54 protein-coding genes (2 of these 54 only partly in view) are annotated in these 57164 nt (G+C 60.9%); 36 read left to right on the top strand and 18 right to left on the bottom strand.

Translation table 11 applies throughout. The annotated features are described in order from the left end of the window. From uppS to ispD, 19 genes are all read left to right on the top strand, one after another. Positions 1–38, top strand: partial view of a polyprenyl diphosphate synthase gene (gene uppS / locus TU75_RS07995; protein ID WP_060548630.1) — the 3' end only. Its footprint begins 718 nt before the window's first position; only the last 38 of its 756 coding nucleotides appear in the window; the start codon falls outside the window, past its left edge; it ends in the stop codon at positions 36–38. Continuing rightward, complete coding sequence (locus TU75_RS07990) at positions 39–845, top strand: phosphatidate cytidylyltransferase (RefSeq protein ID WP_003231229.1); 807 nt, start codon at positions 39–41, stop codon at positions 843–845. It begins immediately after the preceding gene. Then, positions 842–2032, top strand: coding sequence for a 1-deoxy-D-xylulose-5-phosphate reductoisomerase (ispC, locus tag TU75_RS07985; protein WP_060548629.1), 1191 nt, complete (start codon positions 842–844; stop codon positions 2030–2032). Before TU75_RS07990 ends, ispC begins: the two co-directional genes overlap by 4 nt. A gap of 52 nt (positions 2033–2084) precedes the next feature. After that, the gene (rseP, locus tag TU75_RS07980; protein WP_060548628.1) at positions 2085–3437 is read left to right on the top strand and encodes a sigma E protease regulator RseP; all 1353 of its coding nucleotides are present in this window, start codon (positions 2085–2087) and stop codon (positions 3435–3437) included. Between the two features lie 74 nt (positions 3438–3511). Beyond that, positions 3512–5899 carry an outer membrane protein assembly factor BamA gene (bamA, locus tag TU75_RS07975; RefSeq protein WP_003231223.1) on the top strand — a complete coding sequence of 796 codons (2388 nt, stop codon included), beginning with the start codon at positions 3512–3514 and terminating at the stop codon, positions 5897–5899. Between the two features lie 45 nt (positions 5900–5944). After that, on the top strand, positions 5945–6448 hold the full coding sequence (locus TU75_RS07970) for an OmpH/Skp family outer membrane protein (protein ID WP_003189173.1): 504 nt from the start codon (positions 5945–5947) through the stop codon (positions 6446–6448). 3 nt (positions 6449–6451) lie between these two features. After that, entirely contained in the window at positions 6452–7507 is a 1056-nt protein-coding gene (gene lpxD, locus TU75_RS07965; protein ID WP_003231221.1) for a UDP-3-O-(3-hydroxymyristoyl)glucosamine N-acyltransferase, read from the top strand. Between the two features lie 109 nt (positions 7508–7616). Next, positions 7617–8057 (top strand): 3-hydroxyacyl-ACP dehydratase FabZ, encoded by a 441-nt coding sequence (gene fabZ, locus TU75_RS07960; protein ID WP_003231219.1) that lies wholly within the window; start codon positions 7617–7619, stop codon positions 8055–8057. Further along, positions 8054–8830 carry an acyl-ACP--UDP-N-acetylglucosamine O-acyltransferase gene (gene lpxA, locus TU75_RS07955; protein ID WP_003231217.1) on the top strand — a complete coding sequence of 259 codons (777 nt, stop codon included), beginning with the start codon at positions 8054–8056 and terminating at the stop codon, positions 8828–8830. The genes fabZ and lpxA overlap by 4 nt, the downstream gene beginning before the upstream one ends. Positions 8831–8832: 2 nt before the next feature. Beyond that, entirely contained in the window at positions 8833–9972 is a 1140-nt protein-coding gene (gene lpxB, locus TU75_RS07950) for a lipid-A-disaccharide synthase (protein WP_060548627.1), read from the top strand. Continuing rightward, positions 9969–10601, top strand: coding sequence for a ribonuclease HII (gene rnhB / locus TU75_RS07945; RefSeq protein WP_003231212.1), 633 nt, complete (start codon positions 9969–9971; stop codon positions 10599–10601). Before lpxB ends, rnhB begins: the two co-directional genes overlap by 4 nt. Before the next feature lie 75 nt (positions 10602–10676). Then, complete coding sequence (dnaE, locus tag TU75_RS07940) at positions 10677–14198, top strand: DNA polymerase III subunit alpha (RefSeq protein WP_003231210.1); 3522 nt, start codon at positions 10677–10679, stop codon at positions 14196–14198. A 152-nt stretch (positions 14199–14350) separates the two neighbouring features. Further along, positions 14351–15298 carry an acetyl-CoA carboxylase carboxyltransferase subunit alpha gene (locus TU75_RS07935; RefSeq protein ID WP_003172288.1) on the top strand — a complete coding sequence of 316 codons (948 nt, stop codon included), beginning with the start codon at positions 14351–14353 and terminating at the stop codon, positions 15296–15298. A 154-nt stretch (positions 15299–15452) separates the two neighbouring features. Continuing rightward, positions 15453–16760, top strand: coding sequence for a tRNA lysidine(34) synthetase TilS (gene tilS, locus TU75_RS07930; protein ID WP_060548626.1), 1308 nt, complete (start codon positions 15453–15455; stop codon positions 16758–16760). Positions 16761–17033: 273 nt separating this feature from the next. Further along, complete coding sequence (pyrG, locus tag TU75_RS07925) at positions 17034–18665, top strand: CTP synthase (RefSeq protein WP_003231206.1); 1632 nt, start codon at positions 17034–17036, stop codon at positions 18663–18665. Between the two features lie 5 nt (positions 18666–18670). Next, positions 18671–19516 carry a 3-deoxy-8-phosphooctulonate synthase gene (gene kdsA / locus TU75_RS07920; protein WP_003231204.1) on the top strand — a complete coding sequence of 282 codons (846 nt, stop codon included), beginning with the start codon at positions 18671–18673 and terminating at the stop codon, positions 19514–19516. A gap of 157 nt (positions 19517–19673) precedes the next feature. Next, on the top strand, positions 19674–20963 hold the full coding sequence (gene eno / locus TU75_RS07915; RefSeq protein ID WP_060548625.1) for a phosphopyruvate hydratase: 1290 nt from the start codon (positions 19674–19676) through the stop codon (positions 20961–20963). Between the two features lie 181 nt (positions 20964–21144). Then, complete coding sequence (ftsB, locus tag TU75_RS07910; protein WP_003231201.1) at positions 21145–21423, top strand: cell division protein FtsB; 279 nt, start codon at positions 21145–21147, stop codon at positions 21421–21423. Further along, complete coding sequence (gene ispD / locus TU75_RS07905) at positions 21420–22127, top strand: 2-C-methyl-D-erythritol 4-phosphate cytidylyltransferase (RefSeq protein ID WP_060548624.1); 708 nt, start codon at positions 21420–21422, stop codon at positions 22125–22127. The genes ftsB and ispD overlap by 4 nt, the downstream gene beginning before the upstream one ends. 127 nt (positions 22128–22254) lie before the next feature. Here the strand turns inward: ispD and TU75_RS07900 are convergent, their stop codons facing one another. After that, positions 22255–23151, bottom strand: coding sequence for a LysR substrate-binding domain-containing protein (locus TU75_RS07900; protein WP_060548623.1), 897 nt, complete (start codon positions 23149–23151; stop codon positions 22255–22257). Positions 23152–23259: 108 nt separating this feature from the next. Between TU75_RS07900 and TU75_RS07895 the strand changes: the two genes are divergently transcribed. The 8 genes from TU75_RS07895 (at position 23260) to rpoS (ending at position 30343) form a co-directional block, all read left to right on the top strand. After that, entirely contained in the window at positions 23260–24372 is a 1113-nt protein-coding gene (locus TU75_RS07895) for an S-(hydroxymethyl)glutathione dehydrogenase/class III alcohol dehydrogenase (protein ID WP_060548622.1), read from the top strand. Between the two features lie 8 nt (positions 24373–24380). Further along, positions 24381–25226, top strand: a complete 846-nt coding sequence (fghA, locus tag TU75_RS07890; protein WP_015371417.1) for an S-formylglutathione hydrolase — start codon at positions 24381–24383, stop codon at positions 25224–25226. Positions 25227–25280: 54 nt separating this feature from the next. Continuing rightward, positions 25281–25754 carry a 2-C-methyl-D-erythritol 2,4-cyclodiphosphate synthase gene (gene ispF, locus TU75_RS07885; RefSeq protein ID WP_003231192.1) on the top strand — a complete coding sequence of 158 codons (474 nt, stop codon included), beginning with the start codon at positions 25281–25283 and terminating at the stop codon, positions 25752–25754. Then, positions 25751–26809 carry a tRNA pseudouridine(13) synthase TruD gene (gene truD, locus TU75_RS07880; protein WP_003231190.1) on the top strand — a complete coding sequence of 353 codons (1059 nt, stop codon included), beginning with the start codon at positions 25751–25753 and terminating at the stop codon, positions 26807–26809. Before ispF ends, truD begins: the two co-directional genes overlap by 4 nt. After that, positions 26797–27546: a 5'/3'-nucleotidase SurE gene (surE, locus tag TU75_RS07875; RefSeq protein WP_060548621.1), complete on the top strand. Its 750-nt coding sequence runs from the start codon at positions 26797–26799 to the stop codon at positions 27544–27546. Before truD ends, surE begins: the two co-directional genes overlap by 13 nt. Before the next feature lie 41 nt (positions 27547–27587). Then, positions 27588–28223 (top strand): protein-L-isoaspartate(D-aspartate) O-methyltransferase, encoded by a 636-nt coding sequence (locus TU75_RS07870; protein WP_173664765.1) that lies wholly within the window; start codon positions 27588–27590, stop codon positions 28221–28223. A gap of 173 nt (positions 28224–28396) precedes the next feature. Further along, the gene (locus TU75_RS07865) at positions 28397–29233 is read left to right on the top strand and encodes a peptidoglycan DD-metalloendopeptidase family protein (protein ID WP_032869946.1); all 837 of its coding nucleotides are present in this window, start codon (positions 28397–28399) and stop codon (positions 29231–29233) included. Between the two features lie 105 nt (positions 29234–29338). After that, complete coding sequence (rpoS, locus tag TU75_RS07860; RefSeq protein ID WP_003231183.1) at positions 29339–30343, top strand: RNA polymerase sigma factor RpoS; 1005 nt, start codon at positions 29339–29341, stop codon at positions 30341–30343. Between the two features lie 203 nt (positions 30344–30546). On the opposite strand, the gene TU75_RS07855 is transcribed toward rpoS, so the two are convergent. Further along, entirely contained in the window at positions 30547–30756 is a 210-nt protein-coding gene (locus TU75_RS07855) for a cold-shock protein (RefSeq protein WP_002554837.1), read from the bottom strand. A 389-nt stretch (positions 30757–31145) separates the two neighbouring features. Between TU75_RS07855 and dcd the strand changes: the two genes are divergently transcribed. Then, positions 31146–31712, top strand: coding sequence for a dCTP deaminase (gene dcd / locus TU75_RS07850; RefSeq protein ID WP_003231181.1), 567 nt, complete (start codon positions 31146–31148; stop codon positions 31710–31712). 107 nt (positions 31713–31819) lie between these two features. Next, on the top strand, positions 31820–32017 hold the full coding sequence (locus TU75_RS07845; RefSeq protein ID WP_003231179.1) for a hypothetical protein: 198 nt from the start codon (positions 31820–31822) through the stop codon (positions 32015–32017). Positions 32018–32040: 23 nt separating this feature from the next. Here TU75_RS07845 and pdeM read toward each other — a convergent pair whose 3' ends face one another. The 14 genes from pdeM to TU75_RS07780 all read right to left on the bottom strand — a co-directional run bounded on the left by pdeM (position 32041) and on the right by TU75_RS07780 (position 46765). Then, on the bottom strand, positions 32041–32691 hold the full coding sequence (gene pdeM, locus TU75_RS07840; protein WP_060548619.1) for a ligase-associated DNA damage response endonuclease PdeM: 651 nt from the start codon (positions 32689–32691) through the stop codon (positions 32041–32043). Further along, positions 32691–35171, bottom strand: coding sequence for a ligase-associated DNA damage response DEXH box helicase (locus TU75_RS07835; RefSeq protein ID WP_060548618.1), 2481 nt, complete (start codon positions 35169–35171; stop codon positions 32691–32693). Before TU75_RS07835 ends, pdeM begins: the two co-directional genes overlap by 1 nt. Before the next feature lie 57 nt (positions 35172–35228). Continuing rightward, complete coding sequence (locus TU75_RS07830) at positions 35229–35993, bottom strand: ABC transporter ATP-binding protein (protein ID WP_003231173.1); 765 nt, start codon at positions 35991–35993, stop codon at positions 35229–35231. A 13-nt stretch (positions 35994–36006) separates the two neighbouring features. Continuing rightward, positions 36007–37125 (bottom strand): succinylglutamate desuccinylase/aspartoacylase family protein, encoded by a 1119-nt coding sequence (locus TU75_RS07825; protein ID WP_060548617.1) that lies wholly within the window; start codon positions 37123–37125, stop codon positions 36007–36009. A gap of 9 nt (positions 37126–37134) precedes the next feature. Continuing rightward, on the bottom strand, positions 37135–37845 hold the full coding sequence (locus TU75_RS07820; RefSeq protein WP_003231170.1) for an ABC transporter permease: 711 nt from the start codon (positions 37843–37845) through the stop codon (positions 37135–37137). After that, positions 37842–38570: an ABC transporter permease gene (locus tag TU75_RS07815; protein ID WP_003231168.1), complete on the bottom strand. Its 729-nt coding sequence runs from the start codon at positions 38568–38570 to the stop codon at positions 37842–37844. The genes TU75_RS07820 and TU75_RS07815 overlap by 4 nt, the downstream gene beginning before the upstream one ends. Before the next feature lie 59 nt (positions 38571–38629). Continuing rightward, positions 38630–39409 (bottom strand): transporter substrate-binding domain-containing protein, encoded by a 780-nt coding sequence (locus tag TU75_RS07810; RefSeq protein WP_003231167.1) that lies wholly within the window; start codon positions 39407–39409, stop codon positions 38630–38632. 245 nt (positions 39410–39654) lie between these two features. Continuing rightward, the gene (locus tag TU75_RS07805) at positions 39655–41289 is read right to left on the bottom strand and encodes an ATP-dependent DNA ligase (protein ID WP_060548616.1); all 1635 of its coding nucleotides are present in this window, start codon (positions 41287–41289) and stop codon (positions 39655–39657) included. Further along, positions 41286–42290: a ligase-associated DNA damage response exonuclease gene (locus tag TU75_RS07800; RefSeq protein WP_060548615.1), complete on the bottom strand. Its 1005-nt coding sequence runs from the start codon at positions 42288–42290 to the stop codon at positions 41286–41288. Before TU75_RS07800 ends, TU75_RS07805 begins: the two co-directional genes overlap by 4 nt. A 201-nt stretch (positions 42291–42491) precedes the next feature. Beyond that, entirely contained in the window at positions 42492–44933 is a 2442-nt protein-coding gene (locus tag TU75_RS07795) for a penicillin acylase family protein (RefSeq protein WP_060548614.1), read from the bottom strand. A gap of 156 nt (positions 44934–45089) precedes the next feature. After that, positions 45090–45290 (bottom strand): SEC-C metal-binding domain-containing protein, encoded by a 201-nt coding sequence (locus tag TU75_RS26330; RefSeq protein WP_082630330.1) that lies wholly within the window; start codon positions 45288–45290, stop codon positions 45090–45092. After that, positions 45287–45769: an LEA/WHy family protein gene (locus TU75_RS07790; RefSeq protein WP_060548613.1), complete on the bottom strand. Its 483-nt coding sequence runs from the start codon at positions 45767–45769 to the stop codon at positions 45287–45289. The genes TU75_RS26330 and TU75_RS07790 overlap by 4 nt, the downstream gene beginning before the upstream one ends. A gap of 24 nt (positions 45770–45793) precedes the next feature. Further along, on the bottom strand, positions 45794–46264 hold the full coding sequence (locus TU75_RS07785) for a YchJ family protein (RefSeq protein WP_060548612.1): 471 nt from the start codon (positions 46262–46264) through the stop codon (positions 45794–45796). A gap of 3 nt (positions 46265–46267) precedes the next feature. Continuing rightward, complete coding sequence (locus TU75_RS07780; protein WP_060548611.1) at positions 46268–46765, bottom strand: DUF6231 family protein; 498 nt, start codon at positions 46763–46765, stop codon at positions 46268–46270. Between the two features lie 183 nt (positions 46766–46948). On the opposite strand from TU75_RS07780, the gene TU75_RS07775 reads away from it, so the two are divergent. Continuing rightward, the gene (locus tag TU75_RS07775; RefSeq protein ID WP_060548610.1) at positions 46949–47707 is read left to right on the top strand and encodes a hypothetical protein; all 759 of its coding nucleotides are present in this window, start codon (positions 46949–46951) and stop codon (positions 47705–47707) included. Between the two features lie 56 nt (positions 47708–47763). Here the strand turns inward: TU75_RS07775 and TU75_RS07770 are convergent, their stop codons facing one another. Further along, positions 47764–48228 carry a CopD family protein gene (locus tag TU75_RS07770; protein ID WP_003231149.1) on the bottom strand — a complete coding sequence of 155 codons (465 nt, stop codon included), beginning with the start codon at positions 48226–48228 and terminating at the stop codon, positions 47764–47766. Positions 48229–48327: 99 nt separating this feature from the next. Between TU75_RS07770 and dinG the strand changes: the two genes are divergently transcribed. The 6 genes from dinG (at position 48328) to TU75_RS07740 (ending at position 56822) form a co-directional block, all read left to right on the top strand. After that, positions 48328–50472 carry an ATP-dependent DNA helicase DinG gene (dinG, locus tag TU75_RS07765; protein ID WP_003231146.1) on the top strand — a complete coding sequence of 715 codons (2145 nt, stop codon included), beginning with the start codon at positions 48328–48330 and terminating at the stop codon, positions 50470–50472. A gap of 91 nt (positions 50473–50563) precedes the next feature. Beyond that, positions 50564–52861: a beta-galactosidase gene (locus TU75_RS07760; RefSeq protein WP_060548609.1), complete on the top strand. Its 2298-nt coding sequence runs from the start codon at positions 50564–50566 to the stop codon at positions 52859–52861. Between the two features lie 82 nt (positions 52862–52943). Beyond that, positions 52944–54089 (top strand): serine hydrolase domain-containing protein, encoded by a 1146-nt coding sequence (locus tag TU75_RS07755; protein ID WP_060548723.1) that lies wholly within the window; start codon positions 52944–52946, stop codon positions 54087–54089. A gap of 140 nt (positions 54090–54229) precedes the next feature. Further along, positions 54230–55417: an OmpA family protein gene (locus tag TU75_RS07750; protein WP_060548608.1), complete on the top strand. Its 1188-nt coding sequence runs from the start codon at positions 54230–54232 to the stop codon at positions 55415–55417. 27 nt (positions 55418–55444) lie between these two features. After that, entirely contained in the window at positions 55445–56092 is a 648-nt protein-coding gene (pdxH, locus tag TU75_RS07745) for a pyridoxamine 5'-phosphate oxidase (protein ID WP_060548607.1), read from the top strand. Positions 56093–56357: 265 nt separating this feature from the next. Then, positions 56358–56822 (top strand): outer membrane lipoprotein, encoded by a 465-nt coding sequence (locus tag TU75_RS07740; protein WP_003231137.1) that lies wholly within the window; start codon positions 56358–56360, stop codon positions 56820–56822. A 90-nt stretch (positions 56823–56912) separates the two neighbouring features. Here the strand turns inward: TU75_RS07740 and TU75_RS07735 are convergent, their stop codons facing one another. Next, positions 56913–57164 carry the 3' portion of a hypothetical protein gene (locus TU75_RS07735; RefSeq protein WP_003231134.1) on the bottom strand. It continues 84 nt past the right edge of the window, so only the last 252 of its 336 coding nucleotides appear in the window; its start codon lies beyond the right edge, outside the window — the gene reads right to left on this strand; its stop codon occupies positions 56913–56915.

Genomic DNA, 57164 nt, shown 5'->3' with positions numbered 1-57164 from the left:
AAACGAGCGAGCAGATCGAAGCTGGAGCCCGGGTTTAAATGCTTAAACAACGAATCATCACGGCACTGATCCTGCTGCCCATCGCGCTTTGCGGGTTTTTCCTGCTCGACGGTTCCGGTTTTGCACTGTTTATCGGCCTGGTCGTGACGCTGGGTGCCTGGGAATGGGCGCGTCTGGCGGGTTTCACCAACCAGCTGCCACGTGTGGTCTACGCCGCTGTGGTGGCAGTGCTGCTGTTCCTGATGTACATCCTGCCGGACGTCGCACCCTGGGTGCTGGGCGCGGCGGTGCTGTGGTGGGCGATGGCGACATTCCTCGTGCTGACCTACCCGCGCACCAGTGGCCACTGGTCCAGCGTCGCCTGCAAATTGGTGATCGGCCTGCTGATTCTGCTGCCGGCCTGGCAAGGGCTGGTGGAGATCAAGCGCTTCCCGATTGGTAATCAATTGATCCTGGCAGTGATGGTGCTGGTTTGGGGTGCCGATATCGGCGCGTACTTTTCCGGCCGTGCCTTCGGCAAGCGCAAGCTCGCTCCGGCTGTCAGTCCGGGTAAAAGCTGGGAAGGCGTCTACGGCGGCCTTGCCTTGACGCTGGTGATCACGCTGATAGTCGGGATAGTGCGCGACTGGTCGCTGAAGGAAATTCTCCTGGGCCTGGTGGGCACGGCGATCGTCGTGTTTATTTCGGTGGTGGGTGACCTTACCGAAAGCATGTTCAAGCGCCAGGCCGGGATCAAGGACAGCAGTAATCTGCTGCCGGGTCATGGCGGCGTGCTGGACCGTATCGACAGTCTCACCGCCGCCATCCCGATCTTTGCCGTGCTGTTGTGGATGATCGCTTCGTGAGTCGTGCGCAACAGGTGACAGTGCTGGGTGCTACGGGCTCGATAGGGCTGAGCACCCTCGATGTGATTGCACGGCATCCTGAGCGTTATCAGGTATTCGCCCTCACGGGCTTTTCGCGCGTGAAGGAATTGCTGGCGCTGTGCGTGCGCCATGTGCCGCGCTTTGCTGTGGTGCCTGAGGCGGCGGCTGCGCGAGGCTTGCAGGATGATCTGCACGCTGCCGGGCTGGCCACTCGGGTGCTGGTGGGCGAGGAGGGGTTGTGTCAGGTGTCGGCGGATGCCGAGGTCGACACGGTGGTGGCTGCCATCGTCGGTGCTGCCGGTCTGCGTCCGACGTTGGCCGCAGTCGATGCCGGCAAGAAAATTCTGCTGGCCAATAAAGAGGCGCTGGTGATGTCCGGCGCGCTGTTTATGCAGGCGGTGCGCAAGAGCGGCGCCGTGCTGCTGCCTCTGGACAGCGAACATAACGCTATTTTTCAGTGCATGCCCGGTGATTTCGCGCGTGGCCTGAGCCAGGTGGGTGTGCGCCGGATTCTTTTGACTGCCTCCGGTGGGCCCTTCCGGCAAACGCCGCTGGCGCAGCTGGAGCATGTATCGCCGGAGCAGGCCTGCGCCCATCCGAACTGGTCCATGGGCCGCAAGATTTCCGTCGACTCGGCCAGCATGATGAACAAGGGCCTGGAGCTGATAGAAGCCTGCTGGCTGTTCGATGCGCGGCCGGAGCAGGTCGAGGTGGTGATTCACCCGCAAAGCGTGATTCATTCCCTGGTCGACTATGTGGACGGTTCGGTGCTGGCGCAGTTGGGCAATCCCGACATGCGAACGCCCATCGCCAATGCCCTGGCCTGGCCGGAGCGCATTGATTCCGGGGTCGCGCCTCTGGACTTGTTCGCCATCGCCCGTCTGGACTTCGAAGCGCCGGATGAGCAGCGTTTTCCTTGTCTGCGTCTGGCGCGTCAGGCGGCCGAGGCGGGCAACAGCGCACCGGCGATGCTCAATGCGGCCAATGAAGTGGCCGTGGCGGCGTTTCTCGAACGGCGCATCCGCTTTCCGCAGATCGCGAGTATCATCGACGACGTCCTGAGTCTTGAGCCGGTAGTGGTCGTGAATGAGTTGGCGGCGGTGTTCGAGGCTGATACAAAGGCCCGGGTCCTGGCCGAACAATGGCTGAACCGCAACGCGCGTTAGTCGGCGGGCATGTGTGGCCTGCGGGCACTGGATTGGAATGCGGAGAAATTAGATGAGTGCGCTCTACATGATTGTCGGCACCCTGGTTGCTCTGGGGGTGCTGGTTACCTTCCACGAATTCGGCCACTTCTGGGTGGCACGCCGCTGTGGCGTGAAGGTGCTGCGCTTTTCCGTCGGCTTCGGTATGCCGCTGGTGCGTTGGCATGATCGCCAGGGCACCGAATTCGTGATCGCAGCCATCCCGCTGGGGGGCTACGTCAAGATGCTCGATGAGCGCGAAGGCGAAGTGCCGGTTGACCAGTTGGACCAGTCCTTCAATCGCAAGACCGTTGGTCAGCGTATCGCCATTGTCGCCGCCGGACCGATCGCCAACTTCCTGCTGGCCATGGTGTTCTTCTGGGTGTTGGCCATGCTGGGCAGCCAGCAGGTGCGTCCGGTCATCGGCGCGGTCGAGGCGGACAGTATTGCGGCCAAGGCCGGTCTGATCGCGGGGCAGGAAATAGTTTCCATTGATGGCGAGCCGACCACGGGTTGGGGCGCGGTCAATTTGCAGCTGGTGCGCCGTCTGGGTGAGAGCGGCACCGTCAAGGTGGTGGTGCGCGAGCAGGATTCCAGCGCCGAAACTCCGCGTTCATTGGCACTGGATCATTGGCTCAAGGGTGCCGACGAGCCTGATCCGATCAAATCCCTGGGTATCCGGCCATGGCGCCCATCGTTGCCGCCAGTGCTCGCCGAGCTGGATCCGAAAGGTCCGGCGCAGGCCGCAGGTCTGAAAACCGGCGACCGTCTGCTGGCCCTCGATGGCCAGCCGCTGAATGACTGGCAACAGGTGGTCGACCTGGTGCGTGTACGGCCTGACAGAAAAATTGTGCTGAAAGTCGAGCGCGATGCCGCGCAAATCGACGTCCCCGTAACCTTGTCGGCTCGTGGCGAAGCCAAGGCGGCCGGGGGTTACCTGGGTGCCGGAGTGAAAAGCCCGGAGTGGCCGCCGTCGATGGTGCGTGAGGTCAGCTTCGGGCCGTTGGACGCGATCGGCGAGGGTGCTAAACGCACCTGGACCATGAGTGTGCTGACCCTGGAGTCCCTCAAGAAAATGTTGTTCGGCGAGCTCTCGGTAAAAAACTTGAGTGGACCGATAACCATTGCTAAAGTGGCGGGCGCTTCTGCCCAGTCGGGTGTCGCGGATTTCCTGAATTTCCTGGCTTATCTCAGTATCAGCCTTGGAGTTCTGAATTTGCTGCCCATTCCTGTATTGGATGGGGGGCATCTGTTGTTTTATCTGGTCGAGTGGGTGCGTGGTCGCCCCTTGTCGGATCGGGTGCAGGGTTGGGGGATACAGATCGGTATCAGTTTGGTGGTCGGGGTGATGTTGTTAGCCCTGGTTAACGATCTGGGTCGTCTGTAACGCTTCGCTGAATTGCGAATCTGCCGCATTTTGCGGCAGTTTGTTTATTGCCAGTTGGAATAAGAAAGGACTTCATGAAACGTCTGCTGCTAACTGCGGTTCTCACCGTATTGATGATCGCCGAAGTTCACGCCGAGTCCTTCACTATCTCCGATATTCGCGTCAACGGCCTCCAGCGGGTTTCCGCGGGTAGCGTCTTTGGTGCCTTGCCGTTGAACGTCGGGGAACAGGCGGATGATCGTCGCCTGGTGGAATCCACTCGTGCGCTGTTCAAAACCGGTTTCTTTCAAGACATCCAACTGGGTCGCGAAGGTAACGTCCTGGTCATCACCGTCGTCGAGCGACCTTCCGTCGCCAGTATCGAGATCGAAGGCAACAAGGCGATCTCCACTGAAGACCTGATGAAGGGCCTCAAGCAATCGGGCCTGGCCGAGGGCGAGATCTTCCAGCGTGCCACGCTTGAAGGTGTGCGTAACGAGCTGCAACGTCAGTACGTTGCCCAGGGTCGCTACTCGGCCAGCGTCGAGACCGAAGTGGTGCCGCAGCCGCGCAACCGGGTCGGCCTCAAGGTCAACATCAACGAAGGCACCGTGGCCGCCATTCAGCACATCAACGTGGTGGGCAACACCAAGTTCGATGATGACGAACTGGTCGGCCTGTTCGAACTCAAGACCACCAACTGGTTGTCGTTCTTCAAGAACGATGACAAGTACGCCCGTGAAAAACTCTCCGGTGATCTGGAGCGTCTGCGTTCGTTCTACCTGGACCGTGGCTATATCAACATGGATATCGCTTCGACCCAGGTGTCCATCACCCCTGACAAGAAGCATGTGTACATCACCGTCAACGTCAATGAGGGTGAGAAGTACAAGGTGCGTGACGTCAAGCTGAGCGGCGACCTGAAAGTCCCTGAAGACCAGGTCAAGTCCCTGTTGCTGGTGCAGAAAGACCAGGTGTTCTCGCGCAAGCTGATGACCACCACGTCCGAGCTGATCACCCGTCGCCTGGGCAACGAAGGCTATACCTTCGCCAACGTCAACGGCGTGCCGACCCCCCATGACGAAGATCACACCGTGGACATCACCTTCGTGGTCGATCCCGGCAAGCGTGCCTACGTCAACCGCATCAACTTCCGTGGCAACACCAAGTCTGCCGACGAAGTGCTGCGCCGTGAAATGCGCCAGATGGAAGGTGGCTGGGCGTCGACTTACCTCATCGACCAGTCCAAGACCCGTCTTGAGCGCCTGGGCTTCTTCAAGGAAGTCAACGTCGAAACCCCGGCCGTACCGGGTGTGGACGACCAGGTTGACGTGAACTACGCCGTTGAGGAACAAGCCTCGGGCTCGATCACCGCCAGCGTCGGTTTTGCACAGAGTGCCGGCCTCATCCTCGGTGGTTCGATCACCCAGAACAACTTCCTCGGTACCGGTAACCGTGTGTCTATCGGCCTGACCCGAAGCGAATACCAGAGCCGCTATAACTTCGGTTATACCGACCCCTACTGGACTGCTGACGGTGTGAGCCTGGGCTACAACGCCTTCTACCGCACCACCGACTACAAAGACCTCGACGTCGACGTGGCAAGCTACGCGATCGACAGCCTGGGTGCCGGCGTCAACATCGGTTATCCGATCAGTGAGACTTCGCGTCTGACCTTTGGCCTCACCGCGCAGCAGGACGAGATCAAGACCGGTGTGTTCACCGTGGACGAAATCTTTGATTTCACCCGTCGTGAAGGCGACAAATTCCTGAACTTCAAGGCGTCTGCCGGCTGGTCCGAATCGACCCTGAACAAAGGTGTGCTGGCGACCCGTGGCCACTCCCAGAGCCTGACTGCGGAAGTCACCACGCCGGGCAGCGACCTGTCGTTCTTCAAGCTTGATTACCGCGGCCAGTTGTTCCAGCCGTTGACCGACAATTACACCCTGCGCCTGCACACTGAGCTGGGCTATGGCGACGGTTACGGTTCGACCAATGGCCTGCCGTTCTATGAGAACTACTACGCCGGTGGTTTCAACTCGGTACGTGGTTTCAAGGACAGCACGCTGGGTCCTCGTGGTACGCCAAGCCGTGGTCAGGCGTTTACCGGTAACCAGGGCACGCAGGTGGACTCGGACAACGATCCACTGCCGTTCGGTGGCAACGTGTTGATCCAGGGTGGCGCGGAAGTCCTGTTCCCACTGCCGTTCGTGAAAGACCAGCGGTCCCTGCGCACGTCGGTCTTCTGGGACGTGGGTAACGTGTTCGATTCCAAATGTGACCAGATCACCAACCCGAGTGGCGTGAAGTCCAATACCCAGTGCAACGACGTGAGCCTCAGCAATCTGGCTAGCTCCGTGGGTGTGGGTGTGACCTGGGTGACCGCGCTTGGTCCGTTGAGCTTCGCTCTGGCCATGCCGATCAAGAAACCGGATAACGCTGAAACCCAGATTTTCCAATTCTCCCTCGGCCAGACGTTCTAAGCGTCTGACCCAAGATAACGACAACGGATTCTGTAGGAGTACATCGTGCGTAAGTTGACTCAATTGGTCCTGCTGGCCACCGTGCTGGTAACCACCCCGGCCTTCGCCGAAATGAAAATCGCCGTGCTGAACTATCAGATGGCTTTGCTTGAATCCGACGCGGCCAAGCGTTACGCCGTGGATGCCGAGAAAAAATTCGGTCCGCAACTGACCAAGCTCAAGACTCTGGAAAGCAGCGCCAAGGGCATCCAGGACCGTCTGGTTGCTGGTGGCGACAAGATGCAGCAGGGCGAGCGCGAGCGCCTGGAGCTTGAATTCAAGCAAAAGGCCCGTGACTATCAGTTCCAGTCCAAGGAACTGAACGAAGCCAAGGCTGTTGCCGACCGTGAAATGCTCAAGCAGCTCAAGCCCAAACTCGACAGCGCTGTGGAAGAAGTCATCAAGAAAGGTGCCTTTGACCTGGTGTTCGAGCGCGGCGCCGTGATTGACGTCAAACCTCAATACGACATCACCCGTCAGGTGATCGAGCGCATGAACCAGCTGAAGTAAGCCATGACCGCGACTATCAGGCTCGGCGAGTTGGCCGAGTTCCTGGGCGCCACCTTGTGTGGCTCCCCGGAGAAGGAAATCACTGGGCTAGCCACCTTGCAGGAGGCTGGCCCAGCTCAGTTGAGCTTCCTCGCAAATCCCCAATACCGTAAATACCTGGTTGACTGTCAGGCCGCAGCCGTGTTGTTGAAGGCCGCGGACGCCGAGGGTTACGTTGGGGATGCGCTGGTGGTGGCCGACCCGTACCTGTCGTACGCCAAAGCCTCGCACCTGTTCGATCCAAAGCCCAGGGCTGCCGGTGGGATTCATCCGTCGGCGGTGATCGCCGAGGATGCCCAGGTTGATCCTGCGGCCAGTATCGGCGCCTTTGCGGTGATCGAGAGCGGTGCGCGTATTGGCGCTGGCGTCACCGTCGGCGCGCATTGCTTTATCGGTGCACGCTGTGAAATCGGTGCCGATGGCTGGCTGGCTCCCCGGGTGACCCTGTATCACGATGTGCGTATCGGCCAGCGTGTGGTGATCCAGTCGGGCGCGGTGATCGGTGGTGAAGGCTTCGGTTTTGCCAATGCCAAAGGTATCTGGCACAAGATTGCCCAGGTCGGCGGCGTATTGATCGGCGACGACGTTGAAATCGGCGTCAACACCGCTGTCGATCGCGGCGCCTTGGCCGATACCGTGATCGGTAATGGCGTGAAGCTCGACAACCAGATTCAGATTGCCCACAACGTGCAGATTGGCGATCACACCGCCATGGCCGCCTGCGTGGGCATTTCCGGCAGTACTAAAATCGGCAAGCATTGCATGCTCGCCGGTGGTGTTGGGCTGGTGGGGCATATCGATATCTGTGACAACGTGTTCATTACCGGCATGACCATGGTGACCCACTCGATTACCGAGCCGGGTGCCTATTCTTCCGGCACCGCCATGCAGCCCGCAGCTGAATGGCGCAAGAGTGCAGCACGCTTGAGACAGCTCGACGACATGGCCCGACGTCTCAAGCAGCTGGAAAAGCGCGTCGGGGACGTGACCCCTGACGGTAATGCTTCATCACAAGGCTGATACCATTTCCATATCAAGTGTGCACAGCCGCAAGACTGCCTCCTTGATTTGCTAGCGGGGCGTGCTTTTAGTCCGCCCGCCCCCAATTTATTACAGGCTTCCCCCCGAAATGATGGACATCAACGAGATTCGCGAATACCTGCCTCACCGTTACCCGTTCCTGCTGGTAGACCGCGTAGTGGACCTGAACATTGAGGAAAAGCGCATTCGTGCCTACAAGAATGTCAGCATCAACGAGCCATTCTTCAACGGTCACTTTCCTGCGCATCCCATCATGCCAGGCGTGTTGATCATCGAAGCGATGGCCCAGGCTGCCGGTATCCTTGGTTTCAAAATGCTCGACCTCAAGCCTGCCGACGGCACGCTTTACTATTTCGTGGGTTCCGACAAGCTGCGTTTTCGCAACCCGGTCACTCCGGGTGACCAGTTGATCCTGGAAGCCAGGTTCATCAGCTGCAAGCGCCAGATCTGGAAGTTCGAATGCCAGGCTTCGGTCGATGGCAAGCCGGTGTGCTCCGCCGAGATCATCTGTGCGGAACGCAAACTATGAGTTTGATTGACCCTCGCGCAATCATCGATCCGTCGGCCGTACTGGCCGCAGGCGTAGAGGTCGGCCCCTGGTCGATCGTCGGCGCAGGTGTGGAAATCGGCGAGGGTACTGTCATCGGGCCGCACGTGATCCTCAAGGGTCCGACCCGTATTGGCAAACACAATCGCATCTACCAGTTTTCATCGGTAGGCGAAGACACCCCGGACATGAAGTACAAGGGTGAGGAAACACGCCTGGTAATCGGTGATCACAACATCATTCGTGAAGGCGTGACCATTCACCGTGGCACCGTTCAAGATCGTGCCGAGACCACACTGGGTGATCACAACCTGGTGATGGCCTACGCGCACATCGGGCACGACAGCGTCATCGGCAACCATTGCATCCTGGTCAATAACACCGCGTTGGCTGGCCATGTGCACGTTGACGATTGGGCGATTCTGTCCGGCTTCACGCTGGTTCATCAGTACTGCCATATAGGCGCTCACAGCTTTTCCGGCATGGGCACCGCCATCGGCAAGGATGTTCCGGCATTTGTCACGGTCTTCGGCAACCCGGCCGAAGCCCGCAGCATGAATTTTGAAGGCATGCGTCGCCGTGGTTTCAGCGAAGACGCCATCCATGCCTTGCGCCGCGCCTACAAGACGGTCTACCGCCAGGGCCTGACGGTAGAGCAGGCGCTGACTGAACTGACCGAGCCGGCAACGCTGTTCCCGGAAGTCGCGGTATTCCGTGACTCGATTCAGGCGTCGACTCGCGGCATCACCCGCTGATCATGGCCACTGTGCGTATTGCGCTGGTGGCCGGAGAAGCGTCCGGCGATATTCTGGGCGCAGGCCTGATGCAGGCCCTCAAAGCCCGCCACCCAGCAGTCGAATTCATCGGCGTTGGCGGTCCTCTCATGCAGGCCGAAGGACTCACGTCCTACTTCCCCATGGAACGCCTGTCGGTCATGGGCCTGGTGGAAGTACTGGGCCGGCTGCGTGAATTGCTTGCACGGCGCAAGCTGCTGATTCAGACCCTGATCGAAGAAAAGCCCGACGTTTTTATCGGCATCGACGCGCCGGACTTCACCCTTAATATCGAACTCAAGCTGCGTCAGGCCGGGATCAAGACCGTGCATTACGTCAGCCCCTCCGTGTGGGCGTGGCGGCAGAAGCGCGTGTTGAAAATCCGCGAAGGCTGCGACCTGATGCTGACGCTGCTGCCCTTCGAGGCCCGGTTCTACGAGGAGCAGGGCGTGCCGGTACGGTTTGTCGGCCATACGCTGGCCGACGCAATTCCCTTGCAGGCTGACCGCGCTGCGGCGCGTGCCGAGCTGGGATTGCCTGATGGCCCGTTGGTTGCGCTGATGCCGGGCAGCCGCGGTGGCGAAGTCGGGCGCCTGGGCGCACTGTTTTTTGATGCCGCCGAGCGCCTGCTTGCCCTCAGGCCGGGTATTCGCTTCGTGCTGCCCTGTGCCAGTCCGCAACGCCGTGCGCAGATCGAGACGCTGCTCGAAGGACGCAACCTGCCGCTGACCTTGCTCGACGGCCAGTCACACCTGGCCCTGGCTGCCTGCGACGCAGTTCTCATCGCCTCGGGCACCGCGACCCTGGAGGCTCTGCTGTACAAACGCCCGATGGTCGTGGCCTATCGCCTCGCGCCGCTGACGTTCTGGATTCTCAAGCGCATGGTCAAGAGCCCTTATATTTCCCTGCCTAACCTGCTGGCCCAGCGCCTGCTGGTGCCGGAGTTGTTGCAGGACGACGCAACGCCCGCCGCCCTTGCGCAAACCCTACTACCCTTGATCGATGGCGGCGAAGAGCAGACCCGTGGTTTTGACGACATCCACCGCACCCTGCGTCGGGATGCCTCGAACCAGGCGGCCGATGCGGTGCTGAATCTGATCGGTCATACACAGGAGGCCTTATGAGCAAGCAAATGGGTCTGGATTTCAGCCTGGTTGCGCACGCCCACGAGCTGGTGGCCGGTGTTGATGAAGTAGGGCGCGGCCCGCTGTGTGGCGCAGTCGTGACGGCTGCCGTGATTCTCGACCCGAGTCGGCCGATCCTGGGCCTGAATGACTCGAAAAAACTTACCGAAGCACGCCGTGAAAAACTCTACGACGAGATCTGTGAAAAGGCGTTGAGCTGGCATATCGCCCGGGCCGAAGTCGAAGAAATCGACACGCTGAACATCCTGCATGCCACCATGCTCGCCATGCAGCGTGCGGTAGAAGGCCTGCACATCACGCCAAAAATGGCGATGATCGATGGCAACCGCTGCCCCCGATTGACGATGCCGGCCGAAGCAGTGGTCAAGGGCGACAGCAAGGTGCCGGCGATTGCGGCGGCCTCGATCCTGGCCAAGGTCAGCCGGGATCGCGAGATGGCAGCGTTCGAGTTGATCTATCCCGGTTACGGCATGGGTGGCCATAAAGGCTACCCGACGCCCGTTCATCTGGAAGCGCTGGCGCGGCTGGGCCCCACCCCCATTCATAGACGCTCGTTCGCCCCGGTGCGCCAGGCCTACGAGCTGCGCGAGAGCCTGATCGAGGTTTAGTCCCAAGGCTGATGTTTTTGCCAAGGCCCGGTACAATCCCGGGCCTTGTTGTTTCCATGTTTGGACAGGATCACTATGCCGGCTTCATTCGTTCACCTGCGCCTGCACACTGAATACTCTCTGGTCGACGGCCTGGTACGCATCAAGCCGCTGGTCAAGACGCTGGTGGGCATGAACATGCCCGCGGTAGCGGTTACCGATCAGAACAACATGTGTTCCCTGGTCAAGTTCTACAAGAACGCCATGGGTGCCGGGATCAAGCCGATCTGTGGCGTCGACCTGTGGCTGTCCAACAAGGACCCGGATAACCCGCTGAGCCGCATCAGCCTGTTGGCGATGAACGGCGTGGGTTATCGCAACCTCACCGAACTGATTTCCCGTGGTTTTATCGACGGCCAGCGTAACGGCTCGATCATCATCGAGCGCGAGTGGGTGGCCCAGGCCAGCGAGGGCGTGATCATGCTCTCGGCGGCCAAAGAGGGTGAGATCGGTATCGCGTTGCTGGGTGGCAATCCGCAGGAAGCCGAAGTGCTGGCGCGCGAATGGATGCAGGTTTTTCCTGATCGCTTCTATATTGAAGTGCAGCGTACCAATCGCCCCAATGACGAAGAGCATCTGCACGCTGCCGTGGCCCTGGCCGACAAGCTGGGCGCGCCGCTGGTGGCGACCAACGATGTTCGTTTTATCAAAAAGGAAGATTTCGAAGCCCACGAAACCCGCGTGTGCATCGGCGAAGGCCGCGCCCTTGACGACCCGCGCCGCTCGAAAAACTACAGTGAGGAGCAATACCTCAAAAGCGCCGACGAGATGGCCGAGCTGTTCAGCGATCTCCCCGAGGCCCTGGAAAACTCCGTCGAAATCGCGAAACGCTGCAATATCGAAGTGAAGCTGGGCAAGCACTTCCTGCCCAACTTCCCGATTCCCGATGGCATGACCATCGATGAGTATTTCCGCAAGGTGTCCTTCGATGGCCTGGAAGAGCGCCTCAGCGTGCTGCTGCCCAGGGACACCACCGAGGACTACGAGGCCAAGCGTCAGGTCTACGTGGATCGGCTGAATTTCGAGCTGGATATCATCATCCAGATGGGCTTCCCCGGTTACTTCCTGATCGTAATGGACTTTATCCAGTGGGCTAAAAGCAACGGCGTGCCGGTAGGGCCGGGCCGGGGTTCGGGTGCCGGGTCGCTGGTGGCCTATGTGCAGAAGATCACCGACCTCGACCCGCTGGAATATGACCTGCTGTTCGAACGTTTCCTGAACCCGGAACGGGTCTCCATGCCGGACTTCGACGTCGACTTCTGCATGGACGGTCGCGACCGCGTGATCGAATACGTGGCCGAGAAGTACGGCCGCAACGCGGTCAGCCAGATCATCACCTTTGGTTCCATGGCGGCCAAAGCGGTGATCCGCGATGTGGCGCGAGTGCAGGGCAAGTCCTACGGCTTGGCCGATCGTCTGTCGAAGATGATCCCGTTCGAAGTCGGCATGACCCTGGAAAAAGCCTACGAGCAGGAAGAAATTCTGCGCGACTTCATCAAGGTCGATGAAGAAGCCGCCGAAATCTGGGACATGGCACGCAAGCTCGAAGGCGTGGTGCGTAACGTCGGTAAGCACGCCGGTGGTGTGGTGATCGCGCCTACAAAACTCACTGACTTTTCGCCTATTTATTGCGACGAAGAAGGCGATGGCCTGGTAACCCAGTTCGACAAGGATGACGTGGAAGCGGCCGGCCTGGTGAAGTTCGACTTCCTCGGCCTGCGCACCCTGACGATCATCGACTGGGCGCTCAAGACCATCAACCGCGAGCGCGCCAAGGTCGACGAAGCGCCGCTGGATATCGCGTTTATTCCGCTGGACGACAAGCCGACTTACCAGTTGCTGCAAAAGGCCGAAACCACCGCCGTGTTCCAGCTCGAGTCGCGCGGCATGAAAGAGCTGATCAAAAAGCTCAAGCCCGACTGCCTGGAAGACCTGATCGCACTGGTGGCCCTGTTCCGTCCGGGCCCGCTGCAATCGGGCATGGTTGACGACTTTATCAACCGCAAGCACGGCCGCGCCGAACTGGCCTACCCGCACTCCGACTACCAGTACGAAGGTCTCAAGCCGGTATTGGCACCGACCTACGGCATCATCCTGTATCAGGAACAGGTGATGCAGATTGCCCAGGTCATGGCCGGCTACACCCTTGGCGGCGCGGACATGCTGCGTCGCGCCATGGGTAAAAAGAAACCCGAGGAAATGGCCAAGCAGCGCGGCGGTTTCATTGAAGGTTGCGCGACCAACAATATCGATGCCGACCTGGCCGGTAACATCTTTGACCTGGTGGAAAAATTCGCCGGTTACGGTTTCAACAAGTCCCACTCCGCCGCCTACGGGCTGGTGTCGTACCAGACTGCCTGGCTCAAGGCCCACTACCCGGCGCCGTTCATGGCTGCGGTACTCTCGGCGGACATGCACAACACCGACAAGGTCGTGACCTTGATCGAGGAAGTGCGCACCATGAAGCTGCGCCTCGACGCGCCGGACGTGAACGCCTCGGAATTCAAGTTCACGGTGAACGACGAAGGCCGCATCATCTATGGCCTGGGCGCGATCAAGGGCGTGGGTGAAGGCCCGGTCGAGGCGATCACCGAAGCGCGCCAGGACGGGCCGTTCAAGGACCTGTTCGATTTCTGCGCGCGTGTCGACCTCAAACGCATCAACAAGCGCACCCTGGACGGCCTGATCCGCAGCGGCGCCCTCGACCGCCTGGGCCCGCACTTCCATGATGAGCCCAAGGCCTATCAGGCCAATATCGACCGCAACCGTGCCGTGTTGCTCACTGCCATGGAAGAAGCGATCAAGGCCGCCGAGCAGACCGCGCGCACCCATGACAGCGGCCACGCCGATCTGTTTGGCGGTCTGTTCGTCGAAGAAGACGCGGATGTCTACGCCAACCACCGCAAGGCCAAGGACCTGACCCTCAAGGAGCGCCTCAAGGGTGAAAAAGACACCCTGGGCCTGTACCTCACCGGTCACCCTATCGACGAGTATGAAGGCGAGATTCGTCGTTTCGCCCGTCAGCGCATCATCGACCTGAAGCCGGCGCGCGATACCCAGACCGTTGCCGGCATGATCATCGCCCTGCGGGTGATGAAAAACAAAAAGGGCGACAAGATGGGCTTCATCACCCTCGACGACCGCTCGGGCCGGATCGAAGCATCGCTGTTTGCCGACGCGTTTCACTCCGCCCAGTCGCTTTTGCAGACCGATGCCATGGTGGTGGTGGAAGGGGAGGTCAGCAACGACGACTTTTCCGGCGGCCTGCGCCTGCGCATCAAGCGGGTGATGAGCATGGAGGACGCGCGCACCAACCTGGCCGAAAGCCTGCGTTTGAAGGTGAAAACCGAAGCCCTCAAGGGCGATCAACTACGCTGGCTGGGTGACCTGCTCAAACGCCACCGTGGCGCCTGCCCGGTGACCATGGAGTACACCGGCAATGACGCCAAGGCCATGCTGCAGTTCGGCGAGACCTGGCGAATTGATCCGGCTGACGGCTTGATTCAAGCATTGCGTGACCAGTTCGGCCGTGACAACGTCTTCCTCCAATACCGTTGACGGCCAGGCAGTTTTCTTTTTCATCAAAAGAATCTCCTGAACTCGACGAAACATTTAATCTCGACCTGGACGCGCCTCTCCCTTAAGGTAGGGCGCGAACAGACAACCGGCTGGCCAGGCACGCCCTGGCCGTCGACCCAAGACGGACGCTTATGAACCCGAATTTTCTTGATTTCGAACAGCCGATCGCTGACCTGCAAGCCAAGATCGAAGAACTGCGCCTGGTCGGCAATGACAATTCGCTGAACATCGGCGATGAAATCGCTCGCCTGCAAGACAAGAGCAGCACGCTCACCGAAGATATCTTCGGCAAGCTGACCAGCTGGCAGATCGCGCGCCTGGCCCGCCACCCGCGCCGTCCGTACACCCTGGATTACATCCAGCACATCTTCACCGAGTTCGACGAACTGCATGGCGACCGTCACTTCTCCGATGACGCCGCTATCGTGGGCGGCATTGCGCGCCTGGACGACCAGCCGGTGATGGTGATCGGTCACCAGAAAGGGCGTGAAGTGCGCGAGAAAGTGCGCCGCAACTTCGGCATGCCGCGTCCCGAAGGCTACCGCAAGGCCTGCCGCCTGATGGAAATGGCCGAGCGTTTCAAGATGCCGATCCTGACCTTCATCGACACGCCGGGCGCTTACCCTGGCATCGACGCCGAAGAGCGCAACCAGAGCGAAGCCATTGCCTGGAACCTGCGCGTCATGTCCCGTCTGAAAACCCCGATTATCGCCACCGTGATTGGTGAAGGCGGTTCTGGCGGCGCATTGGCCATTGGCGTGTGCGACCAGTTGAACATGCTGCAGTATTCGACCTATGCGGTGATCTCGCCGGAAGGTTGCGCCTCGATTCTGTGGAAAACCGCCGAAAAGGCACCGGACGCCGCTGAAGCCATGGGCATCACTGCCGATCGCCTCAAGGGCTTGGGTATCGTCGACAAAGTGATCGCCGAGCCATTGGGCGGCGCGCACCGCGACCCGGCTGCAGCCGCTGCGACCATTCGCGCTGAATTGGGTTCGCAACTGGCGATGCTCAAGAAGCTGGATAATGAAGCGCTGCTGGCTCGTCGCTATGAGCGGCTGATGAGCTACGGTCTCTAAGTCGCAGCAATACCAAATGTGGGAGGGGGCTTGCTCCCGATAGCAGTGGTTCAGTCACCCTATGCGGTGACTGACACTCAGCCATCGGGAGCAAGTCCTCTCCCACATTTGCTTTGTGTATGCTGGGATCTCGCATTCCAGAGGGGAGCCCACCTTGATCGCCAAACTCCTGCAAACCCTGGCCCCCTGGCGCAACGCCCCGGCCTGGCACATCGCTTTCTCCGGCGGGCTTGATTCTAGCGTTCTGCTGCACCTGCTGGCCTCCCTCGCAAAACACCAAACCTTGCCCTCCCTGCACGCCGTTCATGTTCACCATGGTCTGCAAGTTGTTGCTGATGCCTGGCCGAGTCATTGTCAGTCGGTCTGCGACAGCCTGGGCGTGCCCTTGCGAGTGATCCGCGTGCAGGTTCAACCCGGCGCAAGCCTTGAGCGCGCGGCGCGGGATGCACGCTATCAGGCGTTCGGCGAGGTACTCGGGGCCGGGGAGGTATTGCTGACCGGCCAGCACCGTGACGATCAGGCCGAAACCCTGTTGTTCCGGTTGCTGCGCGGCGCCGGTGTGCGAGGGCTTGCCGCCATGCCTGCTTATCGTCCATTGGCGCGAGGCTGCCTGGTGCGGCCGCTGCTGGATGTCTCACGCGCCGAGCTGGAAGCCTACGCAGCCGAGCATCAATTGAGGTGGATCGAAGACCCTTCCAATGCCGATCCACGCTTTTCGCGCAATTACCTGCGCCACCAAGTCTTCCCGGCGCTGACGCAGCGTTGGCCACGAGCGGTTTCAAGCCTGGCCCGCAGCGGCGAGCAATTGGGCGAAGCCCAGGGCTTGCTGGATGAATTGGCGCAGATCGACCTGCAAGCCGCCGGTGGCACTTCACCCTTTACCTGGCTGCCACTGCCATCGCTGGTGCTTGGCCCCTTGCAGGCGCTTTCCGATGCGCGCCAGCGCAACGCCCTGCGTCACTGGCTCGCTCCGCTCACTCGCTTGCCCGACAGCGACCATTGGGCGGGGTGGAATTCCCTGCGCGACGCCAAAGGCGACGCACAGCCGCTGTGGCGGCTGGCCGACGGTGAGTTGCACCGCTGTGGCGAGCGCATATGGTGGCTGCCTTCCACTTATTCGGAATTTTCCGACGCGCCGTTTAGCTGGTCACTCCCGCAGAACCCACTAGAGTTACCCGGTAATGGCCGTGTGTGGTGTGAGGGCATCCCGCCAGAGGGACCGCTGGAAATCCGCTATCGCCAGGGCGGTGAAGTCATGGAAGTGCCAGGTCGAGGCAGGCGTGACCTCAAGCGCTTGCTCAATGAAAGTGGGTTGCCGGGGTTCATGCGTGGCAGATTGCCGCTGCTGTATCAGGGAGGGCGATTGCTGGCTGTCCCCGCCCTGACCGGGCTATGGGCAAGTTCGCCGGATAACTGGCAACTGCATTGGGTGCCACAGAGCTGCGATCAAGGTTTGAGCTGATAGAGCCTTTCCGGTAGACTACGCTCCCTTCTTGATACAACTTCTGTGGATTCGCCTGAATCGCAGCGGTTGCCGATTACCAAGCAGTCTTTGCTGGGCGATTCCAAAAAATGTGTAGCGATCAACGTACCGGTGTTCCATTGCTGGTCTGTCACCACGCGGCGGTTTTTTTGAAAGGTGCACTGTGATTAATGCAGGTGATCGGGGGCTTCGGCCTCTCTTCGCTTTCCCCGGCGGCTCGGACCGCTTTAACGCAGACTTCTAGGGTTTTTCATGACGCGCTACATATTCGTCACGGGCGGTGTTGTTTCTTCATTGGGGAAAGGCATTGCCTCCGCTTCATTGGCGGCCATCCTGGAGGCGCGGGGGCTTAAAGTCACCATGCTCAAGCTGGACCCGTACATCAACGTCGACCCGGGCACCATGAGCCCGTTCCAGCACGGTGAAGTGTTCGTCACTCACGACGGCGCCGAAACCGATCTGGACCTGGGCCACTACGAGCGGTTCATCCGCACGACCATGACCCAGAACAACAACTTCACCACCGGCCGCGTCTACGAGCACGTGCTGCGCAAGGAGCGCCGTGGTGACTATCTGGGTGCAACCATCCAGGTCATCCCGCACATCACCGACGAAATCAAGCGCCGCATCATCAAGGGCGCAGGCGATGCCGACGTGGCGATGGTCGAGATCGGCGGCACCGTGGGTGACATCGAATCCCAACCGTTCCTCGAAGCCATCCGCCAGTTGCGTTTCGAAGTCGGCGCCAAGCGCGCGATGCTGATGCACCTCACATTGGTGCCGTACATCGCCACTGCCGGCGAAACCAAAACCAAGCCTACCCAGCACTCGGTCAAGGAACTGCGTTCCATCGGCCTGCAGCCGGACGTGCTGGTCTGCCGCTCCGATCACCCGATCGACATTTCCTCGCGTCGCAAGATCGCGCAATTCACCAACGTTGAAGAACGTGCGGTCATTGCCCTGGAAGACGCCGACACCATCTACAAGATCCCGGGCATCCTGCACTCGCAGGGCCTAGACGATTTTGTGGTCGAGCGTTTCGGCCTGCAGTGCAATGGCGCGGACCTCTCCGAGTGGGACGCGGTGGTCGACGCCAAGCTCAACCCTGAGCACGAAGTCACCATCGCCATGGTCGGCAAGTACATGGAGCTGCTGGACGCGTACAAGTCGCTGATCGAAGCGATGAGCCACGCCGGTATCAGCAACCGTACCAAGGTCAACCTGCGCTACATTGACTCCGAAGACATCGAGAACCAGGGCACTGCGCTGCTCGAAGGGGTCGACGCGATCCTCGTCCCTGGCGGCTTCGGTCTGCGTGGCGTGGAAGGCAAGATCACCGCCGTGCAATACGCGCGCGAAAACAAGGTGCCATACCTGGGCATCTGCCTGGGCATGCAGGTGGCCGTTATCGAGTTCGCCCGTAACGTGCTGGGCTGGAAAGACGCCAACTCCACCGAGTTCGATCACACCAGCGGCCATCCGGTCGTGGGCCTGATCACCGAGTGGGAAGATGCCACCGGCGCTGTCGAAACCCGTACCGAAACTTCCGACCTGGGCGGCACCATGCGCCTCGGTGCGCAGGACTGCCTGCTGGAAGCGGGTTCGCTGGTTCACGATTGCTACGGCAAGGATGTGATCGTCGAGCGTCACCGTCACCGCTACGAAGTGAACAACAACCTGCTGCCGCAAATCAAAGAGGCCGGCCTGAAAATCTCCGGTCGCTCCGGTGACGGCAAGCTGGTTGAAGTGGTCGAGGCGCCGGATCATCCGTGGTTCGTGGCGTGCCAGTTCCACCCCGAGTTCACCTCGACACCCCGCGATGGTCACCCATTGTTCAGCGGTTTCGTCAAAGCCGCACTGACGCAACATCAGAAGAAGGCGTAACCCTGATGGCCCAGAAGATCATCCGCGTAGGCGATATCGAAATTGCCAACGACAAGCCCATGGTGCTGTTCGGCGGCATGAACGTGCTCGAAAGCCGTGACATGGCGATGCAGGTCTGTGAAGAGTACGTAAAGGTTACCCAGAAACTCGGCATCCCTTACGTGTTCAAGGCCAGCTTCGACAAGGCCAACCGTTCGTCGGTGACCTCCTATCGCGGCCCGGGCCTTGAAGAAGGCATGCGGATCTTCCAGGACATCAAGCAAGCCTTCGGCGTGCCGATCATCACCGACGTCCACGAGCCTGAACAGGCTGCCGTGGTCGCCGAGGTGTGCGACATCATCCAGTTGCCGGCTTTCCTGTCGCGCCAGACCGACCTGGTGGTCGCCATGGCCAAGACCGGCGCCGTGATCAATATCAAGAAAGCCCAATTCCTCGCTCCCCAGGAAATGAAACACATCCTGAACAAATGCGTCGAAGCGGGTAACGACCAGTTGATCCTCTGCGAGCGCGGTTCGAGCTTTGGCTACAACAACCTCGTGGTGGACATGCTCGGTTTCGGCATCATGAAACAGTTCGAATACCCAGTGTTTTTCGACGTGACCCACGCGCTGCAAATGCCCGGTGGTCGCGCCGATTCCGCTGGCGGACGACGTGCCCAGGTGCTGGACCTGGCCAAGGCAGGCATCAGCCAGTCCCTGGCCGGCCTGTTCCTGGAAGCTCATCCGGATCCTGACAACGCCAAGTGCGATGGCCCCTGTGCCCTGCGCCTGGACAAGCTGGAGCCGTTCCTGGCTCAGCTCAAGCAACTGGACGAACTGGTCAAGGGATTTGCGACGGTAGAAACCGCGTAAGCGGCATTTCTCCGGTAGACTTTCCCACGCTTTATGCTCAGGCATGCGTGCCTGAGCCTTGTCGTCTGCAAGCCTGCCCTGTTGTTCCACCCTTGCGGTCGGTCAAAAGATTTCCTTCAGCTGCGTCGTTTTCGTCAACTTTGGAGTGTTCACAACAATGGCAAAAATCGTCGACATCAAAGGTCGTGAAGTTCTCGACTCCCGTGGCAACCCCACCGTCGAAGCCGACGTGCTTCTCGATAACGGCATCATCGGCAGCGCCTGCGCGCCGTCCGGTGCTTCTACCGGTTCGCGCGAAGCGCTGGAACTGCGCGATGGCGACAAGAGCCGTTACCTGGGCAAGGGTGTACTCAAGGCGGTAGCCAACATCAATGGCCCGATCCGTGATCTGCTGCTGGGCAAGGATCCGCTGGACCAGAAAGCCCTGGACCACGCGATGATCCAGCTCGACGGCACCGAAAACAAAGGCAGCCTGGGTGCCAACGCCATCCTCGCTGTATCCCTGGCCGCCGCCAAGGCCGCTGCCCAGGACCAGGACCTGCCGTTGTACGCCCACATCGCCAACCTGAACGGCACCCCGGGTGTGTACTCCATGCCGGTGCCGATGATGAACATCATCAACGGCGGCGAGCACGCGGATAACAACGTCGACATCCAGGAATTCATGGTGCAGCCGGTTGGCGCCAAGACCTTCTCCGAAGGCCTGCGCATGGGCACCGAAATTTTCCACCACCTCAAGGCTGTACTGAAGGCCCGTGGCCTGAGCACCGCAGTGGGTGACGAAGGTGGTTTCGCGCCCAACCTGGCGTCCAACGAAGATGCACTGAAAGTGATCTCCGAAGCCGTGGCCAACGCCGGTTACACCTTGGGCACCGACGTGACCCTGGCTCTGGACTGCGCCGCCAGCGAATTCTATGAAGACGGCAAGTACAACCTGTCGGGCGAAGGCCAGGTCTTCAACTCCGAAGGTTTTGCTGACTACCTCAAGGGCCTGACCCAGCGCTACCCGATCATCTCCATCGAAGACGGCCTGGACGAGTCCGACTGGGACGGCTGGAAGATCTTCACCGACAAGATCGGCGAGAAAGTCCAGTTGGTGGGCGACGATTTGTTCGTGACCAACACCAAGATCCTGAAAGAGGGCATCGACAAGAAGATTGCCAACTCGATCCTGATCAAGTTCAACCAGATCGGCACCCTGACCGAAACCCTGGAAGCCATCCAGATGGCCAAGGCTGCGGGCTACACCGCCGTGATCTCTCACCGCTCCGGCGAAACCGAAGACTCGACCATTGCCGACCTGGCCGTGGGCACCTCGGCTGGCCAGATCAAGACCGGCTCCCTGTGCCGTTCCGACCGTGTTTCCAAGTACAACCAATTGCTGCGTATCGAAGAGCAACTGGCAGGTAAAGCCAAGTACAACGGTCGCGGCGAGTTTCGCGGCTGACCGTTAACGGGTTAAAAATAGTAAAAAGTCGACGGATTGCGTCGGAAAACTCACGACAAAGTGAATTTCGACGTTAATCTGTTGGCCATCTAGCACAAGCCTGGTTTTTCCAGGCTTCGTGCTATCAGTTGCTGCAAAAGTTTTGCATGGCGGTCTTTTTTCACTGGATACCCGATATTCGATGCGCAGTCCCAATTGGTTGTTCCTCGTCTTGCTCTTGTTGCTGGCTGGCCTGCAGTACCGCCTATGGGTGGGTAATGGCAGCTTTGCGCAGGTAAAAGACCTGACTGAGCAAATTGCTGCACAGCACGCCGAAAACGAAATCCTGCTGGAGCGCAATCGCGTCCTCGATGCCGAAGTGCTCGAGCTGAAAAAAGGCACGGAGACCGTTGAAGAACGGGCTCGTCATGAATTGGGTATGGTCAAGGAGGGCGAGACCCTCTACCAGCTGGCCCAATGACTCAGCGTTTGCCGGCCTTCTGGGCCGTGATCCCCGCTGCGGGCGTTGGTGCCCGTATGGCTGCGGACCGTCCCAAGCAATACTTGCAACTGGGCGGACGCACTATTCTCGAACACAGCCTCGGCTGTTTTCTCGATCACCCGATGCTCAAAGGCCTGGTGGTCAGTCTTGCTCCTGATGATCCTTATTGGCCTGGCCTTACCTGCGCTGCCGACCCGCGTATCCAACGTGCGGACGGTGGTTCGGAGCGCTCCGGTTCGGTGCTCAATGCGTTGCTGCAACTCAATGCCCTGGGGGCCGGCGATGAGGATTGGGTGCTGGTGCACGATGCGGCAAGGCCCAATCTCAGCCGCGACGACCTCGACACGTTACTGGCCGAGCTGGCGGATGACCCGGTGGGCGGCCTGCTGGCGGTGCCCGCGCGCGATACCCTCAAGCGCGCAGACAAGCAGGGGCGGGTGGTGGAGACCGTCGATCGCAGCCTGATCTGGCAGGCGTACACGCCGCAGATGTTCCGCCTGGGCGCTTTGCATCGTGCCCTGGCTGACAGTCTGGTGGCGGAGGCGGTGATTACCGATGAAGCGTCGGCGATGGAATGGTCGGGTCAGGCACCGCGATTGATCGAGGGGCGCTCGGACAATATCAAGGTGACTCGGCCAGAGGATCTGGAGTGGCTCAGGTTGCGATGGGCCAATCGTAGATAGCAGTTAAACCGAGTCGCCTTTATCGCAGGCAAGCCAGCTCCCACATTTGACCGAGGTGCCTGCAATGACTGCGATCAAGCGTGGGAGCTGGCTTGCCTGCGATGAGGACGGTGCTGTCAACGCAGACTCACTGGCTGTACTCCCGCCTCCCCGCCAACCCCTCCTTCAAGAAATCCACCAGCTTGCGCACCTTGGGCGACAAATGCCGCTGCTGCGGATACAGCCCCCACACCGCCGTATTGGGCGGCTGATGTGCCTCAAGCAGCGACACCAGCGCGCCGCTGTGCAAGTGCTCAAGCACGTAATAATCCGGCAACTGACACAACCCCACCCCCTGCAACGCTGCGTCCAGCACCGCCTGCCCACTGTTGCAGCGCCAGTTTCCCTGAACCCGTTGGGAAAATTCGCGCCCGTCCTGGGCCAGTTGCCAGATGTCCGAACTGCCGATCAGGCAGTTATGCCGACTCAATTCCGACAAGCTGTGTGGCCGACCATACCGCGCGAGATAGGACGGTGAAGCGCATACATACATGCGCCGCGGTGCCAGGCGGCTGGCGACCATGCGCGAGTCCTGCAGGCGGCCGAGACGGATCGCCAGGTCCAGGCCTTCATGCACCAGGTCCAGCTGTCGGTTGCTCAGTTCGATATCCACGCGCAACTGCGGATACAGGCCCATGAAGCGCGTCACCAGCGGCACGATAAACCGCTCGCCATAGGCCACCGCGCAGGTCATGCGCAGCATGCCCTTGGGCTCGCTGGCCAGATCGCCGACCGCGCGCAGAGCTTCCTCGCGACCGTCCTGCAGGCGCTGGCAATGCTGCAGGAAGGTCTGGCCAGCTTCGGTCAGGGTCACCTTGCGCGTACTGCGGTACAGCAACCGCGTTTGCAGGCGCTCTTCCAGGCGCGCCACTTGCCGGCTTATATGGGATGAGGACACGCCCAGCCGCTCGGCCGCCGCCGTGAACTGGCTGCACTCGGCCACCGCCACGAACTCGTCGATACCTTCCCAGCGGTTCTCCAGCATTTGATTATCCCTGTGCAGCAATAAAGTTTTGCTTTGGTCCCGATTATTAATCAAAGAACCATGATTTACACTCACAGCCTTAGTTTTAAATCCCTTGGAGAAACCCGGATGATCAAATCCCGCGCCGCCGTAGCCTTCGAAGCCAACAAACCCCTGGAGATCGTTGAAGTGGATGTCGCCATGCCCAAGGCTGGCGAAGTGCTGTTGCGGGTGGTCGCCTCCGGCGTGTGCCACACCGACGCTTACACCCTGTCGGGCGCGGACCCGGAAGGCATCTTCCCGTCGATCCTCGGCCATGAAGGCGGTGCGGTGGTTGAAGCCATTGGCGAAGGCGTGACCTCGGTGGCCGTGGGCGATCACGTGATCCCGCTGTACACCCCGGAATGCGGCCAGTGCAAATTTTGCAAGTCGGGCAAGACCAATCTGTGCCAGGCCATTCGTTCCACCCAGGGCAAGGGCCTAATGCCCGATGGCACCACGCGTTTTTCCTACAAGGGTCAGCAGATTTTCCACTACATGGGCACCTCGACGTTCTCCGAGTACACCGTGCTGCCGGAAATCTCTGTCGCGAAAATTCCTAAAGAAGCACCGCTGGAAAAAGTCTGCCTGCTGGGCTGTGGCGTGACCACCGGTATTGGCGCCGTACTCAACACCGCCAGGGTCAAGCCGGGCGACACCGTGGCCATCTTTGGCCTGGGCGGCATTGGCTTGTCGGCGGTCATCGGCGCGGCCAAGGCCAAGGCCGGACGCATCATCGCCATCGACATCAACCCGGCCAAGTTTGAAATCGCCAAGCAACTGGGCGCCACCGAGTGCATCAACCCGAAAGACTACGACCGCCCGATCCAGGACGTGATTGTCGACTTGACCGACGGCGGCGTCGACTTCTCCTTCGAGTGCATCGGCAATGTGCAACTGATGCGCGCCGCTCTCGAATGCTGCCACAAAGGCTGGGGTGAGTCGGTGATCATCGGTGTGGCCGGTGCGGGCCAGGAAATCGCCACGCGCCCGTTTCAACTGGTGACCGGTCGCGTCTGGCGCGGTTCGGCGTTCGGCGGCGTGCGTGGGCGCAGCGAGTTGCCAAGCTATGTGGAAATGGCCCAGACCGGCGAGATCCCGCTGGATACGTTCATCACCCACACCATGGGCCTGGAAGACATCAACAAAGCGTTTGATCTGATGCATGAAGGCAAGAGCATTCGTACCGTCATCCACTTCTGAGGTCGGCCATGAGTCTGGAAAACCTGTCCTGCCAGAAGAGCTTCGGCGGCTGGCATAAACGCTACAAGCATCATTCGGCTGTGCTCGATTGCGACATGACCTTCGCCGTCTACCTGCCACCGCAGGCGGAGCAGGGCGGCAAGCTGCCGGTGCTGTACTGGCTGTCCGGCCTGACCTGCACCGACGAGAACTTCATGCAAAAGGCCGGCGCCCAGCGCATGGCGGCCGAGCTGGGCTTGATCATCGTCGCGCCCGACACCAGCCCGCGTGGGCCGGGCGTGCCGGACGATCCGGAGAATGCCTGGGATTTCGGCCTGGGCGCCGGTTTCTACCTGAATGCCACCCAGCAGCCCTGGGCCCGGCATTATCGGATGCATGACTACGTGGTGCAGGAATTGCCGGCATTGGTCGAGGCGCATTTCCCGGCTTCGGACAAGCGCAGCATCAGCGGTCACTCCATGGGCGGACACGGTGCGCTGGTGTGCGCACTGCGCAACCCCGGTCGTTACCAATCGGTGTCGGCGTTTTCGCCGATCAACAACCCGATGGATTGCCCTTGGGGGCAGAAAGCCTTCTCCCGTTACCTGGGCGAAGAGCGCGCCAAGTGGCGCGAGTGGGATGCCTGCGTGCTGATCAGCGAAGCGTCGGAAAAGCTGCCGCTATTGGTAGACCAGGGCGACCGCGACGACTTCCTCGCCGATCAGCTCAAGCCCGAAGCCTTGCAGCAGGCGGCCAGGGCGGCCAACCATCCACTGGAACTGCGTCTGCAACCGGGCTACGATCACAGCTACTTCTTTATCGCCAGTTTCATCGAAGATCACTTGCGCCATCACGGACGCGCTTTGCTCGGTTAATCTGCGGCAAAAGTAGGTAGAATCACGCCCTGAATTAAATCGGGGCGTTTTTTTATGCGTATTGGCCACGGCTACGATGTGCACCGTTTCGCTGAAGGCGAGTTCATCACCCTGGGCGGCGTGCAAATTGCACATCACCACGGGTTGCTGGCCCATTCCGACGGCGATGTGCTGTTGCATGCCCTGAGCGATGCTTTGCTCGGCGCGGCGGCACTGGGCGATATCGGCAAGCACTTTCCGGACACCGACCCGACCTTCAAGGGCGCGGACAGTCGTGTGTTGCTGCGCCATGTGGTGGGACTTATCCACGCCAGAGGCTGGAAGGTCGGCAATGTCGACAACACCATCGTGGCCCAGGCACCGAAAATGGCGCCCCACATCGAATCGATGCGCGCGCTGATCGCCGCCGACCTGCACATAGAACTGGATCAAGTGAACGTGAAAGCCACCACCACCGAAAAGCTCGGGTTTACCGGTCGTGAAGAGGGCATTGCGGTGCACTCTGTCGCCTTGTTGCTGCGCGCATGAATGAACTGCAATTGTTGGGCCCGCGTGCTTATGGTGAGGCGCTGGGCAGCGCGGTTCTGAAGGCCACTGCCGAAGACTTCCAGGTCGATGAGGTGCTGGATATTCCGCTGAGCGGCGACGGCGAACACCTGTGGTTGTGGGTGGAAAAACGCGGCCTGAACACCGAAGAGGCGGCGCGGCGCATCGCCAAGGCGGCGGGCGTGCCGCTGCGCACTGTCAGCTACGCCGGGCTCAAGGATCGCCAGGCGCTTACCCGACAATGGTTCAGCGTGCAGCTGCCCGGCAAGGCCGACCCGGACATGAGCGGTGCGCAAAATGAAACCCTCAAGATCCTGGAAATGAAACGCCACAAGCGCAAATTGCAGCGCGGTGCCCATTCGGCCAACGGTTTTACCCTGCGCCTGACGCAACTGGCCGGTGACACCGCCGCCATCGACGCGCGGCTGCAACTGATTGCCCGGCACGGTATTCCCAATTATTTCGGCACCCAGCGCTTTGGCCACAACGGCGGCAACGTCGTGGATGCTCGTGAATGGGCTGCGCGCAAGGCCCTTCCTGAGCAACGCGCTGTGCGCTCGCGGTTGCTCTCCACTGCCCGCAGTTTTCTCTTCAACAAAGTGCTGGCCGCCCGCGTGGCGGACGGTTCCTGGCAGCGTGCGCAGGTTGGCGACTTGCTCGCGTTTACCGACAGTCGCAGTTTTTTTCCGGCGGGGGAGGCTGAATGCAGCGACCCGCGCCTGGCCATCCTGGACCTGCACCCCACCGGCCCGCAGTGGGGCGAGGGTGACTCTCCGGCGAAAGGTCTTACTTATGAGCTGGAACAATCTGTCGCCGCCGGCGAAGCTGACCTGCGTGATTGGCTGGTGAATGCCGGAATGAGCCAGGAACGTCGCATTCTGCGGCTGCCCATTGGCGGGTTGACGTGGCATTATCCCCGGCCTGACATTCTGCAATTGGAATTCGTCCTGCCGGCCGGATGCTTCGCCACTGTCTTGGTGCGCGAGCTTGTTGATCTGGTGCCGGTGGGGCAGACGGACAGCCCATGCGTATTCTGATATCAAACGATGACGGTGCCACCGCACCCGGCCTCGCCGCGCTTCATGCTGCGCTGGCGGATTACGCCGAGTGCGTGGTGGTTGCCCCCGACCAGGACAAAAGTGGTGCCAGCTGTTCGCTGACACTTGACCGTCCGCTGCACCCGCACGTCCTCGCCAATGGCTTTATCAGCGTGAACGGTACGCCCACCGATTGCGTGCACCTGGCGATCAACAGCCTGCTGCAGCAGCAGCCGGACCTGATCGTGTCGGGCATCAACCTGGGCGCCAACCTGGGTGACGATGTGCTGTATTCCGGCACCGTCGGCGCGGCGCTCGAGGGGCGTTTCCTCGGGCGAACCTCATTTGCGTTCTCCCTGGCGTCGCGCCAACTGGACAACCTGCCCACGGCCGCCCATTTCGCGCGCAAACTGGTCGAGGCGCACTCTTGCCTCGACCTGCCGCCGCGCACGGTGCTCAATGTCAATATTCCCAACTTGCCCCTCGACCATATCCGCGGTATCCGGCTCACGCGACTGGGCCATCGAGCCCGCGCAGCGGCGCCGCTGAAGGTGGTCGATCCGCGTGGCAAGGAAGGTTACTGGATTGCCGCAGCCGGCGATGCCGAAGACGGTGGCGAAGGCACGGACTTTCATGCGGTGATGCAAGGTTATGTTTCGATTACCCCGTTGCAATTTGATCGCACCTTCAGTGATGCCTTCAGTCGTCTCGATGGCTGGCTGGAGGGGTTGCGCTGATGGCTCGTGAACAGGACGACCTGCTGCGTCGCGGCATCGGGATGACCTCCCAGCGCACCCGCGAGCGTTTGATCCAGCGCCTGTATGAAGAAGGCCTGTCCAACGCCCAGGTGCTGGAAGTGATTCGACGCACACCTCGTCATTTGTTTGTCGATGAGGCCCTGGCACACCGCGCGTACGAAGACACCGCGTTGCCGATCGGCCATAACCAGACCATTTCCCAGCCTTACATGGTTGCGCGCATGAGCGAGCTGTTGCTGGCGGCGGGCCCGCTGGACAAGGTGCTGGAGATCGGCACTGGTTCGGGCTACCAGACTGCCGTGCTGTCGCAGCTGGTGGAGCGAGTGTTCTCGGTGGAACGCATCAAGGTGTTGCAGGACCGTGCCAAGGAGCGTCTGGTTGAGTTGAATCTGCGCAACGTGGTGTTTCGCTGGGGCGACGGCTGGGAAGGCTGGCCTGCGTTGGCGCCTTACAACGGCATTATCGTTACGGCCGTAGCCACGGATATTCCGCAGGCATTGCTTGATCAACTGGCCCCCGGTGGCCGTCTGGTGATCCCGGTGGGGTCCGGTGAAGTACAGCAATTGATGCTGATTATCCGTGAGGACGACGGCTTTTCCCGACACGTGCTTGGGGCGGTGCGCTTTGTGCCGCTGCTCAATGGCCCGCTGGCCTGATCATTTATTGACGGTCAGTGAATTCCATTGCATGGGATGTGTCTTACGGCGGGGTCCATAGAATCACGATGATCAGGCGTTGGCGGTAAAACACCAATGCCCAGTTATACTTGCGGCATCTTTCAAGCCTGATACAGGCATTCATGTTCAGCCACCATCAAAGGGAGCGGCGGGTGAGTCTCACAGGTCTTGCGCAGCGTATGAGTAAAACTAGCTTTCAGCGACTGGTGCTTGGCCTTGTCTTGAGTTCGTTACTGGCAGCCTGCTCCAGCACGCCAAGCGGCGGCGCACGTGTCGTTGATCGTACCAAGGCGGTGCCGCAGAAACCTACGGTTACCACCGGGCAATATGTGGTGCGAAAGGGCGATACGATGTTCTCGATCGCCTTCCGTTATGGCTGGGATTACAAGGCACTCGCAGCTCGTAACAATATTCCCGTGCCCTATACCATTCATCCGGGACAGACGATTCGCTTCGATGGTCGCAGCGGTTCCGCGCCCGTGTCCGTGGTGACAAGCAGTGGTTCTTCGGCGTCCTCCTCCAGCAGGACCACCGTTACCACCCGACCTGCCGGCACTGCGGCACCGACTGTCGCAAACAGGCCTGCACCCGCGCCACTGCCCCCGGCGGGCCCCGCTCCGAAGGGCTGGGGATGGCCCTCAAACGGGGTGTTAATTGGAAAATTCTCTTCAAACGGTAGTTTGAATAAAGGCATTGATATCGCCGGGGATTTGGGACAGCCTGTTTTAGCTGCGTCTGATGGGACAGTGGTTTACGCCGGGAGTGGTTTGCGGGGCTACGGCGAGCTGGTCATCATCAAGCACAGTGACACCTACGTCAGTGCTTACGGTCACAACCGCAGGCTGTTGGTTCGGGAGGGGCAGCAGGTCAAGGTGGGACAGACGATTGCTGAAATGGGGTCAACGGGGACAGACCGGGTGAAACTGCATTTTGAGATTCGCCGTCAAGGGAAGCCCGTCGATCCGCTGCAATTCCTACCCCGTCGTTGATGTGTTACCAGCCTGTTCCCTCGCGTAGAAGGAACAGGCTCCAGCGTTGCCAGGGATAAAGGCGCCGCTTGAGCTTGAGGTCGAACTCACCAAAGGACTATAACAATGGCTCTCAGTAAAGAAGCGCCGGAGTTTGACATCGACGATGAGGTTCTCCTGATGGAGACCGATATCGCTATGGAATCGATGTCGAATGAGGGACCTGCAACACCTTCAGTTCGTACCAAATCCAAGAACTCCTCCGCATTAAAGCAACACAAGTACATTGACTACACGCGGGCGCTCGATGCGACGCAGCTGTACCTCAATGAAATCGGCTTTTCCCCTCTGTTGACCCCCGAAGAAGAAGTTCACTTTGCGCGCTTGTCGCAAAAGGGTGATCCGGCCGGGCGCAAACGCATGATTGAAAGCAACCTGCGACTGGTGGTGAAAATCGCCCGACGTTATGTCAATCGTGGGCTGTCGTTGTTGGATCTGATCGAGGAGGGCAACCTCGGCCTGATTCGCGCGGTGGAGAAGTTCGACCCCGAGCGGGGCTTTCGTTTTTCCACCTATGCCACCTGGTGGATTCGGCAGACCATCGAACGGGCGATCATGAATCAGACCCGTACAATCCGTTTGCCGATCCATGTGGTCAAGGAACTCAACGTCTACCTGCGGGCGGCGCGTGAGCTGACGCAAAAACTCGATCATGAACCTTCGCCTGAAGAAATCGCCAATCTGCTCGAGAAGCCGGTGGCGGAGGTCAAGCGCATGCTGGGCCTCAATGAGCGGGTGTCTTCGGTCGATGTCTCGCTGGGTCCGGATTCGGATAAAACCCTGCTGGATACCCTGACCGATGACCGTCCGACAGATCCCTGCGAGCTGTTGCAGGACGATGATCTTTCGCAAAGCATCGATCAGTGGCTGTCCGAGCTTACGGACAAGCAGCGTGAGGTGGTGATTCGCCGCTTTGGTCTGCGTGGCCATGAGAGCAGCACCCTGGAAGACGTGGGCCTGGAGATTGGCCTGACGCGCGAGCGGGTGCGGCAGATCCAGGTGGAGGGCCTCAAGCGCTTGCGTGAGATCCTGGAGAAGAACGGCTTGTCGAGTGAGTCGTTGTTCCAGTAGTAACGCAATACAAGATGTGGGAGGGGGCTTGCTCCCGATTGCAGTGAGTCAGTCACCGGATGTACCGACTGTGCCACCGCTATCGGGAGTGAGCTTCCTCCCACATTTTTTTGTGTGCGGTATTCATGAGGTAAAGGTCAAATTGCGGGCATAAAAAAACCCCGCTTTTAAGGGCGGGGTTTTTTCGACTGAGTCAGTACAAGTTAGATAACTTGAACTTCTTCAGCTTGCATGCCTTTCTGACCGCGGGTAGCGATGAAAGAAACCTGTTGGCCTTCTTTCAGGCTTTTGAAGCCGTCGGATTGGATAGCTTTGAAGTGAACGAACAGGTCGTCACCGGATTGTGGAGTGATGAAGCCGAAGCCTTTTTCATCGTTGAACCACTTAACGGTACCAGTTTGGCGATTAGACATGGTGTAACTCCTTGAACAAAGTTAACTGCGACTCAGGAAAAGCCCTGGCCGAGACTGAGTGCAAAGAGCAGGAAAAATTCTTGGAGATGGTTGGATCGAAATTCAACATATCGTGTAGAGATTCTCAGTGACACAAGCAACACAGTGACGCCACCTTAACCGTTTTTCCGGAACGTGCCAATGGTATTTCCACAGGTTTCTATAAATTCGTGACTGGCGGCGCTATTTTCAGCGCCCTCGCACGGTGGCCCGGCCCCAGCCCCACTGGCTGTGGCCTGCAGCGACGCGCACATCCGCGAAGAAATGCCCCGCGCCCTTTGAACCCCGTCGTCGGCCCCGGTAAGATGCCCCACAGCATTTTTTCTACCTCGCTATTCAGGACACCCGCCATGAGCATCAAATCGGACAAGTGGATTCGCCGCATGGCGCAAGAACACGGCATGATCGAACCCTTCGTCGAGCGCCAGATCCGTGGCGAAGGCAATGATCGCGTGATCTCGTACGGTGTTTCCAGCTACGGCTACGACGTGCGTTGCGCCGATGAATTCAAGGTGTTCACCAACATCAATTCAGCCACTGTCGATCCAAAGAACTTCGACGAAAAGAGCTTCGTCGATATCAAGAGCGACGTGTGCATCATTCCGCCCAACTCTTTCGCCCTGGCACGCACCGTGGAGTTCTTCCGTATCCCCCGCGACGTGTTGACCATCTGCCTGGGCAAAAGCACCTACGCGCGTTGCGGCATTATCGTCAACGTGACGCCGCTGGAGCCGGAATGGGAAGGGCACGTGACCCTGGAGTTCTCCAACACCACCACGCTGCCGGCGAAAATCTACGCGAATGAGGGTGTCGCGCAGATGCTGTTCCTGCAGTCCGATGAGGCCTGTGAAGTGTCCTACAAGGACCGTGGCGGCAAGTATCAGGGCCAGCGTGGTGTCACTCTCCCACGCGCTTGATCGAAAGGTCTTACACGTTAAGGGAATTAGTCTGTAAGAAACGACTCTATTGGGTGTACTGCCTCGGTGCGTGTAAAGCGCGCCGAGCCACGCTTGAGGAGTACCTTATGAAGATTGACCCGCGAATCAGCGCTGAACTTGCCCGGCTCGAACCCAACCAGATTGGCGTTTTAGCCTGGTCCCTGATGGCCAACCCTGCTCACGCGGGTGGTATTCCCGGCCAACCTGAACCTGATTATCCTCAGCCGACCGAGCCAGGCGAGCCCGTCCTCCCGGATGAGCCACCGCCCGCACCTGTCGCCTGATAGATGCGCGGCCAGCCAGTGCTTTACTGAACGGGCCATACCTCATGATCGCCGATCACAAACAATCGGCGATCAACGTCATGATCGACCGGATAACCGCCAGTAAAAGCGCCGAACGCTGGTAGAAGGCTGACCTGTGTGCCCAGCAAAAAGCACGGCAGGCGCAGGCTCTGCCGGCCCTTGCCGCGCAATCGATACACCGGGTGCACATGCCCTGCCAGTACGTGGTGGCTGGGATGGACGTCCGGCTCGTGTTGCAGAGCGAAGGGGCCCATCAGCAGCGGTTCAGTGACCACCTCAATGCGTAGATCGACAGGTGGATCGCCCGCACGTTTATCGTGATTGCCGCGAATCAGCGTTATGGCCAGATCCGGTTTGCCATCACGCCAGGCCCTTAACGCGCCCAGTGTTCCACTGGCGTGGGAGCCTGGACCATGCAAAAAGTCACCCAGAAAAACCACCTGTTCGCAGGCAAACCCATCCAGCACGCGGTCCAGCCTCTGCAAATTGGCCGTGGTGGTCCCTTGGGGCACCGGCTGCCCCAGGCTGCGATAGGCCGACGCCTTGCCAAAATGCGCATCCGCAATCAGCAACGTACGGCGGGCCGGCCAGTACACCGCCTTGTCCGCCAGCAACCATAATTCCTCACCCTCAAGCGTCACTGAGCAATACATCAACCTTTCCCGTTATCCGCGACTTTTTCCAGGTCCTTGACCATCCGCGCAATGCGCTCCGACAGTTTTTCCGAACTCATGCTCTCGCGCATCCGTTCCACCAGCAGCGGAAAGGCCAGCGGAGTAGGCCGCTCGATCACATGCAGGTCGCGTTTGAGTGACGACAGATGCAGCAACGTCTCTTCCAGCCGCCGAATGTCCAACTCATCACGCAGGACTTCTTCCCCGGCCTGGGTCAGCAGCAAGTTATGCGGATCGTATTGCTTGAACACCTCAAAAAACAAACCACTGGACGCCTGCACCTGACGGGTGCTTTTCGGCGCCCCCGGATACCCGGCAAACACCAGACCGGCGATACGCGCTATCTCGCGAAAGCGGCGTAGCGCCAGTTCTCCGGCGTTCAAGCTTGCAGCAACGTCCGCCAGCAGATTCTCCGGGCTGAGCAGCGCCTCGTTCAATAGGCGTGGCCAGTGCACTTGGGTGGCACTGAGCAGCTCCAGCCCATAATCGTTTACGGCAATTGAAAACGTCACCGGCTGTTGCTGGCTGACCCGCCACGCCAACAGGCTCGCCAAACCCAGGTGCACCTGACGGCCGGCGAAGGGGTAAAGAAACAGATGCCAGCCCTCGCGCGACTTAAGGGCTTCGGCCAGCAGGTGATCGTGAGTGGGCAGGCCCGACCAACGCAATTGGGTCTGCAGCAACGGTTGCACCGCCTGCATCTCGGGGCCGTCAAAGCGCCCGTGTGCCGCGGCGTCAAAGCGTTCGACCACCGCCTGCGCCAGCTCGTTGGAAAGCGGCATGCGGCCGCCATTCCAGCGCGGCACGGCGGCCTTTTTTGCGCTGCTGCGGCGCACGTAGGCGGTCATGTTCTCCACGCGCACCAGTTCCAGCAAACGCCCGGCAAACAGAAACCCGTCGCCCGGCTTGAGTCGCGCTATAAAACCTTCCTCGACACTGCCCAGGTTCTTACCGCCGCCGCCCTTGCTCCAGTATTTGAGATGGATACTCGCATCGCTGACGATAGTGCCCACGCTCATGCGATGACGCCGCGCCAGGCGCGCATCGGGCACGCGCCAGATGCCCTGTTCGTCCGGCTCCACGCGGCGGTAATCCGGGTAGGCGGTCAGTGACAGGCCGCCGTGGCGCACAAAGCCCAGCGCCCAGGCCCAGTCCTCCTGCGTGAGCTCGCGATACGCCCAGGCGCCACGGACTTCCGCGAGCAGGGCATCGGGCAGGAAGCCGCCGCCCAGGGCCATGCTCACCAAGTGTTGTACGAGCACATCCAGTGGCTTGTGGGGCGATTCCCGCGCTTCGATGCGCCGCGCGGCGATTGCATCCTGCGCCGCTGCGGCCTCGACCAGTTCCAGGCTATGGGTCGGCACCAGCGTCACCCGTGACGGCCGCCCCGGCGCATGGCCGGAGCGCCCGGCACGCTGCATGAGGCGCGCCACGCCTTTGGCCGAACCGATTTGCAGCACGCGCTCCACCGGTAAAAAATCCACGCCCAGGTCCAGGCTCGACGTACACACCACGGCCTTGAGATGTCCGTCTTTCAAGGCGCGCTCCACCCAGTCACGCGTCTCTCGCGACAGTGAACCGTGGTGCAGGGCGATCAGGCCGGCCCAGTCCGGCCGGGCGTCCAGCAAGGCCTGGTACCAGATCTCCGATTGCGCGCGGGTATTGGTGAACACCAGACAACTGCTGCTCGAGTCCACTTCGGCCACCACTTGCGGCAGCATCTTCAAGCCAATATGCCCGGCCCATGGGAAGCGTTCGGTGACGGGCGGCAACAGGGTGTCGATGATCAACTGTTTGGCGGTCTGCCCCTGCACATTGATCCCATCGCCCTGTGGGACTAGTACCTCCAGCGCGTGGGCCTGGTTGCCCAAAGTCGCGGAAATGCCCCATACGATCAAGTCAGGATGCCAGCGCCGCAGGCGGGCCAGCGCCAGTTGCAACTGCACGCCGCGTTTGTTGCCGATCAGTTCATGCCACTCATCCACGATCACCATGCGCAGGTGCCCCAGGCTCGTCTCGCTGTCGGCGCGGGCGAGCATCAGGGTCAGGCTTTCCGGGGTGGTGACCAGTGCGGTGGGCTGGCGGCGGGTCTGGCGGGCGCGTTCGCTGTTGCTGGTGTCGCCGGTGCGCAGGCCGACGCTCCAGGGAATCTGCAAGGCGGCCAGCGGTGCTTCGAGGGCGCGGGCGGTGTCAGCGGCGAGCGCACGCATGGGGGTGATCCACAGCACGCTCAGGGGCTCCGCCGGCGGCTTGCGTTTACCGGTGGCCGGCGGGCGGGTGATGGCCAGGCGGTTGAGCGCGGCAAACCACAACGCGTAGGTCTTGCCGGCACCGGTGCTGGCGTGCAACAGGCCGGACCGGCCCTGCTTGACCGCCGCCCATACGTCTTTCTGAAACGCGAAGGGCTTCCAACCCTTGGCGGCGAACCATTGCCTGGCGAAGTCGTGGGGTTTTGCCATGCGGCAGCTGACGTCCTGAAGGGTCTATTGCACAGACCCTTCGCGCGGCATAAAGGTTTACTTCAAGTTGCCACTCAAAAATTGCTGCAGGCGCTCGCTCTGTGGATTGCCCAGCACTGCGTCAGGCGCGCCTTCCTCTTCCACCCGGCCTTGATGCAGGAACAGCACCTGGCTCGACACCTTGCGCGCAAAACTCATCTCGTGGGTCACCATGATCATGGTGCGGCCTTCCTCGGCCAGGCCCTGGATCACCTTCAGCACTTCGCCCACCAGCTCGGGGTCGAGGGCCGAAGTGGGTTCGTCGAACAGCATCACTTCCGGCTCCATGGCCAGGGCGCGGGCAATGGCCACCCGCTGTTGCTGGCCGCCGGAGAGAAAGGCCGGGTATTGATCGGCCACCCGCGCCGGCAGGCCGACCTTGTCCAGGTAACGGCGGGCGCGCTCTTCGGCGTCCTTTTTGCTGCAACCCAGCACCCGGCGCGGGGCCATGGTGATGTTTTCCAGCACGCTCATGTGGCTCCACAGGTTGAAGTGCTGGAACACCATCGCCAGCCGCGTGCGCAGGCGCTGCAACTCGGCATCGTCGGCCACGCGCATGCCGTGACGGTCACTGACCATGCGGATCGCCTTGCCGTCCAGGGTCATGGCGCCGTCGTCGGGGGTTTCCAGAAAGTTGATGCAGCGCAAAAACGTGCTCTTGCCCGAGCCGCTGGCGCCGATCAGGCTGATCACGTCACCGGTATTGGCCTTGAGCGTGACGCCTTTGAGCACTTGATTGTCGCCATAGCTTTTATGCAGGCCTTCAACGGTCAGTTTGTACATGGGGCGTGCATCCTCAAGGCGAAAGTAGATAGCCGCTGCGGTAGGCCTCGGAGCCTGCGACATGGCCGATGACCATCCCGGCGGTGGCCATGCGGCGCAGCGAACGGGCGTAAAGCAGGCCAGCGTGCCGGCAGTGCACGGGCGTTACGCGGTCGGTAATGGGGTCGATGATCTCGGCGATCAGTTGCCCGGCGTGCAGGTATTCCCCCGGCAGGGCGCTGTACACCAGCAAGCCGCCCACGGGCGTGGCCACCGGTTCCACGCCCGCCAGCGGAGTCGCCGGGTAAGGCAGCTCGGGCAGCGGTGGCGCCTGGCCGGCAATCGCGCCGAAGTGCATCAGGTAGTCGATGATCGCCTGGCAGTCGAGGCTGGCCAGGCCATGGTTGACATCACCCTGGCCGCGCAGCTCGACGGTGACCGCAAAGCTGCCCATGGGCAGCGGGAAGCGCTCGCCGAAGCGTTGCTGCAATTGCCACCACACCAGGGTGAAACACTCGTCGAAGGACTGCCCGCCCGAGTCGGTGGCCAGCAGGTTGGCTTCGCTGCCTATATAGCGTGCCAGCGGCTCCACCTGCGGCCAGGCCTCGGGCGTGGTGTACAGGTGTGCCACGGCTTCGAAATCGCAATGCAGGTCCAGCACCATGTCGGCATCGCAGGCCAAACGTTGCAACACCAGGCGTTGTGACTGCAACTGAGTGTCAGCGGTTTGCTCGGCCAGGGCATTTAACAGCGCAGTGCGCACTCGCTCCACATTGCGCCGGGGATCGTCGTCCAGCAGCGCCTCGATCTGATCACCAACTTGCGCACTGAGGTCGACAAAATGGCGATTGAAGTTCTGTCCGCTTTCCAGTTCGTAGCGTCCCAGCGGGGTGTCCATCACCACCTGTTCCAGGCCGACCGGATTGGCGATGGGCACCAGCACGATTTCGCTGCGCAGGCGCCCGGCCGCCGCCAGCTCGGCCAGACGCCGTTTCAGATGCCAGGCCACCAGCATGCCCGGCAGCTCGTCGGCGTGCAGCGAGGACTGGATATAGATTTTGCCGGCGGCCTGTTCCGGGCCGAAGTGAAAACTGTGAATCTGCCGCGCCGTGCCGGGCATCGGCGCGATCAGATCGTGTACCTGATGACGCATGAACACTCCTTAGCGGCTCGGCCCGAGGAAGGCCAGCCAGCGACGCTCGGCCAATCGAAACAGACCGACCAGGGCGAAGGTCACCGTCAGATAGATCAGCGCAGCGATGCCGAACGATTGAAAGGTCATGTAGGTGGCCGAGTTGGCGTCCCGTGCGACTTTGAGAATGTCCGGCACCGTTGCGGTAAACGCCACGGTGGTCGAGTGCAGCATCAAAATCACTTCGTTGCTGTAGTAAGGCAGCGAACGGCGCAGGGCCGACGGCATGATCACATAGGCATACAACTTCCAGCCGCTGAGGCCGTAGGCCTTGGCGGCCTCGACTTCACCGTGGGCCATGCTGCGAATGGCCCCGGCGAAAATCTCGGTGGTGTATGCGCAGGTATTGAGCGCGAAGGCGAGGATGGTGCAGTTCATCGCATCGCGAAAGAATGCCCCCAGCAATGGCTGCTCGCGTACTGCCGCGATGCTGTAGATGCCGGTGTAGCAAATCAGTAACTGGATATACAGCGGCGTGCCACGAAACAGGTAGGTGTAGAACTGTACCGGCCAGCGCACGCGGCGTCTGGGTGATACCCGCGCGATGGACAGCGGGATCGACACGATAAACCCGATGACCAGCGCCGCGCTCAACAGCCACAGGGTCATGGCCAGCCCAGTGATGTGCTGGCCGTCGCTATAAAGGAAAGGGCGCCAGTATTCCTGCAGGAGCTCGATCATCGCACTGCCTCCCGTGAGCCTGCCGAGTAGCGCCGTTCAAGACGACGCAGGACGAAGTTGGACGCGCTGGTGATCAGCAGGTAGATCAACGCGGCGATGACCAGGAAATAGAACAGTTGATACGTGCTCTTGCCCGCATCCTGAGCGGCCTTGACCAGGTCGGCCAGGCCGATGATCGACACCAGCGCGGTGGCCTTGAGCATCACCATCCAGTTATTGCCGATGCCTGGCAGGGCAAAGCGCATCATCTGCGGGAAGGTCACGTAGCGAAAGCGTTGCCCGCGCTTGAGCCCGTAGGCGGTCGCGGCTTCCAGTTGGCCACGGGGCACGGCAAGGATTGCGCCGCGAAACGTCTCGGTGAAGTACGCACCGTAGATAAAGCCCAGGGTGATGACCCCGGCGCTGAATGGGTCGATCTCGATGTAGTCCCATTCCATGAAATCGGTAAGGCCGGTCAGCCAGATTTGCAGGCTGTAGAAAATCAGCAGCATCAGCACCAGGTCGGGCACGCCGCGAATCAGAGTGGTGTAGAGCTGGGCGGGAATGCGCAGCAGGCGCAGGCTGGACAATTTGGCGCTGGCACCGAGCAGGCCCAGCAGGACGCTGACGGCCAGGGACGCGACTGACAATTTGATGGTCATCCACGTACCTTGCAGCAACAGCGGGCCGAACCCTTTCAGGCTGAAGGCACTCAGCCCCAGGGTGTTCAGAAGATCTTCAAACATGAATTCAGGACCTATGGCGATAAAAAAGCGCCCACCGCAAAGCGATGGGCGCCAGCGTGTTATTTACCGCTGTACAGGTTCAGGTCGCCGAAGTGTTTCTTCTGGATGGTGGCGTAGGTGCCATCATCGTGTAACGCTTTGATACCTTTATCGAGCAGGGCCTTGAGGTCTTTGTTACCTTTTTTGATACCGATCGCGGTTTTCGACGGCAGCAACGGGTCGTCGATGGCGGCGCTGACTTCGTAACCGGCGCCGGCCGGCGACTTCAGAAAGCCCAGTTCGGCTTGCAGCATGTCCTGCACCGATGCGTCCAGACGACCGGAGGTCAGGTCGGCGTACACCTGGTCCTGGTTGGCGTAGGCCTTGGTGGTCACACCAGCCTTATCGAGTACGGCCTTGGCGTAGGCTTCCTGGATAGTGCCTTGCTCGTAGCCCACGGATTTGCCCTTGAGGGATTCCGGCGTAGAGAACCCTGCGCCCTTCTTGAACACCAGAGAAGTCGGGCCCGAGAACAGCTCATTGGAGAAGTCGATCGCCTTTTCACGGGCTGCAGTCACGGTCATCGACGAAATCACGCCATCGAACTTGTTGGCGTTGAGGCCCGGGATCATGCCGTCGAAATCGCTTTCGACCCATTTGCACTTGACCTTCAGCTCCGCGCAGATCGCGTTGCCCAGGTCGATATCGAAGCCCACCAGGCTGCCGTCGGCCGCTTTGGATTCAAACGGCGCGTAGGAGGGATCCACACCAAAACGCAATTCCTTGTATTCCTTGGCCGTGGCTACACCGGCGGCCATGCACAGGGCCAGTGCAGAAAGGGTCAGCAATGCTTTTTTCATTAGGTAATCCCTGGAAACCAAGATAAGCGCTTGTGGCGCGTTTAGGACTGTTACTGAACGGTGTCAGACGGCTCTCAAGTAGCAATTTCTGCACCATAGTTCCGAATGAGCGTTTTAAAAGGCAGCGCGAGGACGTTGGACGTGTAGGCGATGCCCAAAAATGGGCATTGGAAATGGCGCGCACTGTTTCGGACCATTAGCGATGACCAAGTTGTGGAAGGGGCTTGCTCCCACAAGGATTTGTGTCAGGCCAGCAGGTCCTGCAGGGTAGCCAGGTTGTCGGCTTCATCCACCGCCTTGTCCTGGCGCCAGCGCAGCATGCGTGGAAATCTCACGGCAATCCCGCTCTTGTGCCGCTTGGATAGCGCGATCCCTTCAAACCCCAGCTCAAACACCATGCTCGGCGTCACGCTGCTGACCGGGCCGAATTTTTCCACGGTGGTCTTGCGCACGATGGCGTCGACCTTGCGCATTTCTTCGTCGGTCAATCCCGAATAAGCCTTGGCAAACGGCACTAGCGTGCGCTCGGTGCCGGGCGGGCCGTCCCACACGGCGAAGGTGTAGTCGCTGTACAGACTGGCACGGCGGCCATGGCCGCGTTGGGCGTAGATCAAAACCGCATCGACGCTGAACGGGTCGACCTTCCACTTCCACCACAGGCCCATATCCTTGGTGCGGCCAACGCCGTAAAGGCCGTTGCGATCCTTGAGCATCATGCCTTCCACGCCAAGGCTGCGCGAGGCTTCGCGCTGCTCGGCCAGCGCTTCCCAGGTGTCGGCCTGCAACAACGGCGAGGGCAGCAGCACGGGCTGGTCGCACGCGCTGATGACCTGTTCGAGCTGCGCGCGGCGTTCTGCCTGGACATGGTTGCGCCAGTCTTCGCCCTTATATTCCAGCAGGTCGTAGGCAAGTACCGCGACCGGGGCGTCCTCCAGGACTTTTTTGCTCAACGTTTTGCGGCCAATACGCTGTTGCAGCAGGGCAAAGGGTTGCACCGCGCCGTTCCACACCACAATCTCGCCGTCGATCACCGTGCCGTCCGGCAGGCCGCTCACCAGGCTGTGCAGCTCGGGGAAGCGCTCGGTCACCAGCTCTTCACCTCGCGACCAGATCCACAAACGGCCCTCGCGCTTGACCAGTTGTGCGCGGATACCGTCCCACTTCCATTCCACTTGCCAGTCAGTCGGCGCGCCGAGCAGGGTGTCGAACTGCTCGACCGGCTGCGACAGGCCATGGGCCAGAAAAAACGGATAGGGCTGCCCGCCACGTTGCGCGTGTTCGTCGGTTGATTCAGGTGCAATCAGCTTGAGGTAGCCTTCGGCCGTAGGGCGATTGGACAAATCGGTGTAGCCCACCAGCCGCTGTGCCACGCGCTTGCTGTCCAGATCGGCCATGGCGGCGAGGGCACGGGTGACCAGTAGCTTGGACACGCCGACGCGAAAGCTGCCGGTGATCAGCTTGATGCACACCATCAGGCTGGGTTGATCCAGCTGCGCCCACAGCGCGGGCAGGCGTTCGGCCAGATCCAGGGGCGACAGGCCACGCAGGGGCAACAGTTTTTCTTCCAGCCAAACGGCCAGGCCATCCTCTGAGGTGTAGGTGGATTCGGGCAAGAGCAGGGAAATGGTCTCGGCGAGGTCACCGACCGACTGGTAGCTCTCTTCGAACAGCCAGGCTTCGATGCCTGACGCTTGCGTGGCCATGTCCCTTAAAAGGCGCGTCGGCACCAGTTGTCGTGGCCGGCCGCCGGACAGAAAGTACACCGCCCAGGCGGCATCCTCTGGCGGCGCCTGCAGGAAGTAGGCTTGCAATGCGGCCAGCTTGGCGTTGCTGGAAGTGGTGGCGTCGAGGTTGGCGTACAGCTCGGCGAAGGCCTTCATGCAGTGGCCTCTTCTTCGTCATCACCGTATTCGGTGGTGAAGCCCTGGGCATCCAGGCCTTTTTCCCGCAGGTGGCGCACCAATACACCGACAGACCCATGGGTGACCATCACCCGTTCGGCGCCGGTTTGCTCGATGGCCCACAGCAAGCCCGGCCAATCGGCGTGGTCGGACAGCACAAATCCCCGGTCCACTCCGCGCCGCCGCCGTGTGCCGCGCAGGCGCATCCAGCCGCTGGCGAAGGCGTCGCTGTAGTCGCCAAAGCGTTTGATCCAACTGCTGCCGCCAGCCGATGGCGGAGCGATGATCAATGCCTTGCGCAACAGCGGGTCGGTTTTTTTGAAGTCCCCCGCGTAGAGGGTTTCTGGAATGTAAATGCCGGCCTCGCGGTACACCCGGTTCAAGGGCTCGACGGCGCCATGGCTGAGGATCGGGCCGATGCTCGCGTCAATGCCGTGCAAGATGCGCTGGGCCTTGCCGAAGGAATAACAGAACAGCACGCTGGCCTTGCCGGCGGCGACGTTGGCCTGCCACCACTCATTGATGCCGGCAAAAATTTGCGCCTGGGGCTGCCAGCGGTAAATCGGCAGACCGAAGGTGGATTCGGTGATGAACGTGTGACAGCGCACCGGCTCGAACGGCGCGCAGGTGCCATCGGGCTCGACCTTGTAATCGCCGGATGCGACCCAGACTTCGCCCTGGTATTCGAGGCGCACCTGGGCCGAGCCGAGGACGTGCCCGGCCGGATGAAAACTCAAGGTGACGCCGTGGTGCCCCAGCCGCTCGCCGTAGGCCAGGGTTTGCAGATTGATGTCCTGGCCCAGGCGCGAACGCAGAATGCCTTCGCCGGGCGCCGCCGCCAGATAATGCTGGTTGCCGGTGCGGGCGTGGTCGCCATGGGCGTGGGTGATGACGGAGCGTTCCACTGGGCGCCAGGGATCGATGTAGAAATCTCCGGCGGGGCAATAGAGGCCTTCGGGGCGGGCGATGACAAGGTCCATGGGGTGACCGGGGAGGTGGGCTTGTCTATTTTGAGGCGGGGGCGAGTGTGTAAGTTCTATCTGAATGCATGGGGCCCGAATGTGGGAGGGGGCTTGCTCCCGATGGCGGTGAATCAGTCATAAATGCAGTGACTGACACTTTGCTATCGGGAGCAAGCCCCCTCCCACATATTGATCCGGGTTCTTCAATAAGAACCCGATTTACTTGCCAGGCGTGAGGGTCAGCCGGTTTTTGCCATACGCCTTTTCGAAGTTCTGCGGCTGCATCGGGAAGCTCAGGTATTGCGCCTTGAGCGCCGGGTCGATGCCATTGGCATAGTCGGGACTGGCCGGGTTACCGGACTGGCCGCTGCCGCCCTGGCCCATCATCGGTTCCACCTGACCGAAGTCGACAATCATCCGCAGTGCCGGCACCTGCGTGGTGTCGAAACTCTGCCCCCAACTGTACGGCGCCGGGTTCAGGGTGTTGTGGTCGCCACCGCTGGCAAGTGGGCCAAGGATGACCTGCCCGCTGGCGCTCTTCCAGGTGGTGCTGTGCAGTTTGCCCCACTGCCAGGCCTTGTGATCGGCGCCCAACTGGCTGTCACCGGCGCTGATCGCGGCGGCGAGGCTGCGGGCAAGAATGGTGGGTTTGTCTTCTTTTTGCGCAGTACGCACATCGTCCCAGAACGGGCTGTCTTCGCGGCCCAGCAGGTGGTCGGCGTTGGCCGAGTAGGAGAGGTTGGCATTGCTGACAAAGGCTTTCCAACTGGCGCTGGTTTCCGGACCCAGTTCGTCGAGGAAGATCTGCCGCGTGCTTTCCTGCAGGAACAGCTCGTAGATCGCCGCGTCGGCGGAGGATGGCGCGAGGCGGCCATCGAACGCCATCAGGCGCCCCAGGGCTTCACGCGCCTTGGCCTGTTCGGCCGCAGGCAGCGCAGCAATCGCCTGTTTCAAGGGCTGGGCCATGCCTGGCGCCTGGAACATGGTTTTCAGCTTGGCGGCGAATGTGGTGGTCTGGTCGTACTGCATGGCGATCATGCTGCGGCTGTCATGCTTGCCGGCGCTGGCCAGTTGCGCCAGGCGCTCGCTGCGCTCCGGCGCGTCCCAGGCGTTGGACAGTTGCATGCCATAACCGCGTGGCGCGGTGCGCTGGTTGGCGGTGCCGATCCAGCCTTGGGCCGGGTCCTGATCATAAGGGTGCAGCATCGCGTCGGCATAGCCGTCCCAGTCAAAGCGCGTGTCCCAGCCCGGCGAGGGCAGCAGACCTTCGCCTTCGCGGCGGTTGGGGAAGCGGCCGGTGACCTGCCAGCCAATGCTGCCGGTGTCGGCGAACACCATGTTCAGCGCAATTGCACGGATTTCGCGGGTGGCGTCCGAGGCCTTGCCGGCGCTTTGCGCACGGGACAGGTCGAAGAACGCATCCAGGCTCTTGTCGTCCTTGAGGTCGGCGGTTTGCAGGGCCAGGCCAAAACCACTGGTGAGGGCCTGGCTGCTGTTGAGCAGGGCACCGTGGCGGGTTTCGTACACCACTTCGCGAATCGAGCCACGCCCCTTGACGAAGAACGTTTCGTTACGCACGCCGGCCGGTAGCCACTTGCCGTTATTCTCGTAGTACAACGCGTTGCCCTGGCGCTTGACCTTTTCCAGGAACAGGTCCTGGGTGTCGCCCTTGACCGTGCTCATGCTCCACGCCACCTTGCCGTTGAAACCGGACAACAAGGTCGGCAGGCCGGCTATCGAGGCACCCGCGGCCTGGTATTTCGGCGCGCGGATCTGCACGTAGCTCCACGGCGACGGCGCTTGCGGCCGGGCGGCAAGGTCGTTGGCCAGCAGGCTCTTGCCGCTGCGGCTGCGTTGCGGGCCAATCGCCCAGTTGCTCGAGGTGGTCACCGCCAACGCATTGAGCGTGCTCAACTGCTGGCTGACCGTATCCAGCCCGGCGAGACCGGTGATCTGGCCAAGGTTCACGCCTTTGAGCTTCTCTGCCTCGGCCAGCGGGATGGGTTCGTCCGGCGCGCTGGGAGTGAGCCAGGCAAGTTTGTCGACGCCGACTTTTTGCGCCAGTACCAGCGAAGACAGCTCTTGCTGCAGGTTGGCCGACTCACTGAAGTTGAGCAGGCAGAACAACAGCGCCGAATCTTCCGGCTTCCAGTATTCGGGCTTGTAGCCGGTCTGGGCGAGGTCCGGCGGCAGTTTGTCGCGGTAGCGGAACAGGTAGGCATTGACCCCGCGTGCGTACACTTCGAAGAAGCGCTTGAGGCGCGGGCTCGATGCGTTATACAGCTCGCCGGCGCTTTTTTTCAGGTTGACGGCGCGCATCAAGCGGTCGACATCCAGCACGTCAGGGCCGGACATTTCCGCCAGACGGCCCTGGGCCAGCAGGCGCAGCGTGACCATCTGGGTGATGCGGTCGCTGGCGTGCACGTAGCCCAGGCTGAACAGGGCGTCGTGGAAGGTATTGCTCTCGATCAGCGGCATGCCCTGGGCATTGCGGCGTATCGACACATTCTGGGCCAGGCCTTTGAGGGGCTGCACGCCGGCAACGGGCGGCAGGGTGTCCTGAGTGTTCTGGAGCTGGCAACCGGCCAGGCTTAACGCACTGGCCACTGCCGCGGCAACGCCGAACCGGGGAAGAAAACGTGAGAGGGCTGGCGAGGCCATGGCAAAGCTCCTGCGGGGGTAGTTTTAGGTAAAACATCGCACATCAATGTGGGAGGGGGCTTGCTCCCGAGGGCTGAGTGCCAGTCGCTGCATCTGTTGACTGGTCCACCGCCCTCGGGAGCAAGCCCCCTCCCAGCTTTACATCGTCAGGGTGGCTTAGACCCCGTGGCACTTCTTGAATTTTTTCTCGCTGCCGCAAGGGCAGGGATCGTTGCGGCCAACGTCCTTCAATGCATTGCGTACCGGCTCCTGATGAGCGTGGCCGCAGTTGGGGCCGTGGACATGACCGCGGTCGTGATCATGGTGCTCGTGATCGTGGTTGCAGTCAGGACCATGGACATGGGGTTGCTGAGTCATCGATGTCGCTCCGGAATAAAATCGCCGGGGATTATCTCGCCATTGTGGGCCACCTGCACGTCATTACCGATGAACAAGCCGGTTTTCAGCTCGCCCTCCAGGCGATAGGGCACGGGCCGGTCGGGGTTCTTCAGCATATGCACCACCTCGCGGATCTGCGGCCAGAGATTGGTGCGCACCGACACCCGGAACACCGCATGGCCGCGCGGCGCCACGGTGAGCCATTCATTGGACTCGCCTTCGGTCAACACGAAGTCGCCCAGGCTGACCTTGTAGATCAGGCCGCGCACGGTCAGGTCGGCGTCGTCGCGATTGTCGACGCGGAAATACAGCCTGAATTTCTGTTCGAGCAACTTGGCGCGTACCACTTCGACCTTGACCAGCGACACATGGGGCGGCGGCGAATCGTCCTCGAACCAGAAGGCGCATCCGGTAAGACCCAGGGTCAACGCCAGCATCAAGCTGAATATCCGAAGCATGGCGTAATCCCTTTGCAGGTGGTGTCAGCGGAAGCCCGCGCAACATTTCTTGAATTTTTGCCCGCTGCCGCACAGGCACGGATCATTGCGCCCGACCTTCACCTCAACGGTAGGGTCGATGAAGTACCAACGCCCCTCATTCTGTACGAAAGAGGACTGTTCGCGGTGACTATGTTCACCCGTGTTGTCATGCCAGCGAGCGGTGAAGGTCACAAAGGCATGTTCCGGCTGGCCACCGAACACTTCCGAACTCTCCACCTCAAGCCCGAGCCAGGTGCTCTGTGCGCTCCAGGCAGCGATGGCGGCGCGGTCGAGGCTGGGTTGCTGGGCCGGCAACGTGGTCGCCACCAAGTAATCCACCAGGCCCAGCACATAGGCGCTGTAACGCGAGCGCATCAGCGCGCTGGCGCAGGGAGCCGGGTGGCCGTTGTGATAATGGCCGCAGCAGGCATCCAGCAGGTTGCCACTGCCGCAGGGGCAAATGGGTGTGCTCATGGGTTACCACCAATACTTTCCGAAGTTTTCCGGATTGGCCCAGAAACGGGCGTTGAGCCAGTCCGGCACCTGTTTATAGTCAAGCAGATCGTAGGTGAACAGCGTCAGCACCTGCTCGTCGCGCTGGAAACGCTCGCCGGCCTGCAGGGCCAGGGAGAAGAAGTCGGTGTCTTTCCAGCCGCAGGCGTCGAGGTCTGCCAGCACCGCGATGCGACTGGCGTTGAGGTTGCGAATACCGCCAAGCAGCGTCAGGCCCTGTGGCTTTGAAAGGTGTTCCAGGCAATCGACCGCCAGCGCCAGGTCAAACCGCTGCGCCGCCAGGTGCGCAGGCAACGGACCGGGTTCGGCGGCGGCGATAAACGTGTCGGGGTGTGCCTGTTTGAATGCCTCCAGCGCCGGAAAGCGGCTGGCGCCCAACAGCAGCAGGCGTTTGGGCCGATGCAGGTCGAGCAGGGCAGCCAAGGCTTGCTGGGGGGTAGGGGCAGAAATACCGGCGGTCATCGCAAATCCTCACATCAGAGCCGTAGAGACTAGCGCGGCTGCGCCTGCGGGCCTAGAGCAAGCGCGACAGAAAAAGCCCTGAACCTGCGCTGCTGAAGTTTTTTGATACGTCACTGGCAAATCGCCTGCAGAAGTCGTTAATGTGACCCGGATAACAATTTGAAAAGAGTCAGGAGCCCCATGATGCGCAAGGTTTTTCTGTTGGCCCTGTTGGTCAGCCCCATTGCCCTGGCCCATAGCGTCAGTGTCGAAACCCACTCATTGATGCGCCTGCCCAGCAGCACCAGCGTGTTGCAACTCGAGCGCCTGGATGTGGCGGATTACGGCACCTTGCTGATTCCGGCAACCATCAGCCAAGTGACGGTGGATGAACTGCACCTGGGCCGCGAAGCACGTATCGCCATCGTGCCGGGCAACACCGCGCTGCAATTGCAGGTGCGCCAGGCTCAACTGGAACACGGCAGCCAGATCACCTCGCGCGGCGCCCCGGGCACCCATGAAAAACCGGCCAGGGCAGGGCGCGATCTCACGTTGCGGATCCATTCGCTGACGGCTGAAGCATTGTCGCTGGACGCCCGTGGCGGCGCCGGTGCCCAGGGGTATGCCGGGCTCGATGGCGCCAACGGTGAAGACCCGGGGTGTACCTGGGGCTCGGCCGGTCGCGGTTTCAACGGCGATAACGGCGGCGACGGTTTGCCGGGGGCTGCAGGAGCGACGGTGCGGGTTGAACTGCCACAGGACTTTCCCGCTGAAAACATCAAGGTCTGGGTCGATGGCGGGCCTGGAGGTTTGGCCGGTACTGCAGGCAAACCTGGCAAGGGCGGGCAATCGAAGGGGTGCGTGGTGTACCGCGCCGATGGCGGCGATAAGGGCCGTCCAGGTCTGGAAGGGCAGCCAGGGGCGGCCGGGCCTGCGGGGTCTGTGACCATCCAGCGGCTTTGAGTTGCCTGGCTTGACGCTATAGGGGGCTTGCTCCCTATAGCGGATTAAAGGCCGCTTCAGAACATCGGCCGAGCCGAAGCAACTGCAACCACCCCCAACCCCACAATCAAATTGATCCCCACCAACCGGCGAATCTGCCCCAGCGCAGCAGCGCCCGCCGGCCAGTCTTCGGCCGCTACCGCCGTGCGCAATTGCGGGAACTTCAACGCCTGGATGCGGATAAACAACGCCGTCATCACCAGATACAAGCCCATCATGACCTGCACATAACGCGGCGCCGTTTCAAAACCGCTGAAGCGCAGCTGCAGCAGCCCCACACCGCTGATCGGTAAAATCAGCACCGCCACCCATACCCACACGAAAAAACGTTGAAACACATTTGCCCACAACCTGAGCCGGGCAGGGCCCTCAAGTGCCGCCACAGCAGCGGGGCGCAGGATCATCCAGGCGAAAAACATGCCGCCGACCCATACCAGGGCGGCCAGTATATGCAGGGTGTAAGCGAGGCTGAAGACGGTCATTGTGGTACTCCGTTCTGCGCGGGATTAATTAGCGGGGTATGATAGCGGCCGATCCGAACCACTGAAAATTTATCCAGCGTTTTTTGCGCCCGACTATCCATGATCAGCACTGAACTCAAAACCACGATCCAGGGCGCCTACTCGCGTTTTCTCGAAGCCAAGCGCTTGAAACCGCGCTATGGCCAGCGCCTGATGATCGCCGAAGTGGCGAAAGTCCTTGGGGATATCGACACCGACGACGAAGGGCGCCGCGAGGGCGACCCTGCGGTCGTGGCCGTTGAAGCCGGCACCGGTACCGGCAAGACCGTAGCCTACAGCCTGGCTGCGATTCCCACGGCCAAGGCCGCCGGCAAGCGCCTGGTGATCGCCACCGCCACCGTCGCCCTGCAGGAGCAGATCGTCTACAAGGATCTGCCGGACCTGATGCGCAACAGCGGCCTGAATTTCACCTTCGCCCTGGCCAAGGGGCGAGGCCGCTACATGTGCCTGTCCAAGCTCGACGTGCTGCTGCAGGAAGGCCATGCGCAAACCGCCACCGCCTCGTTGTTCGAAGAAGAAGGCTTCAAGATCGAAGTTGATGAAGTCAGTCAGAAACTGTTCACCAGCATGATCGAGAAACTGGCCGGCAATAAATGGGACGGCGACCGCGACAGCTGGCCCACTGCTCTGGAAGATGCCGACTGGGCACGCCTGACCACCGACCACAGCCAGTGCACCAACCGTCATTGTCCCAACTTCGGTCAGTGCGCCTTCTACAAGGCGCGCGAAGGCATGGGCAAGGTCGACGTGATCGTCACCAACCACGACATGGTGCTGGCCGACCTGGCCCTGGGGGGCGGCGCCGTGCTGCCGGACCCGCGCGACACCCTCTACGTATTCGACGAAGGCCACCACCTGCCGGACAAGGCCATCGGCCACTTCGCCCATTACACACGCCTGCGGTCCACCGCCGACTGGCTGGAAACCACCGCCAAGAACCTCACCAAGTTGCTCGCCCAGCACCCGCTGCCGGGCGACCTGGGCAAGCTGATCGAACAGGTGCCGGAGCTGGCGCGCGAGATCAAGACCCAGCAGCAGTTCATGTTCAGCGCCTGTGAGCAGGTGGCCGATTTCAAGCCTGGCGAAGACGTGGAAGGCCGTGAGCGTCCGCGCCACCGTTTTGTGGGTGGGCTGATTCCCGAGCACATGCGCGAAATGGGGATTGAACTGAAGAAAGGCTTTTCGCGCCTGACCGACCTGTTCACGCGCCTGACCGATCTGCTCAAGGAAGGCATGGACGGCGAGGTCAATATCGGCATCGCGAGTAATCAGGCCGAGGAATGGTATCCGCTGTTCGGCAGTCTGTTGTCCCGCTCCCAGGGCAATTGGGAGCTGTGGACCGCCTTTACCGTTGAAGACCCGGAAGACAACCCGCCCATGGCCCGTTGGCTGACCCTGTCGGAAAGCGGCGCGCTGTTTGATATCGAGGTCAATGCCAGTCCGATCCTCGCCGCCGAAATGCTGCGCCGCAACCTGTGGAACGTGGCGTACGGCTGCCTGGTTACCTCGGCCACGCTGACGGCCCTGGGCACTTTCGACCGTTTTCGCATGCGTGCGGGCCTGCCGAAAAAGGCGGTCACCGCCGTGGTGCCAAGCCCCTTCCATCATGCCGACGCCGGTGTGCTGCGCGTGCCGGACCTCAAGGCCGATCCACGCGATGCGCCGGCCCATACCGCCGCGATCATCCGTGACCTGCCAGGCCTGGTTGAAGGGTCGCGCGGTACCCTGGTGTTGTTCTCCTCGCGCAAACAGATGCAGGACGTGTTCGACGGTCTGGACCGTGACTGGCGCAAGCAAGTGTTCATTCAGGGCAACCTGTCCAAGCAGGAAACCCTGAACAAGCACAAGGCGCGGGTCGATGGCGGTGATTCCAGCGTACTGTTCGGCCTGGCCAGTTTTGCCGAGGGTGTGGACTTGCCGGGCGCCTACTGCGAACACGTGGTGATCGCCAAGATCCCGTTTTCGGTGCCGGACGACCCGGTCGAGGCGGCGCTGGCCGAGTGGATCGAAGCGCGCGGCGGCAATCCGTTCATGGAAATCTCGGTGCCGGATGCTTCGCTCAAGCTCGTGCAGGCCTGCGGTCGCCTGCTGCGTACCGAGGAAGACCGGGGCACTATCACGCTGCTTGATCGGCGCCTGGTCACCCAGCGCTATGGCAAGGCAATCCTTAATGCCCTGCCGCCGTTCAGGCGTGAAATTTCCTAAGACACAGTGGGCGAATTCGCCCACTTCGTGGTCACTGTTATCGACGTATTTCATCAGGCCTTTCACCGGCCGTCTGGAGAACCTTGCTCGTATGATTCGCACGCTGCCCGCTCTTTTTGCCCTGCTGTTTGCCGCGCCCTTGTTTGCCGCGCCGGCCGGGCAACAAACGCTGTTCAACTTCGTGCGCCCCGCCGATGTGGTCAACGTGGCGACCCATGACGCCAGCCTGCCGCAATACAACGCCGAGCAAACGGCCGAAGGCGAGGTGCTGCGCCGTATCACCTTCAGCCCTGCGAACGAGCCGAGCCTGGTGCTCAGCCCTCAGAGCGGCACCTGGGACTGGTCGCAGTCCGGCGCCATGAGCCTGCGCATCCAGAGCGCCATGGACTGGGCCTTGACCCTCTACGTCAAGGTGCAGAGCAGCGACGGCAAGACCCTGGTCAGCCGCATCGACCTGCCGGCCGGCCCGGCGCAGACCTTGCTGGTTCCGCTGCAGGCCAACTCGCCCTTGAGCCAGGGCATGAAGGCCGGCCCGCCGATGCCGATCAGTCTCGACGGTCAGCGCGTATTGCTCGCTGCCAGCAGCGGAGAAATCGACCGCAGCCAGGTGGTGTCGGTGACCTTGTCGATGCTCAAGCCCAATGCCGCCCAAAGTATTCTGCTGGAGCGCTTTGGCGTGCAGGATGTCGAACCGGCTATCAGGGCAGCGTACGGCGAACTGGTCGATGCCTATGGGCAGTCCACCCGTGCGCGCTGGCCGGAAAAGGTCAGCAGTGACGAGCAACTCAAGGCTGCCGCCGCCCGGGAGCAACAACAGCTCAAGGGCTGGCTGGCTGAGCGCGACAACTCCTCACTGGACACCTTCGGTGGCTGGAACAAGGGGCCGGCCTTCGAGGCCAGCGGTTTTTTCCGCACCGAGAAGCGCGACGGGCGCTGGTACCTGGTGACGCCGCTGGGTCATCCCTTCTACTCGCTGGGCGTCAACACCGTCGCCCCGGACAACAACCAGACCTACGTGGGCGGCCGCGAATGGATGTTCGCCGCGTTGCCCAAAGCCGGTGAACCCTTCGACAAATACTATGGCAGCAGTGACCATCGCACCGGCAACGGCTCAGGCGAAGGCCGCCACTTTGCCTCGGGCCGCTGGTACGATTTCTACGGTGCCAACCTGCAACGTACCTACGGCACCGAACACTTTGACCACCAGCGCTGGGTCAATCACACCCTCGACCGCCTGCAAGCCTGGGGTTTCAACACCGTCGGTAATTGGAGCGACGAGGGTCTGGCTGACGCCGAGCGCGTGCCTTACACCTTGCCGCTGTCGATCGTCGGCGATTACGCCAGCATCAGCACCGGCACCGACTGGTGGGGTGGCATGCCCGATCCGTTCGACCCGCGCTTCGCCATGGCCACCGAGCGCGCCGTGGCCATTGCGGCCCGCGACCATCGCGACGACCCCTGGCTGATCGGCTATTTTGCCGACAACGAACTGGCCTGGGCCGGTCCCGGTGATGACCCCAAATCCCGCTACGCCCTGGCCTACGGCACCTTGCGCATGACCACCGACGTCCCGGCCAAGCGCGCGTTCCTCAAGCAGCTGCGCGACAAGTACCGCAACGAAGAAGGCCTTTCCAAGGCGTGGGGTGTTCAACTGGCGGGTTGGGAATTGATGGAAGATCCGGGCTTTGAACCGCCGATGCCCAATCCTGAGCACCCGGAAATCGAGGCCGACTTCAAGTACTTCCAGAAGACCTTCGCCGATGCCTACTTCAAGACCATTTCCGATTCGCTGAAATGGCATGCGCCCAACCAGTTACTGCTGGGCGGGCGCTATGCGGTGAGCACGCCGGAGGCCGTGGCCTCGTGCGCGCAGTATTGCGATGTGCTGAGTTTCAACATGTATACGCTCAAGCCTCAGGACGGCTATGACTTCGCCGCGTTGCACGCGCTGGACAAGCCGGTGCTGATCACTGAATTCAACTTCGGCTCCGCCGACCGTGGCCCTTTCTGGGGCGGTGTGACGCAATTGGAGCGGGAAGAGGACCGTAGTTCGGCGTACGCCACCTTCCTCAAGCAGGCCATGGCGGAACCGTCGATTGTTGGCGTGCACTGGTTTCAATACCTGGACCAGCCGGTGACCGGTCGCTTGCTGGATGGCGAAAACGGACACTTTGGGCTGGTGGGTATAACCGATGTGCCGTTCCAGGGCTTTGTCGACAACGTGCGCAAGAGCAACCTGGCGGCGGTCAAGCAACTGGGCAAGGCGGCCGAACAAGCCAGTGCGGCCGGCGCGGTGCGTGAGCATGAAGGCGGCAAGGCCGGTCCGGCTGGCGAGGGTGCAGGGAAGGGCGCCGGGCACGCCGGTGGGCATTCCGGGAATGGCCATTGATTCCGCGCTGATGGGTTCACAAATCCTACAAGGGCTGGAACAATGTCCGCCACTTTTTACGGTGTTTTCCGAGGGGACTTCGGTGCAGGTTCAGGGTCATTACACGCTCCAGTTTGAAGCCGTGCGCGAAGCGTTTGCCGCGTTGTTCGATGACCCGCAGGAGCGTGGTGCCGGGCTCTGTATCCAGATCGGTGGCGAAACGGTGGTCGACCTGTGGGCCGGCACCGCCGACAAGGACGGGGCCGAGGCCTGGCACAGCGACACCCTCGTCAACCTGTTCTCCTGCACCAAGACCTTTACAGCGGTCACGGCCCTGCAACTGGTGGCTGAGGGCAAGCTGCAACTGGATGCGCCAGTGGCCAACTACTGGCCTGAATTTGCCGCCGCTGGAAAGCAAGCCGTCACCCTGCGCCAGTTGCTCTGCCATCAGGCCGGGTTGCCGGCGATCCGCGAGATGCTGCCTGCCGAGGCGCTCTATGACTGGCAACTGATGGTCGACACGCTGGCGGCCGAGGCTCCGTGGTGGATTCCGGGCCAGGGTCATGGCTATGAGGCGATTACCTATGGCTGGCTGGTCGGTGAGCTGCTGAGTCGCGCCGATGGGCGTGGGCCGGGGGAGTCCATCGTGGCGAGGGTTGCACGGCCATTGGGCCTGGACTTTCATGTGGGCCTGGCGGATGAAGAGTTTTATCGTGTTGCCCATATAGCGCGCAGTAAAGGCACTATGGGCGACGAAGCCGCACAACGTTTATTGCATGTAATGATGCGTGAACCGGCGGCCATGACAACGCGCGCATTTGCCAATCCGCCGTCCATTCTGACCAGCACTAATAAACCCGAGTGGCGACGCATGCAGCAGCCGGCGGCTAATGGTCACGGTAATGCGCGCAGTCTGGCGGGTTTTTATAGTGGCTTGCTCGACGGTAGTTTGCTGGAAGCCGACATGCTCGAAGAATTGACCCGTGAACACAGTATCGGACCCGATAAAACATTATTGACTCAAACCCGCTTCGGCCTGGGCTGCATGCTGGATCAGCCACAACTGCCCAACGCGACGTTCGGCCTTGGCCCGCGTGCGTTCGGGCATCCTGGCGCGGGTGGTTCGGTGGGATTTGCCGACCCGGAGCATGATGTTGCATTTGGTTTTGTGACTAATACATTGGGTCCCTACGTACTTATGGACCCACGTGCACAGAAGTTGGTCGGAATATTGGCCGATTGTCTGTAAACCGCTTGCCGTTTCACAATTTTTTGTTACAAATGCGACTATAAGAAGACGCTGACGGAATAATGTAATTTCAATGTTCTGTATGCGTCGGTTTAACGGGTCAGCCTGACCCTCGGTTTTTCTCATTGTGTGGATATCTCATGTTATCGAACAAGTCCTTGGCACTGGCGCTGTGCCTCACTATTACAGGTTGCGCGCAAACGCCACAAAATGATGCCGAAGGAGGGCACTGGTGGTCATTTGGATCTGACAAGGCTGCTACCAAGGACGCAGTGACCCAAACCGACGCCAAGCCGGACGCCAAGCCAGCTGCGGGCGCCAAGCCAGCCGCTCCGGCTGCGGCCGCTGCTGCCGCACCGGCACCTGCCACCGCTGCCGCCCCTGCGCCAGCGGCTAAAGCCGACAGCGGCTTCAACTGGTGGCCATTCGGCTCAAAGCGCGCCGACGACAAGGCCGCTGCAGACAAGGCTGATCTGAAAGCCGACGTCAAAGCCGCCACCCCGGCTTCGGACGCTGCGCCTGCCGTCGCCAAGACCGACACCGAAACCCACTGGTGGTGGCCGTTCGAAAGCAAGCCAAAGCCATTGGCCAAGGTCGACGTCAGCAACGTGCAGATGCCTGACCCGAAAATTACCCAGGCCTGGCTGGACGACTATGAGCCACGCCTGCGTGAAGCGATCAAGGACAGCAACCTGCAGCTGGAACGTCGCGACAATGTACTGGTGGTGATTGCCCCGGTTGACGCCTCCTACAACCCCAAGCGTCCGGCCATGTTGCTGCCGGTGACTCTGGGCCCGTTCACTCGGGTGGCCAAGGCCGTTGAATCCGACCCAAAAACCGCCGTACTGGTGCTCGGTCACGTTGATGCCACCGGCACTGCCCCGGCGAGCCAGGCACTGACCAAGGAACGTGCACAGTCCATCGCGTCGATCTTCAGCCTCAGCGGCCTTAAGCAGGACCGCCTGATGCTGCGCGGCATGGGCGACCTGATGCCGCGTGCTGCCAACGACAGCAACCAGGGCCGTGCGCTGAACCGTCGCATGGAAATCATGTTCACGCAGCGTACAACCATGTTGGCACTGCTGAGCAAGTACAACTCGGGCAAGACCCCACCTGTGGAAATGGTTGCCGTGCAGAATGTGCCTGCACCGGCACCGGTACCGGCTGCAAAAGCTGCGGCCAAGGCTCCGGCGAAAAAGGCTGCAACCAAAAAAGCCGCCGCCAAGCCAGCCGCCAAAAAGGCTCCGGCCAAACCGGCTGCGAAGAAAGCCGCTCCGGCCAAGGCCAAGGTCGATGCACCCGCTGCGGCTGATCAGGCGAAAAACTGAGTCGTTGAACCAGAAGGATAAAGCCGCATGACCCAGGCACTGGCCGATATGCGCCGTGATTACACACGGGACGGTTTGAATGAGGCTCAGGCCCCGAGCGAACCGTTTGCCTTGTTCCGCCAGTGGTTTGCCGATGCGGTGAGCACCGAGCAGGCACCGGTCGAGGCCAATGCCATGACGCTGGCCACGGTCGACCAGGACGGTCGCCCGCATTGCCGCGTTCTGTTGCTCAAGGGCCTGGATGCACAGGGCTTTACCTTCTTCACCAACTATCAGAGTGCCAAGGGCGAGCAGCTTGCGGCGCGTCCGTTCGCCGCCATGACCTTTTTCTGGCCGACCCTGGAGCGCCAGGTGCGCATCGAGGGGCGGGTGGTCAAGGTCACTCCCGAAGAGTCGGATGCCTATTATCAGGTCCGCCCCCTTGGCAGCCGGCTGGGTGCCTGGGCGTCTGCGCAGAGCAAGGTCATTCGTGACCGTGAAGAACTGCAGGAACTGCTCAAGGCTACCGAACAGCGCTTCAGCGATACACAACCCCACTGCCCCGAGCACTGGGGAGGCTATCGCTTGCTGCCGGAGCGCATCGAGTTCTGGCAAGGCCGCTCCAGCCGCCTGCATGATCGGCTTAACTACCGCCTGCAGGGCACAGACTGGACACGCGAGCGCCTTGCGCCCTGAGTTTCACCTTTCGTCATGTCACTTGAATGATGCCTGCTGCGTTGGAGTCTTGACTCAACGGACTGCGGGCGTTTTCGGCTGTGCGACTACACTAGTGGAGAGCGCTGTTGCAGTGTGATCCGTTGGGAGCGGAAAACCGTTCGTCGAGTTTTCGGGTGATGGCAGTCTGTACTCTGGCTGAATGAAAGCAATTTTCTGCCGTTCGTGCCGTGACAGGCGGCAAGTGGCAGCGTCTAATGAATACCTGTCCTTTGGAGTTGATGCTATGCGTAAGTCCGTTTTACTGGTTGCCTGCTTTACCACCCTGTCCTTATTGCTGGGTGGCTGCGCCTCGAGTCTGACCGGCGACTCGTACTCCCGTGACGAAGCACGTCGTGTGCAGACCGTTCGCATGGGCACCATCGAATCCCTGCGTCCGGTGAAAATCGAAGGCACCAAAACCCCAATCGGCGGCGCTGCAGGCGCAGTCATTGGCGGCGTGGGCGGCAGCGCCATCGGCGGTGGCCGTGGCAGCATTGTCACCGCTGTCATTGGCGCTGTCGCCGGCGGCCTGCTGGGTTCGGCCACCGAAGAAGGCCTGACCCGCACCCAGGGCGTGGAAATTACCGTTCGCGAAGACGACGGCAGCACCCGCGCTTATGTACAGGCCGTGCAGGAAAATGAAATCTTCCGCATCGGTGACCGCGTGCGCATCATGACGGTTGATGGCACCAGCCGCGTTACGCGCTAAACGCAGGTCGTGGAAACATAAAACCCCAACCGGGTGACCGGTTGGGGTTTTTTCGTTTCTGATGCTTTTCGCGGCGTTTATTTTCGGGCGTCAGGTAAACATCTCTATGTCATCCATCGCATCATTCACGGATGCGGATAAGGCGGTGCCCCTTCTTCTTGCTTGTTCGAACGCCGGGATGATTTTCGTCATATCTATCTCTCCGAATCGACGTGCGATGTGACCTATAGCTACGATAGCTGCTGCTGCGATGTCATCGTCAGGGTGCCCGATAAACTGAAGGCACGTGTTTTGTGCCCACGCGCCGTCCATTTCATTCAGCCCAATTGAGATTAATGCCTC

This window comes from Pseudomonas poae (assembly GCF_001439785.1).
Taxonomy (GTDB): Bacteria; Pseudomonadota; Gammaproteobacteria; order Pseudomonadales; family Pseudomonadaceae; genus Aquipseudomonas; species Aquipseudomonas poae.
This window is presented reverse-complemented; position numbering and strand designations above follow the sequence as displayed.

What these genes read in the sequence shown, in the direction of transcription:
- TU75_RS07790 (WP_060548613.1), bottom strand. Translation starts at nt 45,769, where the DNA reads ATGCTTCGGATATTCAGCTTGATGCTGGCGTTGACCCTGGGTCTTACC.
- eno (WP_060548625.1), top strand. Translation starts at nt 19,674, where the DNA reads ATGGCAAAAATCGTCGACATCAAAGGTCGTGAAGTTCTCGACTCCCGT.
- pdeM (WP_060548619.1), bottom strand. Translation starts at nt 32,691, where the DNA reads ATGTATTGCTCAGTGACGCTTGAGGGTGAGGAATTATGGTTGCTGGCG.
- TU75_RS07830 (WP_003231173.1), bottom strand. Translation starts at nt 35,993, where the DNA reads ATGTACAAACTGACCGTTGAAGGCCTGCATAAAAGCTATGGCGACAAT.
- ispF (WP_003231192.1), top strand. Translation starts at nt 25,281, where the DNA reads ATGCGTATTGGCCACGGCTACGATGTGCACCGTTTCGCTGAAGGCGAG.
- lpxA (WP_003231217.1), top strand. Translation starts at nt 8,054, where the DNA reads ATGAGTTTGATTGACCCTCGCGCAATCATCGATCCGTCGGCCGTACTG.
- dinG (WP_003231146.1), top strand. Translation starts at nt 48,328, where the DNA reads ATGATCAGCACTGAACTCAAAACCACGATCCAGGGCGCCTACTCGCGT.
- kdsA (WP_003231204.1), top strand. Translation starts at nt 18,671, where the DNA reads ATGGCCCAGAAGATCATCCGCGTAGGCGATATCGAAATTGCCAACGAC.
- TU75_RS07815 (WP_003231168.1), bottom strand. Translation starts at nt 38,570, where the DNA reads ATGTTTGAAGATCTTCTGAACACCCTGGGGCTGAGTGCCTTCAGCCTG.
- bamA (WP_003231223.1), top strand. Translation starts at nt 3,512, where the DNA reads ATGAAACGTCTGCTGCTAACTGCGGTTCTCACCGTATTGATGATCGCC.
- surE (WP_060548621.1), top strand. Translation starts at nt 26,797, where the DNA reads ATGCGTATTCTGATATCAAACGATGACGGTGCCACCGCACCCGGCCTC.
- TU75_RS07835 (WP_060548618.1), bottom strand. Translation starts at nt 35,171, where the DNA reads ATGGCAAAACCCCACGACTTCGCCAGGCAATGGTTCGCCGCCAAGGGT.
- TU75_RS07800 (WP_060548615.1), bottom strand. Translation starts at nt 42,290, where the DNA reads ATGGACCTTGTCATCGCCCGCCCCGAAGGCCTCTATTGCCCCGCCGGA.
- TU75_RS07845 (WP_003231179.1), top strand. Translation starts at nt 31,820, where the DNA reads ATGAAGATTGACCCGCGAATCAGCGCTGAACTTGCCCGGCTCGAACCC.
- ftsB (WP_003231201.1), top strand. Translation starts at nt 21,145, where the DNA reads ATGCGCAGTCCCAATTGGTTGTTCCTCGTCTTGCTCTTGTTGCTGGCT.
- lpxD (WP_003231221.1), top strand. Translation starts at nt 6,452, where the DNA reads ATGACCGCGACTATCAGGCTCGGCGAGTTGGCCGAGTTCCTGGGCGCC.
- TU75_RS26330 (WP_082630330.1), bottom strand. Translation starts at nt 45,290, where the DNA reads ATGACTCAGCAACCCCATGTCCATGGTCCTGACTGCAACCACGATCAC.
- rpoS (WP_003231183.1), top strand. Translation starts at nt 29,339, where the DNA reads ATGGCTCTCAGTAAAGAAGCGCCGGAGTTTGACATCGACGATGAGGTT.
- lpxB (WP_060548627.1), top strand. Translation starts at nt 8,833, where the DNA reads ATGGCCACTGTGCGTATTGCGCTGGTGGCCGGAGAAGCGTCCGGCGAT.
- rseP (WP_060548628.1), top strand. Translation starts at nt 2,085, where the DNA reads ATGAGTGCGCTCTACATGATTGTCGGCACCCTGGTTGCTCTGGGGGTG.
- TU75_RS07870 (WP_173664765.1), top strand. Translation starts at nt 27,588, where the DNA reads ATGACCTCCCAGCGCACCCGCGAGCGTTTGATCCAGCGCCTGTATGAA.
- TU75_RS07785 (WP_060548612.1), bottom strand. Translation starts at nt 46,264, where the DNA reads ATGAGCACACCCATTTGCCCCTGCGGCAGTGGCAACCTGCTGGATGCC.
- dcd (WP_003231181.1), top strand. Translation starts at nt 31,146, where the DNA reads ATGAGCATCAAATCGGACAAGTGGATTCGCCGCATGGCGCAAGAACAC.
- TU75_RS07935 (WP_003172288.1), top strand. Translation starts at nt 14,351, where the DNA reads ATGAACCCGAATTTTCTTGATTTCGAACAGCCGATCGCTGACCTGCAA.
- TU75_RS07770 (WP_003231149.1), bottom strand. Translation starts at nt 48,228, where the DNA reads ATGACCGTCTTCAGCCTCGCTTACACCCTGCATATACTGGCCGCCCTG.
- fghA (WP_015371417.1), top strand. Translation starts at nt 24,381, where the DNA reads ATGAGTCTGGAAAACCTGTCCTGCCAGAAGAGCTTCGGCGGCTGGCAT.
- rnhB (WP_003231212.1), top strand. Translation starts at nt 9,969, where the DNA reads ATGAGCAAGCAAATGGGTCTGGATTTCAGCCTGGTTGCGCACGCCCAC.
- pdxH (WP_060548607.1), top strand. Translation starts at nt 55,445, where the DNA reads ATGACCCAGGCACTGGCCGATATGCGCCGTGATTACACACGGGACGGT.
- truD (WP_003231190.1), top strand. Translation starts at nt 25,751, where the DNA reads ATGAATGAACTGCAATTGTTGGGCCCGCGTGCTTATGGTGAGGCGCTG.
- TU75_RS07805 (WP_060548616.1), bottom strand. Translation starts at nt 41,289, where the DNA reads ATGAAGGCCTTCGCCGAGCTGTACGCCAACCTCGACGCCACCACTTCC.
- TU75_RS07740 (WP_003231137.1), top strand. Translation starts at nt 56,358, where the DNA reads ATGCGTAAGTCCGTTTTACTGGTTGCCTGCTTTACCACCCTGTCCTTA.
- TU75_RS07900 (WP_060548623.1), bottom strand. Translation starts at nt 23,151, where the DNA reads ATGCTGGAGAACCGCTGGGAAGGTATCGACGAGTTCGTGGCGGTGGCC.
- TU75_RS07990 (WP_003231229.1), top strand. Translation starts at nt 39, where the DNA reads ATGCTTAAACAACGAATCATCACGGCACTGATCCTGCTGCCCATCGCG.
- TU75_RS07855 (WP_002554837.1), bottom strand. Translation starts at nt 30,756, where the DNA reads ATGTCTAATCGCCAAACTGGTACCGTTAAGTGGTTCAACGATGAAAAA.
- pyrG (WP_003231206.1), top strand. Translation starts at nt 17,034, where the DNA reads ATGACGCGCTACATATTCGTCACGGGCGGTGTTGTTTCTTCATTGGGG.
- TU75_RS07795 (WP_060548614.1), bottom strand. Translation starts at nt 44,933, where the DNA reads ATGGCCTCGCCAGCCCTCTCACGTTTTCTTCCCCGGTTCGGCGTTGCC.
- TU75_RS07820 (WP_003231170.1), bottom strand. Translation starts at nt 37,845, where the DNA reads ATGATCGAGCTCCTGCAGGAATACTGGCGCCCTTTCCTTTATAGCGAC.
- TU75_RS07750 (WP_060548608.1), top strand. Translation starts at nt 54,230, where the DNA reads ATGTTATCGAACAAGTCCTTGGCACTGGCGCTGTGCCTCACTATTACA.
- TU75_RS07760 (WP_060548609.1), top strand. Translation starts at nt 50,564, where the DNA reads ATGATTCGCACGCTGCCCGCTCTTTTTGCCCTGCTGTTTGCCGCGCCC.
- dnaE (WP_003231210.1), top strand. Translation starts at nt 10,677, where the DNA reads ATGCCGGCTTCATTCGTTCACCTGCGCCTGCACACTGAATACTCTCTG.
- ispD (WP_060548624.1), top strand. Translation starts at nt 21,420, where the DNA reads ATGACTCAGCGTTTGCCGGCCTTCTGGGCCGTGATCCCCGCTGCGGGC.
- TU75_RS07780 (WP_060548611.1), bottom strand. Translation starts at nt 46,765, where the DNA reads ATGACCGCCGGTATTTCTGCCCCTACCCCCCAGCAAGCCTTGGCTGCC.
- TU75_RS07825 (WP_060548617.1), bottom strand. Translation starts at nt 37,125, where the DNA reads ATGCGTCATCAGGTACACGATCTGATCGCGCCGATGCCCGGCACGGCG.
- TU75_RS07810 (WP_003231167.1), bottom strand. Translation starts at nt 39,409, where the DNA reads ATGAAAAAAGCATTGCTGACCCTTTCTGCACTGGCCCTGTGCATGGCC.
- TU75_RS07895 (WP_060548622.1), top strand. Translation starts at nt 23,260, where the DNA reads ATGATCAAATCCCGCGCCGCCGTAGCCTTCGAAGCCAACAAACCCCTG.
- fabZ (WP_003231219.1), top strand. Translation starts at nt 7,617, where the DNA reads ATGATGGACATCAACGAGATTCGCGAATACCTGCCTCACCGTTACCCG.
- TU75_RS07775 (WP_060548610.1), top strand. Translation starts at nt 46,949, where the DNA reads ATGCGCAAGGTTTTTCTGTTGGCCCTGTTGGTCAGCCCCATTGCCCTG.